Annotated in this window: 58 protein-coding genes, 1 tRNA gene and 1 pseudogene (1 of these 60 cut by a window edge); 25 read left to right on the plus strand and 35 right to left on the minus strand. The window is 64.5% G+C overall.

Annotated features, from left to right (window positions below):
* Window positions 1–106 precede the first annotated feature (106 nt).
* Both P9254_RS20380 and rocF read right to left on the minus strand, forming a co-directional pair.
* The gene (locus tag P9254_RS20380; protein ID WP_095799579.1) at window positions 107–1165 is read right to left on the minus strand and encodes an ornithine cyclodeaminase; all 1059 of its coding nucleotides are present in this window, start codon (window positions 1163–1165) and stop codon (window positions 107–109) included.
* Between the two features lie 2 nt (window positions 1166–1167).
* A complete protein-coding gene (gene rocF / locus P9254_RS20385; protein WP_127325181.1) occupies window positions 1168–2100 on the minus strand; it encodes an arginase in 933 nt (310 codons plus the stop codon).
* A 132-nt stretch (window positions 2101–2232) separates the two neighbouring features.
* Between rocF and P9254_RS20390 the strand changes: the two genes are divergently transcribed.
* Window positions 2233–2673 (plus strand): Lrp/AsnC family transcriptional regulator, encoded by a 441-nt coding sequence (locus P9254_RS20390; RefSeq protein WP_095799946.1) that lies wholly within the window; start codon window positions 2233–2235, stop codon window positions 2671–2673.
* 228 nt (window positions 2674–2901) lie between these two features.
* Window positions 2902–3195 carry a hypothetical protein gene (locus P9254_RS20395; RefSeq protein ID WP_095825137.1) on the plus strand — a complete coding sequence of 98 codons (294 nt, stop codon included), beginning with the start codon at window positions 2902–2904 and terminating at the stop codon, window positions 3193–3195.
* A 67-nt stretch (window positions 3196–3262) separates the two neighbouring features.
* On the opposite strand, the gene P9254_RS20400 is transcribed toward P9254_RS20395, so the two are convergent.
* A tRNA-Gly gene (locus P9254_RS20400) sits at window positions 3263–3337 on the minus strand.
* Window positions 3338–3545: 208 nt separating this feature from the next.
* Between P9254_RS20400 and P9254_RS20405 the strand changes: the two genes are divergently transcribed.
* From P9254_RS20405 to P9254_RS20420, 4 genes are all read left to right on the plus strand, one after another.
* Window positions 3546–4043 (plus strand): prolyl-tRNA synthetase associated domain-containing protein, encoded by a 498-nt coding sequence (locus tag P9254_RS20405; RefSeq protein WP_067323583.1) that lies wholly within the window; start codon window positions 3546–3548, stop codon window positions 4041–4043.
* Between the two features lie 85 nt (window positions 4044–4128).
* Entirely contained in the window at window positions 4129–5121 is a 993-nt protein-coding gene (trxA, locus tag P9254_RS20410) for a thioredoxin (RefSeq protein ID WP_127403877.1), read from the plus strand.
* A gap of 195 nt (window positions 5122–5316) precedes the next feature.
* Entirely contained in the window at window positions 5317–5988 is a 672-nt protein-coding gene (locus P9254_RS20415; RefSeq protein WP_095777066.1) for an LON peptidase substrate-binding domain-containing protein, read from the plus strand.
* A gap of 79 nt (window positions 5989–6067) precedes the next feature.
* Window positions 6068–6310: a Trm112 family protein gene (locus P9254_RS20420; protein ID WP_067323589.1), complete on the plus strand. Its 243-nt coding sequence runs from the start codon at window positions 6068–6070 to the stop codon at window positions 6308–6310.
* Between the two features lie 24 nt (window positions 6311–6334).
* Here P9254_RS20420 and P9254_RS20425 read toward each other — a convergent pair whose 3' ends face one another.
* From P9254_RS20425 to P9254_RS20435, 3 genes are read right to left on the minus strand one after another with little or no spacing between them, the layout of a single operon-like run.
* Window positions 6335–9670 carry an error-prone DNA polymerase gene (locus P9254_RS20425; protein ID WP_278057006.1) on the minus strand — a complete coding sequence of 1112 codons (3336 nt, stop codon included), beginning with the start codon at window positions 9668–9670 and terminating at the stop codon, window positions 6335–6337.
* Window positions 9667–11142, minus strand: coding sequence for a DUF6504 family protein (locus tag P9254_RS20430; protein ID WP_278057007.1), 1476 nt, complete (start codon window positions 11140–11142; stop codon window positions 9667–9669). The genes P9254_RS20425 and P9254_RS20430 overlap by 4 nt, the downstream gene beginning before the upstream one ends.
* Window positions 11084–12184, minus strand: a complete 1101-nt coding sequence (locus tag P9254_RS20435) for an ImuA family protein (protein WP_278057008.1) — start codon at window positions 12182–12184, stop codon at window positions 11084–11086. Before P9254_RS20435 ends, P9254_RS20430 begins: the two co-directional genes overlap by 59 nt.
* 156 nt (window positions 12185–12340) lie before the next feature.
* Between P9254_RS20435 and P9254_RS20440 the strand changes: the two are divergent.
* A pseudogene (locus P9254_RS20440) lies at window positions 12341–13280 on the plus strand (IS1595 family transposase).
* Window positions 13281–13288: 8 nt separating this feature from the next.
* Window positions 13289–13471: a hypothetical protein gene (locus tag P9254_RS20445; protein WP_278057009.1), complete on the plus strand. Its 183-nt coding sequence runs from the start codon at window positions 13289–13291 to the stop codon at window positions 13469–13471.
* Here the strand turns inward: P9254_RS20445 and P9254_RS20450 are convergent.
* On the minus strand, window positions 13449–14276 hold the full coding sequence (locus P9254_RS20450) for a hypothetical protein (protein WP_278057011.1): 828 nt from the start codon (window positions 14274–14276) through the stop codon (window positions 13449–13451). The two genes, P9254_RS20445 and P9254_RS20450, sit on opposite strands and share 23 nt — an antisense overlap.
* Window positions 14277–14449: 173 nt before the next feature.
* On the opposite strand from P9254_RS20450, the gene P9254_RS20455 reads away from it, so the two are divergent.
* Window positions 14450–14887, plus strand: a complete 438-nt coding sequence (locus tag P9254_RS20455) for a metallopeptidase family protein (protein ID WP_066991616.1) — start codon at window positions 14450–14452, stop codon at window positions 14885–14887.
* Window positions 14888–14912: 25 nt separating this feature from the next.
* Here P9254_RS20455 and P9254_RS20460 read toward each other — a convergent pair whose 3' ends face one another.
* Together P9254_RS20460 and P9254_RS20465 are read right to left on the minus strand one after the other, a co-directional pair.
* Entirely contained in the window at window positions 14913–15119 is a 207-nt protein-coding gene (locus P9254_RS20460; RefSeq protein WP_095776719.1) for a DUF1737 domain-containing protein, read from the minus strand.
* A gap of 56 nt (window positions 15120–15175) precedes the next feature.
* Window positions 15176–16057, minus strand: coding sequence for an HpcH/HpaI aldolase/citrate lyase family protein (locus P9254_RS20465; RefSeq protein WP_278057012.1), 882 nt, complete (start codon window positions 16055–16057; stop codon window positions 15176–15178).
* A gap of 639 nt (window positions 16058–16696) precedes the next feature.
* On the opposite strand from P9254_RS20465, the gene P9254_RS20470 reads away from it, so the two are divergent.
* The 3 genes from P9254_RS20470 to P9254_RS20480 are packed head-to-tail and all read left to right on the plus strand — an operon-like array spanning window position 16697 to window position 20144.
* Window positions 16697–17395 carry a response regulator transcription factor gene (locus P9254_RS20470; protein ID WP_278057014.1) on the plus strand — a complete coding sequence of 233 codons (699 nt, stop codon included), beginning with the start codon at window positions 16697–16699 and terminating at the stop codon, window positions 17393–17395.
* On the plus strand, window positions 17383–18954 hold the full coding sequence (locus tag P9254_RS20475; protein WP_278057016.1) for an ATP-binding protein: 1572 nt from the start codon (window positions 17383–17385) through the stop codon (window positions 18952–18954). The genes P9254_RS20470 and P9254_RS20475 overlap by 13 nt, the downstream gene beginning before the upstream one ends.
* A gap of 23 nt (window positions 18955–18977) precedes the next feature.
* Window positions 18978–20144, plus strand: a complete 1167-nt coding sequence (locus P9254_RS20480) for an NAD(P)/FAD-dependent oxidoreductase (protein WP_278057018.1) — start codon at window positions 18978–18980, stop codon at window positions 20142–20144.
* Here P9254_RS20480 and P9254_RS20485 read toward each other — a convergent pair.
* The 5 genes from P9254_RS20485 to P9254_RS20505 all read right to left on the minus strand — a co-directional run bounded on the left by P9254_RS20485 (window position 20063) and on the right by P9254_RS20505 (window position 22705).
* On the minus strand, window positions 20063–20872 hold the full coding sequence (locus P9254_RS20485; protein ID WP_278057019.1) for a DUF72 domain-containing protein: 810 nt from the start codon (window positions 20870–20872) through the stop codon (window positions 20063–20065). The genes P9254_RS20480 and P9254_RS20485 overlap by 82 nt on opposite strands.
* Window positions 20873–20914: 42 nt before the next feature.
* Window positions 20915–21403 carry an SRPBCC family protein gene (locus P9254_RS20490; protein WP_067323600.1) on the minus strand — a complete coding sequence of 163 codons (489 nt, stop codon included), beginning with the start codon at window positions 21401–21403 and terminating at the stop codon, window positions 20915–20917.
* A gap of 34 nt (window positions 21404–21437) precedes the next feature.
* Window positions 21438–21887: an SRPBCC family protein gene (locus tag P9254_RS20495; RefSeq protein WP_066991633.1), complete on the minus strand. Its 450-nt coding sequence runs from the start codon at window positions 21885–21887 to the stop codon at window positions 21438–21440.
* Entirely contained in the window at window positions 21884–22204 is a 321-nt protein-coding gene (locus tag P9254_RS20500) for an ArsR/SmtB family transcription factor (protein WP_095782759.1), read from the minus strand. The genes P9254_RS20495 and P9254_RS20500 overlap by 4 nt, the downstream gene beginning before the upstream one ends.
* Before the next feature lie 75 nt (window positions 22205–22279).
* The gene (locus P9254_RS20505; protein WP_067323604.1) at window positions 22280–22705 is read right to left on the minus strand and encodes a GNAT family N-acetyltransferase; all 426 of its coding nucleotides are present in this window, start codon (window positions 22703–22705) and stop codon (window positions 22280–22282) included.
* Window positions 22706–22864: 159 nt separating this feature from the next.
* On the opposite strand from P9254_RS20505, the gene leuD reads away from it, so the two are divergent.
* The 6 genes from leuD (at window position 22865) to P9254_RS20535 (ending at window position 27148) form a co-directional block, all read left to right on the plus strand.
* Window positions 22865–23470, plus strand: coding sequence for a 3-isopropylmalate dehydratase small subunit (gene leuD, locus P9254_RS20510; protein ID WP_066991643.1), 606 nt, complete (start codon window positions 22865–22867; stop codon window positions 23468–23470).
* A gap of 73 nt (window positions 23471–23543) precedes the next feature.
* A complete protein-coding gene (locus P9254_RS20515; protein ID WP_278057021.1) occupies window positions 23544–24476 on the plus strand; it encodes a hypothetical protein in 933 nt (310 codons plus the stop codon).
* A gap of 127 nt (window positions 24477–24603) precedes the next feature.
* The gene (locus tag P9254_RS20520; RefSeq protein ID WP_067323608.1) at window positions 24604–24987 is read left to right on the plus strand and encodes a RidA family protein; all 384 of its coding nucleotides are present in this window, start codon (window positions 24604–24606) and stop codon (window positions 24985–24987) included.
* Between the two features lie 62 nt (window positions 24988–25049).
* Window positions 25050–25403, plus strand: coding sequence for a VOC family protein (locus P9254_RS20525; protein WP_066991913.1), 354 nt, complete (start codon window positions 25050–25052; stop codon window positions 25401–25403).
* A gap of 138 nt (window positions 25404–25541) precedes the next feature.
* A complete protein-coding gene (leuB, locus tag P9254_RS20530) occupies window positions 25542–26645 on the plus strand; it encodes a 3-isopropylmalate dehydrogenase (protein WP_095799593.1) in 1104 nt (367 codons plus the stop codon).
* A 5-nt stretch (window positions 26646–26650) separates the two neighbouring features.
* Entirely contained in the window at window positions 26651–27148 is a 498-nt protein-coding gene (locus P9254_RS20535; protein ID WP_095799594.1) for a GNAT family N-acetyltransferase, read from the plus strand.
* Here the strand turns inward: P9254_RS20535 and P9254_RS20540 are convergent.
* On the minus strand, window positions 27138–27845 hold the full coding sequence (locus P9254_RS20540) for a DUF805 domain-containing protein (RefSeq protein ID WP_278057022.1): 708 nt from the start codon (window positions 27843–27845) through the stop codon (window positions 27138–27140). The genes P9254_RS20535 and P9254_RS20540 overlap by 11 nt on opposite strands.
* Window positions 27846–27992: 147 nt before the next feature.
* Here P9254_RS20540 and P9254_RS20545 point away from each other — a divergent pair, with 147 nt between their 5' ends.
* On the plus strand, window positions 27993–29402 hold the full coding sequence (locus P9254_RS20545) for a glycosyltransferase (RefSeq protein WP_278057024.1): 1410 nt from the start codon (window positions 27993–27995) through the stop codon (window positions 29400–29402).
* 285 nt (window positions 29403–29687) lie between these two features.
* The gene (locus tag P9254_RS20550; RefSeq protein WP_067323616.1) at window positions 29688–30722 is read left to right on the plus strand and encodes an aspartate-semialdehyde dehydrogenase; all 1035 of its coding nucleotides are present in this window, start codon (window positions 29688–29690) and stop codon (window positions 30720–30722) included.
* Window positions 30723–30968: 246 nt separating this feature from the next.
* On the opposite strand, the gene P9254_RS20555 is transcribed toward P9254_RS20550, so the two are convergent.
* Window positions 30969–31376: an ACT domain-containing protein gene (locus P9254_RS20555; protein WP_095799597.1), complete on the minus strand. Its 408-nt coding sequence runs from the start codon at window positions 31374–31376 to the stop codon at window positions 30969–30971.
* Window positions 31377–31517: 141 nt separating this feature from the next.
* Here P9254_RS20555 and P9254_RS20560 point away from each other — a divergent pair, with 141 nt between their 5' ends.
* Together P9254_RS20560 and P9254_RS20565 are read left to right on the plus strand one after the other, a co-directional pair.
* Window positions 31518–31928 carry a DoxX family protein gene (locus tag P9254_RS20560; RefSeq protein ID WP_095799598.1) on the plus strand — a complete coding sequence of 137 codons (411 nt, stop codon included), beginning with the start codon at window positions 31518–31520 and terminating at the stop codon, window positions 31926–31928.
* Between the two features lie 235 nt (window positions 31929–32163).
* Complete coding sequence (locus tag P9254_RS20565; protein ID WP_066991674.1) at window positions 32164–32427, plus strand: YMGG-like glycine zipper-containing protein; 264 nt, start codon at window positions 32164–32166, stop codon at window positions 32425–32427.
* Between the two features lie 77 nt (window positions 32428–32504).
* Here the strand turns inward: P9254_RS20565 and rpsP are convergent, their stop codons facing one another.
* From rpsP to P9254_RS20590, 5 genes are all read right to left on the minus strand, one after another.
* Window positions 32505–32906, minus strand: coding sequence for a 30S ribosomal protein S16 (gene rpsP / locus P9254_RS20570; protein ID WP_066991677.1), 402 nt, complete (start codon window positions 32904–32906; stop codon window positions 32505–32507).
* 106 nt (window positions 32907–33012) lie between these two features.
* Complete coding sequence (locus P9254_RS20575) at window positions 33013–33339, minus strand: chorismate mutase (protein WP_066991680.1); 327 nt, start codon at window positions 33337–33339, stop codon at window positions 33013–33015.
* Window positions 33340–33345: 6 nt separating this feature from the next.
* The gene (gene ffh, locus P9254_RS20580) at window positions 33346–34935 is read right to left on the minus strand and encodes a signal recognition particle protein (RefSeq protein ID WP_278057026.1); all 1590 of its coding nucleotides are present in this window, start codon (window positions 34933–34935) and stop codon (window positions 33346–33348) included.
* Between the two features lie 385 nt (window positions 34936–35320).
* Window positions 35321–36262, minus strand: coding sequence for a glycosyltransferase (locus P9254_RS20585; protein WP_278057027.1), 942 nt, complete (start codon window positions 36260–36262; stop codon window positions 35321–35323).
* 67 nt (window positions 36263–36329) lie between these two features.
* Window positions 36330–37271, minus strand: a complete 942-nt coding sequence (locus tag P9254_RS20590) for a CPBP family intramembrane glutamic endopeptidase (RefSeq protein WP_278057028.1) — start codon at window positions 37269–37271, stop codon at window positions 36330–36332.
* A gap of 258 nt (window positions 37272–37529) precedes the next feature.
* Here P9254_RS20590 and P9254_RS20595 point away from each other — a divergent pair, with 258 nt between their 5' ends.
* Window positions 37530–38594: a TraB/GumN family protein gene (locus P9254_RS20595; RefSeq protein WP_067324628.1), complete on the plus strand. Its 1065-nt coding sequence runs from the start codon at window positions 37530–37532 to the stop codon at window positions 38592–38594.
* Between the two features lie 599 nt (window positions 38595–39193).
* On the opposite strand, the gene lpdA is transcribed toward P9254_RS20595, so the two are convergent.
* The 14 genes from lpdA to P9254_RS20665 all read right to left on the minus strand — a co-directional run bounded on the left by lpdA (window position 39194) and on the right by P9254_RS20665 (window position 53458).
* Entirely contained in the window at window positions 39194–40600 is a 1407-nt protein-coding gene (lpdA, locus tag P9254_RS20600) for a dihydrolipoyl dehydrogenase (protein ID WP_095799604.1), read from the minus strand.
* A 24-nt stretch (window positions 40601–40624) separates the two neighbouring features.
* Window positions 40625–41380: an SDR family oxidoreductase gene (locus tag P9254_RS20605; RefSeq protein WP_067323632.1), complete on the minus strand. Its 756-nt coding sequence runs from the start codon at window positions 41378–41380 to the stop codon at window positions 40625–40627.
* Window positions 41377–41889, minus strand: coding sequence for a hypothetical protein (locus P9254_RS20610; protein ID WP_067323634.1), 513 nt, complete (start codon window positions 41887–41889; stop codon window positions 41377–41379). Before P9254_RS20610 ends, P9254_RS20605 begins: the two co-directional genes overlap by 4 nt.
* Before the next feature lie 34 nt (window positions 41890–41923).
* Entirely contained in the window at window positions 41924–43216 is a 1293-nt protein-coding gene (gene odhB / locus P9254_RS20615; RefSeq protein ID WP_067323636.1) for a 2-oxoglutarate dehydrogenase complex dihydrolipoyllysine-residue succinyltransferase, read from the minus strand.
* Between the two features lie 51 nt (window positions 43217–43267).
* A complete protein-coding gene (locus tag P9254_RS20620; RefSeq protein ID WP_278057029.1) occupies window positions 43268–46255 on the minus strand; it encodes a 2-oxoglutarate dehydrogenase E1 component in 2988 nt (995 codons plus the stop codon).
* 125 nt (window positions 46256–46380) lie between these two features.
* The gene (gene sucD, locus P9254_RS20625) at window positions 46381–47283 is read right to left on the minus strand and encodes a succinate--CoA ligase subunit alpha (protein WP_278057030.1); all 903 of its coding nucleotides are present in this window, start codon (window positions 47281–47283) and stop codon (window positions 46381–46383) included.
* A gap of 12 nt (window positions 47284–47295) precedes the next feature.
* A complete protein-coding gene (locus P9254_RS20630) occupies window positions 47296–47793 on the minus strand; it encodes a DUF1579 family protein (protein ID WP_278057031.1) in 498 nt (165 codons plus the stop codon).
* Between the two features lie 3 nt (window positions 47794–47796).
* On the minus strand, window positions 47797–48168 hold the full coding sequence (locus P9254_RS20635; protein WP_095799608.1) for a cupin domain-containing protein: 372 nt from the start codon (window positions 48166–48168) through the stop codon (window positions 47797–47799).
* 1 nt (window position 48169) lies between these two features.
* Window positions 48170–48403: a hypothetical protein gene (locus P9254_RS20640; protein WP_127240721.1), complete on the minus strand. Its 234-nt coding sequence runs from the start codon at window positions 48401–48403 to the stop codon at window positions 48170–48172.
* A 6-nt stretch (window positions 48404–48409) separates the two neighbouring features.
* A complete protein-coding gene (gene sucC / locus P9254_RS20645; RefSeq protein WP_278057032.1) occupies window positions 48410–49603 on the minus strand; it encodes an ADP-forming succinate--CoA ligase subunit beta in 1194 nt (397 codons plus the stop codon).
* Window positions 49604–49628: 25 nt separating this feature from the next.
* Window positions 49629–50597 carry a malate dehydrogenase gene (gene mdh, locus P9254_RS20650; protein ID WP_278057033.1) on the minus strand — a complete coding sequence of 323 codons (969 nt, stop codon included), beginning with the start codon at window positions 50595–50597 and terminating at the stop codon, window positions 49629–49631.
* Between the two features lie 411 nt (window positions 50598–51008).
* Window positions 51009–52205 carry a cell division protein ZapE gene (zapE, locus tag P9254_RS20655; RefSeq protein ID WP_278057034.1) on the minus strand — a complete coding sequence of 399 codons (1197 nt, stop codon included), beginning with the start codon at window positions 52203–52205 and terminating at the stop codon, window positions 51009–51011.
* A 78-nt stretch (window positions 52206–52283) separates the two neighbouring features.
* Window positions 52284–52823 carry a protease inhibitor Inh/omp19 family protein gene (locus P9254_RS20660; protein ID WP_095779966.1) on the minus strand — a complete coding sequence of 180 codons (540 nt, stop codon included), beginning with the start codon at window positions 52821–52823 and terminating at the stop codon, window positions 52284–52286.
* 191 nt (window positions 52824–53014) lie between these two features.
* Window positions 53015–53458, minus strand: a complete 444-nt coding sequence (locus tag P9254_RS20665; RefSeq protein WP_245322415.1) for a VOC family protein — start codon at window positions 53456–53458, stop codon at window positions 53015–53017.
* A gap of 132 nt (window positions 53459–53590) precedes the next feature.
* Between P9254_RS20665 and P9254_RS20670 the strand changes: the two genes are divergently transcribed.
* On the plus strand, window positions 53591–54604 hold the full coding sequence (locus P9254_RS20670) for an MBL fold metallo-hydrolase (RefSeq protein WP_278057035.1): 1014 nt from the start codon (window positions 53591–53593) through the stop codon (window positions 54602–54604).
* Between the two features lie 59 nt (window positions 54605–54663).
* Window positions 54664–54757: the 5' portion of a DUF1328 family protein gene (locus P9254_RS20675; RefSeq protein ID WP_066991727.1), read on the plus strand. 68 nt of this gene lie beyond the right edge of the window; only the first 94 of its 162 coding nucleotides appear in the window; the start codon lies at window positions 54664–54666; its stop codon lies beyond the right edge, outside the window.

Below are 54757 nucleotides of genomic sequence, written 5' to 3' on the forward strand. Positions count from 1 at the left end.
CTACGAGAAAGCCTCTCAAGAATCCTTCTTTTGCGGCTTGGCAATAGCCAATCAACTTATCTGCGATTCCCCTGCCCGCAAGGGGGGAGATCACGCGCTCATTCCCTCACGCCGCCGGCTGCATGGCGGCCCTGAGCAGCATGCCGAACAGGTCGCGCGGCTCGTCGGGGTCGGCAAGCAGGTCGAGCTCCTCGTAGAGGCCGGTCGCCTGAAGCTGGTCGCGGACATAGCGCAGCGCGGAAAAATCCTCCGTTGCGAAGCCGACGGAATCGAACAGCGTGATCTGCTCCTTCGTCTTGCGGCCCTTGGCCTGGCCGGTCATGACCTGCCACAGCTCGGTCACCGGATGATCGGCGTCGAGCTGCTGGATCTCGCCCTCGATGCGCGTCTGCGGCGGAAACTCGACGAAGATGTCGGAGCGCAAAAGGATATCGCGGTGCAGCTCGGTCTTGCCGGGACAGTCGCCGCCGACGGCGTTGATGTGGACGCCGGAGCCGACCATGTTGTCGGTGAGGATGGTGGCGTACTGCTTGTCGGCGGTCACCGTGGTGATGATGTCGACGCCTTCCACCGCGTCCTGCCCGGTCGAACAGATGGTGATGTCGAAGCCCTTGCCGGCGAGGTTGCGGGCGCATTTTTCGGAAGCAGAGCGGTCGATGTCGTAGAGCCGCAGCCGGTCGATGCCGAGAAGCGCCTTGAACGCGACGGCCTGGAACTCGGACTGGGCGCCGTTGCCGATGATGGCCATGGCGCGCGACCCTTTCGGTGCCAGATATTTGGCGGCAACCGCCGAGGTCGCGGCGGTGCGCAGCGCCGTCAGGATCGTCATCTCGGTCAAGAGCATCGGATAGCCGGAGCCGACATCGGCGAGCACGCCGAAGGCGGTGACGGTCTGGCGGCCTTCGCGCATGTTCTTCGGGTGGCCGTTGACATATTTGAAGCCGTAGAGGCGGCCGTCGCTGGTCGGCATCAGCTCGATGACGCCGTCATGGCTGTGCGAGGCGACGCGCGGCGTCTTGTCGAACAGCTCCCAGCGGCGGAAATCCTCCTCGATATAGCCGGCAAGCTCGGTGAGGAAGCGCTCGAGGCCGATGGCGAGCACAAGCTTCATCATGCGGTCGACGCTGACGAAGGGGACGATGGCAAGGCGGGACGGCTGGGTCATGATCAGAGGCTTCCGGAATGGCTGCGGGTCGGGCGGTCCATGATGCGGCGGCCCATCAGGCTGGCGGTAAGGTCGACCATCAGGGTCGCGGTACGGCCGCGTTCGTCGAGGAACGGGTTCAGTTCGACCAGGTCGAGGCTGGAGACCAGGCCGCTGTCGGAGAGCATCTCCATCACCAGATGCGCCTCGCGGAAGGTGGCGCCGCCGGGAACCGTGGTGCCGACGGCCGGCGCGATCGAGGGGTCGAGGAAGTCGACGTCGAGGCTGACATGCAGCAGCCCGTTTGCCTCTTCGATCCTGGCCAGGAAAGCGCGCAGCAGCGGGGCGATGCCGTGCTCGTCGATGGCGCGCATGTCATGCACGGTCACGCCCGCGTCCTTCAGCGCGCGGCGCTCGGCCGGATCGACGCTGCGCAGGCCCATGGTGCAGACGCGGGCCGGGTCGACTGCGGCGGGCAGGTCGGGGAAATAGCCGTTGAAGCCGGGGCGGCCGCTGGCATAGGCGAGCGGCACGCCGTGAAGATTGCCGCTGGTGGTGGTGTCGAGCGTGTGGAAGTCCGGGTGGGCGTCGAGCCACAGCACGAAGAGCGGCCGGCCGCGTTCGGCGGCGCGGCGCGCCACGCCGGAGACGGTGCCGGCGGAGATCGAGTGGTCGCCGCCGAGGAAGATCGGCATGGCATCCCTCGAAGCCGCGTAGGCGGTCTCGGAAATCGCCGCCGTCCAGGCGGAGATTTCGGGCAGCGCCTTCAGGGCGAGATTGCCATGAGCGACAGGGCGCGCCGCCGCCTTCTCAACCGCCCCCCAGTCCTCGACCTCATGGCCAAGCTCCGACAGCACCGAGACAAGCCCTGCGGTGCGCAGCGCGCTCGGCCCCATCTCGCATCCCATCCGGCCCGCGCCGTCCTGCACCGGCGCGCCAACGATCCTGCAGCGCATCACTTCTTTCCGCTTTTGCGTTTGATTTGCCGGAGTGAACCACCGCTGCCTGGCGGTTTGAATAGGGTAAATTGGCATTTCGAAAAGGCCGATCTATCATAGTGGGCATATCGGCTGTTCGAAATGGTCAACATGGACGCGCTCGACGAGAGACTGGTGACGCTTCTGAGGCACGATGCGCGGCGCAGCGTCTCCGATCTCGCGCTCGATCTCGGCGTCTCGCGCGCGACGGTCAGGGCGCGGATGGAGCGGCTGGAAAAGTCCGGCGAGATCATCGGCTACACGGTGGTGCTGCGCGCCGACACGGTTGACCAGAGGATACGCGGCGTGATGATGATCGAGATCGAGGGCCATGCCGCGGACCGCGTGATCAGGGCGCTCGGCGGCTTTCCCGAGGTGTCGACCATCCACACCACCAACGGCCGCTGGGACCTGGTGGTCGAACTCGGCACCGCCTCACTCACGGACTTCGACGCCGTGCTGCGTCGCATCCGGCTGATCCCCGGGATCACCGGCAGCGAGACGAGCCTGCTGTTGGCGACGCCGAGGACGACGAGGGCGAGGCTTGGGTAGAGCGGTTCGTTTTATGGAAACGCCGAACCGCTCGACTTCCTTTTTTGCGCAATTCCGGACTGAAGGCTTCGGCGAGGAGGAAGAGCCGTTAGGGACTTTCCTGGAATTGTTCCAGCAAAGGCGCCAAACCGTCAGGAGTGGGCGGCAGGGCGCTTCCTTTCCGTCGCGACGTTCCTCTATTTTGCCCGGCCAGCATGGGCCGAGCCACAGATCGCGGAGAGCAGCGTCATGCTGAAGACAATCGCGGCCGGCGTCGGCCTGGGCCTTGTCGGGTTCCTCATCGCGCTTTTCACGATGGGCGCAGGGCACGGAACGAACGTTCCCGGTTTCGTCGTGGTCCCCTGGATGATGCTGCTGATGATGGCGGGCGCTGGCGCTTTGCCTGGGCTGCTCGCGGCATGCGCCCAATTCACGATCTATATCCTTCTGATCCGCTCCAAGCCGTTGCTGGCGCTGCCGATCGGGATCGTTCACTGCGTCGCCACAGTATGGGGGACGGCGCGCAACGGAATCTTGTTCTGAAGGCTACAAACGCGAAAAAGCCGCGGCGAACCGCGGCTTTTCGTTTGCTTGATTCCCTGAAGGAAACTGGAGCGGGTGAGGCGATTCGAACGCCCGACCCCAACCTTGGCAAGGTTGTGCTCTACCCCTGAGCTACACCCGCTCGCGCGGCCTTGGGCCGCAAGCCGCGCCTATATGGCCGAAGAGCGCGGCGATTGCAACAGGGAAATGACGGTCTTTTTGGAGCTAGCTCTTCCTATAGGGAAGGTTGGTTTCGAAGCGGCGGATTGCGTTGGCTCAACCGGGCGATCTTGCCCCAAGGGCATCGTTGGCCGTAAACGGCACAAGCTTTCCAGATGATGCGAGGACCGATGCCGAAGACCGAAGCCGAGCTTTACGCATTTCTTGCCGATCTCGGCATTTCCGTCTCTACGGTGCGCCACCCGCCCTTGTTCACGGTCGCCGATTCGCAGGCGCTGCGCGGAGAGATCCCGGGCGGCCACACCAAGAACCTCTTCCTCAAGGACAAGAAGGACAATTACTTTCTCGTCACCGTCGGCGAGGAGGCCGTGGTGGACCTCAAGCAGATCCACCATCTGATCGGCGCCGCCAGCCGCGTCTCCTTCGGCAAGCCGGAAATGCTGATGGAGCTGCTCGGCGTCATTCCCGGCGCGGTTACCATCTTCGGCCTGATCAACGACACGGCCGGGCGGATCAAGGTGGTTCTGGACCAGGAATTGATGAGCCACGACGTCATCAACGGCCATCCGCTGACCAATGAGGCGACGACGGCCATCGCCGCTGCCGATCTCGTCAAATTCGTCGAGGCAACGGGCCACGATCCTGTTATCTTGAAAGTCTCGGGCTGATCGCCACATGGATGGCGAAACCGAAATCCGATAATAACGCGCCGCACCCCGAAGCCGGCGACGACGCGACCGAAAGGGCGACGACATGAGTGACAACAATCCGTTCAGCGGCTCATTTGGCGGCAATGCCGGCCAGTACGCCCAATCCTTGCAATATGGCGGGGCGGACCGCGGCAAGGTCTCGCTCGGCGAGGCGCCTGCGGCCGCGGATCTCGTCAAGGACACGACGACCGCGACGTTCGCGGCCGACGTCATCCAGGAATCGCGCCGCCAGCCGGTGCTGGTCGACTTCTGGGCGCCCTGGTGCGGCCCGTGCAAGCAGCTGACGCCGCAGCTCGAAAAGGCGGTCAAGGCTGCCGGCGGCAAGGTCAAGCTGGTCAAGATGAACATCGACGACCATCCCTCGGTCGCCGGCCAGCTCGGCATCCAGTCGATTCCCGCGGTCATCGCCTTCAAGGACGGCCAGCCGGTCGACGGCTTCATGGGCGCCATTCCGGAAAGCCAGATCACGCAGTTCATCCAGAAGGTCGGCGGCAAGGGCGGCGGCGCGCCGCAGATCACCGAAGCGCTGGCCGCGGCCGCCGAGGCGCGCGAGGCAGGCGACACCCAGACCGCGGCCGACATCTATGATGCGATCCTCGAGCAGTCGCCCGAAACCATCGAGGCCATCGCCGGGCTCGGCGAGATCCTGTTCGAGGCCGGCGACAGCCAAGGCGCCGAGGCGGTGCTTGCCAGGGCGCCGGAGGACAAGAAGGACGCGCCGGCGTTTGCCGCGCTGCGCGCCAAGATGACGCTCGCGGCGGAAGCCGCCGCGCTCGGCAATCCGGCCGAGTTCGAACGCCGGCTCGCCGCCAATCCGAACGATCACCAGGCGCGGTTCGACCTGGCGATGGTGCAGAATGCGCGCGGCGAGCGGATGCAGGCCGCCGACAACCTGCTGGCGATCGTCAGGGCCGACCGGACGTGGAACGACGATGGCGCGCGTGCGCAGCTCTTGAAGTTCTTCGAGGCATGGGGGATGACCGACGAGGCGACGCTGTCGGCGCGGCGCAAGCTGTCGTCGCTGTTGTTCTCCTGAGCGTTTTGCCGGCTTGGCTGCCGGCCCCTTTTGCCAGGAGGGTCTTGCGCAAGGCGCCAACTGCGCCAGATAGGCGGCAGCGGCTTGCCCCTGCCGGTTGAGGGTTTAGACAGGCTGGGTTGCGTAAGAGGAGATCGCAGTTGATGCGCTGCCCGGCGACGCTTTCGAGAGTTGAAGTGCAGGCGGAGGGTTGAGGTGCAGGTCGGAAACGCCCGCTACCGGCTCGCCAGGGATCTGCCGTCGAGGATCCCGGTGTTTCCGCTCGCCGGGGCGCTGCTGCTGCCCGGCGGCCGCATGCCGCTCAACATTTTCGAGCCGCGCTACCTGGAGATGATCGATGAGGCGATGGCCGGGCCGCGGTTGATCGGCATGATCCAGCCCAGCCTCGACGGCGCGCTGCGCGACGACGGCGAGCCCGAGCTTTGCAGCGTCGGCTGTGCCGGGCGCATCATCTCGCTTGCCGAGACCGGCGACGGGCGCTACCTGATCTCGCTGCAAGGCGTCTGCCGCTTCCGCGTCACAGATGAGCTGGCGGTCAAGACGCCGTTCCGGCAATGCCGGATGGCCCCTTTCCTCGCCGATCTCGAGGAGGATCCGGCCGGTGCCGAGGTCGACCGCCCTGCCCTGCTCAAGGCGTTCCGCGCCTATCTGCAGGCCAACGACCTCGAGGCCGACTGGGAAAGCGTGAGCCGCGCGGAGAACGCCATGCTGGTCAACGCGCTGTCGATGATGGCGCCCTATGGGCCGGCCGAGAAGCAGGCCCTGCTCGAGGCGGCGGACCTGAAGACGCGCGCCGAGACGCTGATCGCCATCACCGAAATTACGCTGGCGCGCGAGGATGAGGATTTTGGCTCGAGCCTGCAGTAAGCGCAATGATTCAGGTGAAATCGGCCTGACCTGAATCTCAACACTTAGGCCGGCGGCAGTTGGACAATGGAAAAGCGAGATGGCGGACGGACGTGACGGGCGCAAAGCCACGGTCGACCCGAAATTGCTGGAACTGCTCGCCTGCCCGCTGACCAAAGGACCGTTGACCTGGGACGCCGAGCGCAGCGAACTGATCTCGCGCGTGGCGAAGCTTGCCTATCCGGTGCGTGACGGCATCCCGATCATGCTGCCTTCGGAAGCGCGCACGATCTCGGCCGAAGACGCGCTCAAGCCGCCGCCGCGGCTCGGCGGTCCGTCGTGAATCGCGCCGGCGGGCCGGTTGCCGCTACTGGAAATTGCGCCCCTTGGGCATGACCCGTTGCGCCGCGCCCGACAGGGCGTCGACATCCTGCCGCTCCACCGGCAGGCTGCGGTTCGCGGAGCGCTCCGGTCCATTCGATGACCCGGCGGGCTGATGCTCGATGGTGGGCGGCTCCTGCAGGAGGACGCTCAGCCAGGGCGTCAAATCCTCGATCCTGTCGGCGACGATGTGGATGACATCCGATTCCTGCTGCAGCTTGCCGGTGACGCGGATGAAGCGTGCGCCCATCACGATAGAGCGGAAGCGGTCGAAGACGCGCGGCCAGATGATGACATTGGCGATCGCCTTTTCGTCCTCCAGCGTTAGGAAGATCGCATTGCCCTTGCCGGGGCGCTGGCGCACCAGCACCAGGCCGGCGACGGTGACGCGGCGGCCGTCGCGCACCGACGGCAGGCGGGAATTGGGTGTGATGCCGGCGCGGTCAAGCCGCTCGCGCAGGAAGGCGACGGGATGTTCCTTCAGCGACAGGCCGAGCGAGCGATAGTCGTGGACGACATGCTCGCCGAGCGACATTTTCGGCAGCTTCGTCTCGGGCTCCAGCTCGCGCAGGCGGAGCGTGGGCTGGTCGAACAGCGGCAGTTTCTCGGCTGCGCTCCTGCCGTCCAGCGCGCGCACCTCCCAGAGCGCCGCGCGGCGGTCGAGGCCGAGCGAGCGGAAGGCGTCTGCCTGGGCCAGCCTTTCGATCTCGCCGACATCGAGGCCCGAACGCAGCCAGACATCCCTGACCGATCGATAGCCGTCGCCGCGCCGGGCGACGGCGGCCTCCATCCCTTCCTCCGAAAGCCCCTTGATCTGACGGAAGCCAAGCCGCACCGCATGAGCCGTCTCGATGACGCCGCGCATCGAGGCATGGCGTTCGAGGATGCGCGAAGGATCGAAACCGGCCTCCTCCAGCCTGCAATCCCAGACGGAATGGTTGATATCGACCTCGCGCACCTCCACGCCATGGTCGCGCGCGTCGCGAACGAGCTGGGCCGGCTGATAGAACCCCATCGGCTGCGAGTTCAAAATCGCGGCGCAGAACACGTCGGGATAGAAGGTCTTGAACCAGCAGGAGGCATAGACCAGCAGCGCGAAGGAGGCGGCATGGCTTTCCGGAAAGCCATATTCGCCAAAGCCTTCGATCTGCTTGAAGCAACGCTCGGCGAATTCCTTTTGGTAGCCCTTGTCGACCATGCCGTCGATCATGCGCTGGCGGTAGTTGCCGATTGTGCCGGTGCGCTTGAAGGTGGCCATTGCGCGCCGCAGCTCATCGGCCTCGCCCGGCTGGAAGCCGCCGGCAACGATGGCGATCTTCATCGCCTGCTCCTGGAACAGCGGCACGCCCAGCGTCTTGCCGAGAATCTCCTTCAATTCCGGCTTCGGGTATTCGGCTTTCTCCTTGCCCTGCCGTCTACGCAGATAGGGGTGCACCATGTCGCCCTGGATCGGGCCGGGCCGCACGATAGCCACCTCGATGACCAGATCGTAGAATTCACGCGGTTGAAGCCGCGGCAGCATCGACATCTGGGCGCGTGACTCGATCTGGAAGACGCCCAGCGTGTCGGCCCGGCAGATCATGTCGTAGACGCGAGGGTGCTCCGGTGGCAGCGAGCTCAACTGATGCGGCCGGCCGTATTTGTCACGCGCCTTCGGATAATGATGCGTGAGCAAGGTCAGGGCTCGCTTCAGGCAGGTCAGCATGCCGAGCGCCAGCACATCCACCTTGAGGATCTTGACCGCGTCGAGATCGTCCTTGTCCCACTCGACCATCTTGCGCTCTTCCATCGCCGTCTTGACGATGGGCACGACCTCGTCGAGCCGGTCGCGGGTGATGACGAAGCCGCCGACATGCTGGGAGAGATGGCGGGGGAAGCCGATGATCTCGTTGGCGCGTTCCAGCACCTGCCGCGACAGCGGATCGGCGCGGTCGAGGCCGCCGGCATTGGCTTCCCTTTCGCCGAGCTCCGAGGTCGACCAGCCCCAGATGGTGCTCGACAGAGCGCTCCGGACGTCTTCGGACAAGCCCATGGCCTTCGCCACCTCGCGCAGGGCGGAGCGGCCGCGATAGCTGATGACGGCGGCGGCCAGCGCCGTGCGCTTGGCGCTGTATTTCTCGTAAATATAAGCGATGACCTCGTCGCGCCGTTCATGCTCGAAGTCGACGTCGATGTCGGGAGGCTCGTTACGTTTCTCGGAGATGAAGCGCTCGAAGAGGGCATCGATCCGGTCAGGGCCGACCTCGGTGATGCCGATGCAGAAGCAAATGACCGAATTGGCGGCCGAGCCGCGCCCCTGGCATAGGATGCCCTTGCTGCGGGCGAATTTCACGATGTCGTAGACGGTCAGGAAATAGCGCGCATAGTTCAGCCGCTCGATCAAAGCGAGCTCGCTGCCGATGCGCCGCAGCACTTCTTCCGGGACCCCGGCCGGATAGCGCACGGCCGCTCCTTCCCGCGCCAGGCGTTCGAGCTCGGCCTGCGGTCCGAGGCCGGATTCCGTCGGCTCGTCCGGATAATTGTATTCGAGGTCGCTGAGCGAGAAGGTGAGCTCGTCGGCGAAGCGCAGCGTCTCCGCCAGCGCTTCAGGGTGCCGGCGGAAAAGCCGCGCCATCTCCAGCGGCGTCTTCAGATGACGCTCGGCATTTGCCGTCAGCTCCAGCCCGACCTCGGAAACCGGCGTGTTGAGGCGGATCGCGGTCAGCACGTCCTGCAGCGGGCGGCGGTCGGCGGCATGATAGAGCACGTCGTTGGTCGCCATCAGCGGGATGTGCAGATGTTGGGCCATCGCCGCCGCCTGCTCGATACGGAAGCGGTCGTTGCCGCCGTAATCAGGCGCCACGGCAAGCCGAAGCGCGGCGCCGAAACGATCCTTAAGCCGGCTAATGAGCGTCAGATTGTCTTCCGCGCCTCCCGACAGGTTGGGCAGGATCGCCAGCGACATCAGATCGCCCCATTCGAGAAGGTCGCTGAGTTCGAGCAGCGTCGCGCCCTTCTCGTTCTCGTCGCGCAGATTGGCCTGCGTCAGCATGCGGCAGAGATGTCCCCAGCCCTTGCGGTCGCGGGGGTAAGCCAGAATGTCCGGCGTGCCGTCGCAGAAAACCAGGCGGCAACCGGGATGATAGGGCAGCTTCTCGACCCTGGCCTGCTGCCAGGCCCGCACGACGCCGGCGACCGTGTTGCGGTCGGCAAGGCCGATCGAGGAAAAGCCGTAGAATTTCGCCGTGACCACCAGCTCCTCGGGCTTGGAGGCGCCGCGCAGGAAGGAAAAGTTCGACTGGATGCCGAACTCGGCATAGGGGATGGCGGTCAGCGCGTTCATGCGAAGACGCCGTGCATGAACCAGCGCGGCGCGCCCTGCGAGGCGCTGCTGTAGAGGCCCTGGCGGTAGAGCCAGTAGCGGCGCCCCTCGCTGTCCTCGATGCGGTAATAGTCGCGCGTCGGCGCCTCTTCCTCGCCGGGCAGCTGCCGCCACCATTCGGCGGCGATGCGCTCCGGCCCTTCGGCGCGGGCGACGCGATAAAGCGCGCGCCGCCAGCGGAAATTCATCGGCGGGCCCTCGGGGATCTCGGTCGCCGGCACCTCGATCGGCTCGGGCGAGCGGAACAGCCGTACCGGCCGCTCCGGCGGGAAGATGGTCATCGGAGGTGCTGTCCGGTCGGGCTTCGGCGGCATGCGCCTTTGCGGCGCCTCCGCGAAAGGAACCGTGGTAACGGCGCGCTCCGGCAGGTGGCTATCGACGATGACCGGCTTCAGCACGGCGGCTTCGCCGAGGCGGGCACGCACGCGGTCGGCGAATAAAGCGATGTCGGCGTCATCGTCGCTTGTCTCGCCGGCAAGGTCGCCCTGCAGCATGTCGAAGGCGGCGACCGAAAGCACCGACAGCCGCACGAGGTCGAAGCCGAAGCCGGCATCGATGGTCTGTTCCAGCGCGGTCAGCCGTTCGTGAAACAGCTTTCGGATCAGCTGCGGCTCGCGCATGGGGCGCGAGGTGCCGACCGCGATGCGGCTGACGAGGCCGTCGACGCGAAAGAGGAGAAGGGCGAGCGCCCGCGCGCCTTCGCCGCGGCGCTCGAGGTCGGCCTTCAAGGCCACGGCAAGCCGGCTCACCAGCCGCTCGATGTCGTCGGTGAGCACGATCGGCTCGGCAAGATGGCGCTCGACCGAGAGCGGCGCCACGGGAAGGCGCGGCGACACCGCCTCGTCGAGCCGGCCGAGCGCCTGGTCGAGGCGCAGAAGCAAGGTGGCGCCGAAGCGGCGGGCGAGCGGCGCGCGGGGTGCGGCCATCACCGCCCCCGCCGTGCGCAGGCCGACGCTTTCCAGGCTGGCGCGGGTTTCCGGCGCGATGCGCAGCGCCGAAAGCGGCAGGGGCGAAAGCAGCGCCGCCTCCTCGCCGCCGGCAACGATGCGGTCGCCGTGGAAGCGCGCCGCCGCCCAGGCGGCGCCCGGCGTCGAGGCGAGGCCGGCGCGAACATCGAAACCCTGCTGGAAGAAACGGGTGAGGATCTCGTCCTGCATGGCCCGCTCGCCACCAAACAGGTGCGTGCAGCCGGTGACGTCGAGAAACAGCCCGTCCTCGCCGTCGATCGCCACCAGCGGCGTGTAGCGGTCGCACCAGTCGGCGAGGCCTTCGAGCAGGCGGCGGTCGGCCTCCGGGTCGGCCTCCACCACATCGATCGACGGATGCATGGCGCGCGCGTCGGCAATGCCCATGCCGCGCTTCAGCTTCAGCGCCTCAGCCCGCTCGTCGAGGGCTGCGATGCGCTGGGCGTTGCTGTCGCGATGGCTGATCACAAGCGGTGGGCAAGATGGGGGCAGGTGATGCGAGGGCCGGGAACGCCAGGACCGCCCCAGACGCTGGCGCAGGATCCGCTCCGCGCAAAGATAGGGGAACCACAGCGACAGAATTCGCTGCCCGCTCTTCCTCGGGCCTTCTTTCGGCAAAAGCGTGCTCATCGGGGTTCCACTCCAGTGTGAATTGTCCGGGCAGGGCCGTGCGGCTCTTGCCGATATCGACGGTGAAGGCGGGGCGGCCGATCGAGCCGGCCAGCGCGCCGGCGAGCGTTTCGCGGCTCGCCGCGGGCGCTGCCGAAACAATGAGGCGCACGGGCGCCGCGGTGGGCTCGGCGTGGCCGGCCTGACGCAGCAAAAACACCGGCCGGCCGGCGCTCTGGGCGCGGGCGTGCAGCCGCCGCGTCGCGGTAAGGTCGAGAAGCCGCGGGCTGCCGCGGATCTCGAGGAGGACGGCGGCGAAGGCCGTCATGCGGGCGGCCTCCTCGGCGATCCACAGCGCGTCGACCAGTTTCGGCGCTTCGGAAAACAGCAATTGTTCGGGCTCGATGCCGAAGAAGGCGTGGAGGCCCCTGGCATAGGGAAAGCCGGCCTCGCGGAAAATCTCCGCCGTTCCGATCCAGAGGACCGGCAGGCCCTGCTTCTGTTGGAGGATCAGGCTGGCGAGCGACAGCGCAAAGCCGGCCACGGCGCCGGCATCGCGGGTCTCCAGCCCATGGATTTCACTGAGCGCCGCCTTGGGCAGGCCGCCGCCGAGGGCGGTGTCGAGGCGTTCTACGCCGGTGTTCAGGAAGGCATCCGGCAAGGCCACAGCGAGGCCGCGCCGGACGATGGTGATTTCGGGGGTGGCGTCCGATCCCGCGGCATCGCCAGCTATTTGTTTTTCCGCAAGTCCGGACGGAAAACCGCTTCGCACTGTTCCTGGAATCGCTTTTGGCGCGCCGGAAGCCGGCGCTTCCAGGCGCTCGGGCAGCGTTCCCTCGATCTTCGCGATCTGGCGGCGCAGGGCAAAAACAGTTTCCCGCGCCACGGCGCTTATCGCCATGACGTTCACTTCCGGCAGCAGTTGTTCCTGTTATGTTCTTATAGATTCCAGAGGGGCCTGGAAGAGTCAAGCGGAGTCGCAAGGAATTTATTCCTTATATTATACTTGACGTACCCACGGAAACGGATTAGGTTGATTCCATAAGGAGTTAGACCGATGTCCGTTCTTTCAGACCGCCATTTCCACGACGAGGCCGAAGCCTACAAGGTTGTCGAAGCTAGGATTTGGCCGAATGGTCCCGTTTGCCCGCATTGCGGCGGCTTCGAACGCATCTCGAAGATGGAAGGCAAGAGCACCCGGATCGGCACCTACAAGTGCTACCAGTGCCGGAAACCCTTTACGGTCAAGGTCGGCACCATCTTCGAGGCCAGCCACGTTCCGCTGCATTTCTGGTTGCAGGCGATTTTCCTTATCGCCTCATCCAAGAAGGGCATTTCGAGCAACCAGCTTCACCGCACCCTTGGCGTGACCCTGAAAACTGCTTGGTTCATGTCGCACCGCATTCGTGAGGCCATGCGCGACGGCACTCTTGGCCCACTTGGTGGCAACGGTCTGATTGTCGAAGCGGATGAGACCTATTGGGGCAAGAAGGCCAATCCGGAGCCGTCCAAGCATCGTCGTGGCCGTCCCTACATCAAGCAGGGTAAGGCCGCTGAGAAGCGCGCTATCCTTGGCCTTATTGAACGCGGCGGCAACGTGCGCACCTTCCATGTCGCGCAAGCCACCAAGGAGAACAACTCTGGTTTCTGACAACATCGCGCACGAAAGCATGTTGTTCACCGACGAAAGCCGCCTTTACCCGGCTATCGGCGCTTCCTTCCTTAGCCGCATGACCGTCAAGCATTCGGCTGGCGAGTATGTGCGCGGTGGCGTCCACACCAACACCATCGAAGGCTATTTCAGCGTGTTTAAGCGCTGCATGAAAGGCACCTATCAGCATTGCGCTGAGAAGCACCTTCACCGCTACCTTGCGGAATTCGACTTCCGCCACAATCAGCGCGTAGCCCTTGGCGTAAACGACGAGGCGCGCGCGGGCCGCATTCTTGATGGCATCGTAGGCAAGCGCCTGACTTATCAAACAACTTCTGCAAGGTGAGGCCCCTTATGGCGTCTGGCGACCGTCCAAATACCGCCCGAAAGCCGCTCGGCAAAAAGGCCGTAAAGCTTAGTCAAAAAGAGCAATCCGAGCGGTTCAAGAAAACCGCTCGGGAGCTAGAAATTGATGATTCCAGAGATGCGTTCGACCGCGCTTTGGAGAAGATTGCTAAGCCGGCGAAGCGGAAATAGCTGCTGCCGAGGTTGTCGTCACTGGCGGTACCGGCAACGTTTTCAACATCTCCGAAACTGCGGCTCTCACCAATCCATGAACCGCAATTGCATCATCTACAGTTAGAACAGCGTCTGGATGAATCAGGGGATTTCGGAACCTGTCTGAGATTTCCTTTATGAGGAACAGGGTTCTTGGATCCCCTTTCTGCGCCTGCTGCATTGCATTGACGTACACAGCTATGTTGCGAACCTTGGGCTGCGCTTTGCCGTCGGTCTCATGCGTGTAGTAGCGGCGCAGTACGCATTCGAGTACCCGAAACAGATGAAAGCCTGCGGCGGTTGGAGTCTCGTAGGCGAGACTTTTCCCGGCTTCTTTCGCGTCGAAAATCGCTTCCGGAACCTTAGACCCAAGGTCAGCCGGGAAGAGGTTTTCGCCAAACATCAATAGCGACCAAGAGTCGAAAGCGCCTTTCTGCACGACGAAATACGCATGCAAGACCCCGATTTCAGCCAATAGCGCAGTCTTATACTGTTCCACTTGGGATTTTACCCAATAAACCTCAAAATCGGGCAGGACACGTTCCGCGTCCTGGTCGTCAAGGTGGGTCTTAAGTATCGTTAAAACCCTATCAGCCAATAGCGCCGAAGCTCGCAGATAGGGGGCATACAGCGTTGCGGTAGTTAGCTCAGTTATCGCGTTATGCGCCGCAAGGAATTTATATCTTACGTCCTTGAAGGGAACCGGTGAGAACAGGGGTAGCGATGCGACGGGTTCTATGCTCGCCGACAAATTATAAATGTAAGGCAATGCGATCCTAAGCACTGGTCCACCCCTCGGGTGAGTCGGAACTTCAGCATAGGTCATACCTCATTGGGTACGCGAAGTACAATATGCGGAATTTATTCCTTCCTCTTTCAGCTTCCAAGACCCAGCCAGCCGGGCCCATTTGCCTCCACCGGGGCGAAAGCCTATATGCCGAGGTCAAAGGAAACCTCATGGCCCGCATCTACAAGACCCGCATCTGGCATGACCAACTCTCGCCATCGATGGATGAGATGGAACTTCTGGCGCTGGAGGCCTACGCCCATCTGCCGGAGGAGTTCCGCAAGCTCACCGGCGAGATCATCATCCAGATCGCCGATTTTCCGACCGACGAGATCATGGACGACCTGTCGCTGGAGACGCCCTTCGACCTGCTTGGCCTGTTCGAGGGGCGCGGCATCGCCGAGCGCTGGAACCCGCAGACCGGCGAGGGGCCGAACCGCATCACGCTCTACCGCCGCGCCATCCTCGACTATTGGGCCGAGAACGAGGAGACGCTGGGCGACATCGTCACCCACGTTCTGATCCACGAAATCGGCCACCATTTCGGCCTGTCAGACGACGACATGGAGCGGATCGAGGAAGCGGCCGAGCAGGCAGCGGCGGGGTGACGAATGAGAGGGCTGCCGCCCTTTCCTACCAATCGCTGAGCTTGGTGTCCGAGGTGTATTCCTGGCCCTCGATATCCTTCACCACGGCCTGGCCGCAGCGCATCGACTTGGTCGTCTTGTCATAGGCATAGGTCGGCGAGCCGAACAGGTGCCAGCCCTTGTTCAGGGCCGCCGTCACCTTATGGCAGAAAGTGGAATCGTCCGGACCGGACAGAAAGCGGTAGAGTTTCATTTTCGACCCTGTCGTGACCAATGCTTGTCTATCTTTGCTGGAATCGCTCGAGCGCATCATGCGCCGATGATTGCGGCCTTCGCCAGAAGTTTCTCGGCTTCCGCCAGATGCAGCCGCTCGACCATGCGGCCGTCCAGCACAATGACGCTTTTGCCGGCATTTTCGGGCCGTGAGAACGCCTCCCTGATCGCGCGCGCCCTGGCTAGGGCCTCCGGCGCCGGCGCAAAGGCGCGGTTCGCCGGCTCGATCTGGGCGGGGTGGATCAGCGATTTGCCGTCGAAACCCATGGCGGCCGCGTCGGCGCATTCCCGCGCGAGGGCGTCGAGGTCGCGAAAGTCGTTGGCGACGCCGTCGATCACGTCGAGGCCGCCGGCGCGGGCGGCGAGCACAAGCTGCAGCAGCCAGGGCGTGAGATAGCGCCGGTCGGGCGTCGCCAGAATGCCGGTTGCTTTCACCAGATCGTTCGTTCCGGCGACGAAACAAGCGAGGCGGGAAGAGGGATCGCGGCCAAGCTCGGCGATGGCGCCGACGTTGAGCAGCGCCTTGGGCGTCTCGATCATCGCCCACAGTTTCACGATATCCGGCGCGAAATTGTCGTCGAGCAGGTCGCCGGCCTCGAGGACGTCGCGCGGCGTTCCGATCTTGGGCAAAAGAATGCCGTCGGGCTCTGCCTTGGCGACGGTCAACAGGTCGTCGATGCCCCATTCACTGCCGAGCGGATTGATGCGCACCACCATCTCGCAGCGGCGCGCCGGCCGCGCGGCGAGGATGCCGGTCAGCTTGTCGCGGGCGGAAAGCTTGTCGGCCAGTGCCACGCCATCCTCGAGGTCGATGATGACGGTATCGCAGGCGAGCGAGGCGATCTTGGCCAGCGCCTTGTCGTTTGAGGCGGGCACGTAGAGCACCGAGCGGCGCGGGCGGTAGGTGTCAGAGGTCATGGCCGATCTATGCCGGCTTGCAGCGGGCGAGGCAAGGCGCGGCACCATAGAACTCATTTGCGTTCTGGCTAATTGTCGAAGCCGGCGCCGCCCCTCATTGCCCTGCCGGGCATTTCTCCCCGTATAGTGACGGGGAGAAAGGGCTTGGCCGCGATGTCGGCTCCTGCAATGCTGGCGATTGGCGAAGCCGGCGATGGCAGCGCCCCTCTCCCCGTCACTATACGGGGAGAGGATGCCGGCAGGCAGGTGAGAGGCGGCGCCAGCCTGAAACGACTTTGCTCCTGCACGAAATCTGCAAATCCTTGCGGAAAACCTCCTCCAATCCGCCGCGCGCTTTCCGCAGCCGCCGGCGAAACAGGGCGGCATGCGAACACATCACAGATCCCGCTGGTCCCTGCCCCGGCGCCTCCGCAACGAAGGCTGGTGGTTGGTCGAGCCGCAGAGGCCGCGCATAACGGCGGTCATGCTTCCTTTCATCCCAAGATCACGGCTGCGGCATGCCATGCGAGCGGCGGCGCTCGGGACGGTTCGGTCTTGACGCCAGCTTTCACGACTGGCGGCCTTTGCGCGGTCTCGACAAGCACGGCCCGCTTGCTAAACCTGTCATGACAAAACCGTATTCAGCGAGCTGCCGATTCCATGCCGCACAACATCCTCGTCGCCGACGACGATCCGCATATCCGCGAGATCATCTGCTTCGCGCTGGAAAAGGCCGGCATGGAGACGGCCGCCGTCGCCGACGGCGCCGCCGCGCTGCAAGCGGTCGAGCGCCGCGCGCCCGACCTCATCGTGCTGGACATCGGCATGCCGGAAATGGACGGGCTGGAGGTCTGCCGCAGGCTGCGGCAGCGCTCCGACGTGCCGGTGCTGTTCCTGTCGGCCCGCGATGAAGAAATCGACCGTATCCTCGGCCTTGAAATGGGCGGCGACGACTATGTGACGAAACCGTTCAGCCCACGCGAGCTGGTTGCCCGCGTCAACGTCATCCTGCGGCGGGCGCGCCCGGCGGTGGTGGAGGAAGACGCCGACGACCGTCAGTTCGCGCATGGCAAGCTCGTGCTGGTTCCGGCAAGTCATGCTGCGAGCTTTGAAGGCAAGCCGCTCACCCTAACAGCGATCGAGTTCGCGATTCTGAAAGGTTTTCTTGGCCGCCCGCAGCATGTGCTTGGCCGCGATGCGGTGATGGCCAATGCCTACCAATCCAACATCCATGTCTCGGAACGCACGGTCGACAGCCATATCCGCAACATCCGCGCCAAGTTGGCGGCGGTCGGCTGTTCGGATGCGATCGCGACCGTGCATGGCGTCGGCTTCCGGCTCGGCCGATGCGGTGGCTGAGCAAGGAGAAATGGCGGCCCAGGCTCGCCACCGTGGTCGTCGCCATCCTGATCGTGGTGATGGCGCTGCCGCTGGTCGGCCTGTTCTTCTTCCGGCTCTATGAAAACCAGCTGATCCGCCAGACCGAGGGCGAGCTCATCGCACAGGGCGCGGTGATTGCCGCCGTCTATGCCGATGCGGTGCGCGCGGCCGGCATTGCTCCGGAACGGTTGGGAACGCCGATCTCGGCCGATCCTGCAAGGGACAATAATTATCCCTATCAGCCGATCGAGCCGCAGCTCGATCTTGCCTCCGACAATGTCATGCCGTCGCGACCGGCGGCCGTTCCCGCCACCGCCGATCCGGACTTCGCGGCCATAGGCGCAAAGCTCGACGGCATTCTGGACGAGGCGCAGAAGACGACGCTTGCCGGCTTCCGGCTGCTCGATCCGCGTGGCGTGGTGATTGCCGGCGGCGGTGAGGTCGGACAGTCGTTCGGTGAGGTCGAGGAGGTGCGGCAGGCGCTCGCCGGCGCCTATGCAAGCGAGCTTCGCCTGCGGATCCCCGACCAGCCGCCGCCGCCGCTCTATTCGGTGAGCCGCGGCACCAAGGTGCGCGTCTTCGTCGCCTTGCCGGTCGAGCTCGACGGCAGGGTCGCCGGCGTGGTCTATATGTCGCGGACGCCGAACAACATCGTGAAACATCTCTATGGCGAGCGCGGCAAGGTCACGCTCGCGGCGATCGCGATTCTCGGCGGCACGCTGCTGATCGCGCTGGTGTTCATCCGCACCGTCAGCCGGCCGATCTACGCGCTGATCGAGCGCACCAAACGCATCGCCGCCGGCGACCGCGAGGCAATGCGGCCGCTCGCCCATCACGGCACGCGCGAGATGGCGGCGCTGTCGGCCGCCTTCCTCGACATGGCGCAAAAACTCCAGGCGCGCTCCGACATCATCCAGACCTTCGCCACCCATGTCTCGCATGAGCTGAAATCGCCGCTGACGGCGATCCAGGGCGCGGCCGAGCTGCTCAGGGATTCCGGCGGGACGATGGACGAGGACGAGCGACGGCGTTTTTCCAATAACATCGTCACCGATGCCGGGCGGCTCAATCTCTTGGTGCGCCGGCTGCTCGAACTGGCGCGCGCGGAAAACCTGGCGCCGAGCGGCGAAAGCACGACAATCGGCGCGGCGCTGGCGCTGCTGCCGGTCGACGCCAGGCTGGAGGTACGCGTCGAATCGGGCAGCGATATCGGCCTCGGCATCTCGGGCGAGAATCTCGCGATCGTGCTCGCCAATCTCATCGACAATTCCGCACGGCACGGCGCGAAGCAGGTGACGGTCGGCGCCGAAAAGGCGGGCGAAAGGGTGGCCCTCCACGTCGACGACGACGGCGGCGGCATTTCGGCGGCCAATCGCGCAAGAATATTCGAGCCGTTCTTCACCACAAGACGCGAGGCCGGCGGCACCGGCATGGGCCTCGGCATCGTGCTGGCCCTCCTGAAAGCGCATGATGGCACGATAACGCTGGTTGACTCCGAACGCGGCGCGCGCTTCGAGATCAATTTGCCGGTCGCGTGAGGACCGGTGAATCGGAGAACAAAGTGCGTTACGACATCGTCATCATCGGCGGCGCCATCGTCGGGTCCTCGGTCGCCTACTATCTGCGCGAAGAAGGTTTTACCGGCTCCATCGCGCTGATCGAGCGCGATCCGCAATTCTCGCAAGCGGCGACGACGCTGTCCCTGGCCTCGATCCGCCAGCAATTTTCCATTCCCGAAAACATCCGCCTGTCGCAATTCACGCTGCAGCTGTTCCGGCAGCTGAAAGAGACTTTCGGCGCCGATGCCGATATCGGCTTTCGCGAGGGCGGCTATCTGATCCTCGCCGGCGAGGCGGGGCTGCCGATCCTCAAGGCCAATCACGAGGCGCAGATCGCCGAAGGCGCCGATATCGTGCTGGAGGATGCAGGCCAGCTCGCCCGCCGCTTCTCCTGGCTTTCAACCGAAGGCATTTCCGCGGGCGCCTATGGCCGCGGCGGCGAGGGCTGGTTCGACGCGCATGCGCTGCTGATGCTGTTCCGCAAGGCGCTGCGCGAGAGGAGGATCGACTTTATCACCGCGTCGGTCACCGGTATCGCGCGCCAGGGCAGTCGCGTCACCGGCGTCGCCCTCGCCAATGGCGAGACGCTGGAGGCCGGCATCATCGTCAATGCCGCCGGCCCGAACGCCGGCAAGGTGGCCGCCCTTGCGGGGCTCGCGCTGCCGGTCGAGCCGCGCAAGCGCAACGTCTTCGTCTTCGAGGCACGGGAAAAATATGCCGACATGCCGCTGCTGGTCGATCCCTCCGGCATCTATGTACGGCCGGAAGGCTTGGTCTACCTCACCGGCGGCGCCGAGCCGGAGGAAGGCGACCATGCACCCGATCCCAATGATTTCGAGGTCGAGTGGCCGCTGTTCGAGGACGTGATCTGGCCGACTTTAGCCACCCGCGTCCCGGCCTTCGAGGCAATCAAGCCGACGCGCGCCTGGGTCGGGCACTATGATTACAACACCCTCGACCAGAACGCGGTGATCGGGCCGCATCCGGAGGTGAAAAACTTCCTCTTCGCCAACGGCTTCTCCGGCCATGGCCTGCAGCAGGCGCCGGCGGTGGGCAAGGCGCTCTCGGAACTCATCGTGCATGGCGGCTATCGGACGATCGATTGCACGGCGTTCGGATATGAGCGCGTCGCGGCGGGGCGGGCGTTCAGGGAATTGAACGTCATCTGACGCATAATCGCATCGACCGCCAGCGCGTTGCCGAGCGCATGCCCGCGCGCCGTATTGTCGAAAATGCACCACACCTCGGTGGCTGAGGCGCCCGCGTCGGCGAGCTGGGCGCTGATTTCCAGCAGCCGGCCGGCGTCGTAGTCCGAAAAATAGACATGCGGCGCGCCGTGAAAGCGGAAATAGGCGAGCTCATGCCAGCCGCCGGGCGCGGAAGCGGCGGGAACTGAGGCAGGGTCCGCCGCCACGCGCCCGACGCGGAGGCGGCTCAGCAAAGCGTCTGCTCCCGGCTCGAACCAACTGGCGTGACGCGGTTCGCAGACCAAGCTGCAGTCGGTCTTGTCGTGCAACAAAGCGAAGAACTTTTTGGCTATCTGCCTGTCGAATTGCAGACTGGGTGGCAGCTGGACCAAGAGGGCGGACAGCTTCTCACCGAGACCTCCGACCTCGCCCATGAAAGCATCCAGAAGATCATGGCAATCTATGAGGCGGCGCTCATGGGTCGCGGCTTTGGGGATTTTGACAGAGAACCGAAAACGATCCGGGACCGAGCACGCCCAGCGCTCATAGGTTTCGCGCTGATGCGGTTTGTAGAAGGAGGAGTTGATCTCCACGACAGGAAGACGCGAAGCGTAACGCTCCAATTGCGAGCCCGTCGCCGGAACAGAGGACCTGTGCGCTGCCGGTATGGTCCATCCGGCTGTTCCGACAAAAGGTTTGTTTTCGGCCATGTCGACAATCTGGACAGGCGCGCCTGCAGGTCAAGGTGGGGCTCAGGCGGCGAGGCGGCAGCCCAGATGTGCCTGTAGCCAGCCGAGCACGCGCGCCCAGCCTTCGGCGTGCTCCGCCGCGGCGTCCGGGAAGCCGGCGAAGCCGCCATGGCAGACGGTGAGCCGCGTGCCGGCAGAGGTCGGTTCCAGCAGATAGGCAACCGTCGTTTCGTGACGGCCGAGCGTCGGGTGATCCCAATCGTAGCGCCTCGTCTGCACGACCCTGCGCCCCGTCTCGATCTCGAGGAAGCTGCCGCTGGCGGGCAGGGTCCTGCCGTCGGCCGTCCTCACGATGACGCGCCACGATCCGCCGACGCGCAGATCGGCGGCCCAGCCGATCATCCGGTAGGTCTCGGCCGACCCCCACCAGCGCTCGACGTCGCTGGTGAGAAGCGCGGTGACGACTTGTTGCGGCGAAGCGGGAAGTTCCGCCGAAGCCATGACCGTCTCGGTGTTCGCCATGGCGCGCGGCCAGCCATGCGGCAGTATCATTGCCAACCTCCTCCGCGGCCGTTCAATACCTGGTTCAGACCTTCGATGGCGGGCGCTCGAAACCCTTGCCGGTCTCCAGCAGGCTCTTGAGGCTCGCCAGCACCAGCGGCCAGCCCTTGGACACGTTCGGAATCAGCCGGTGCGGGCCGTCGGCCTCGTGGGTGACGGCAAGCTTCATCAGCTCGCCGTCCTTTTCGATGGTGAAGGTACAGCGCGTGTAGCCGTCTTCCTTCACCTCGGGCAGCCATTCGTTGCGCCATTTGATGACCAGACGCCGGGGCGGATCGATCTCGAGGATCTCGCCCGAGTCGGCCACGCGGCCGTCCGGGAAGATCAGCTTCCAGCTCGAACCCACCTTCCAGTCGCTCTCCTGGTAGGAGCAGAGGAAGAACTGCCGGTTGAACTCCGGATCGGTCAGCGCCGTCCAAAGCTTTTCGGGCGTGGTGCGGATGTAGGTGACGTAGACGAAAGTGTTGTCGCTCACGGCTCTTCCCTTTCAAGTCGTTTCTTCAGGTCGCTCAAGGCATCCAGCCGATGGCGCTCGAATTTGCCGATCCAGCGCTCGGCGATCTCGTTGATCGGCACGGGGTTGAGGTAATGCTCCTTCTCGCGGCCGCGGCGAACGGTGGCGACAAGGTTCGCCTCCTCGAGAATTGCCAGGTGTTTGGTCACCGCCTGGCGCGTCATGTCCATCCGTTCGCAGAGCGCGTTCAGCGTCTGTCCGTTCCTGGCATAGAGGCTGTCCAGCAATTGCCGGCGGGTCGGGTCGGCCAAGGCGCGAAAGACGGCATCCATGCTCATGGCTTTAATATGCAACCAACTGGTTGCATGTCAAGCGTTGCGACAGGTCGAGCGATCACTTGCCGGTGAATGGCGTCAGCGCTTGCGGGAGAACCAGAAGGCGTCGGGCATGCGTTTCATGCCGATGCGCTCGTAGAAGCCGACGGCGTCGGGCATCGAGATCAGGCTGATGGCGACGGACGTGCCGAGCTGGCGGCGTGCCTCGTCCATCAGGCCTTTGCCGATGCCGAGCCCCTGCGCCGAAGCCGATACGGCGAGCTCGGAGATATAACACACCCAGGAGAAGTCCGTGACGCCGCGCGCGACGCCGAGAAGCGGCCTGCCGTCGACATCGAGCCGTGCCGTCAGCACCAGATTGGCATTGCCGAGCATCGCCTTCAGTCGAGCTTCGTCGTCGACCGGCCGTGTTTCGCCGAGGCCGGATTCCACCAGCACGCGGCGGAATTCGCCGACATCGAGCGTGGGCTCGCTTGCGTAAAGGACCTTCGAAGTCGGCGTCATGCAGCCAAGGTGCCCGATCGGCCGGGATTTTGAAAGCAGCCGATCCCGATCTTGTGTTCGATCGCCCAAGCCACACGACAACAGTTGCCTTTCATTTGCCGCCGGCTTTGTGTAAAGCCGTGCGCAAAATTCCCCGCAGAGAGAAGACGGGTAAGGACCATGGACAAATTCACCAAGCTCACCGGCGTCGCGGCGCCCATGCCGATCGTCAACGTCGATACCGACATGATCATCCCGAAGGATTATCTGAAGACGATCAAGCGCACCGGGCTCGGCACCGGCCTGTTCGCCGAGATGCGCTACAAGGACGACGGCTCGGAGAACCCGGATTTCGTGCTCAACAAGCCGGCCTATCGCAAGGCGCAGATCCTGGTCGCCGGCGACAATTTCGGCTGCGGCTCGAGCCGCGAGCACGCGCCCTGGGCGCTGCTCGATTTCGGCATTCGCTGCGTCATCTCGACGTCGTTCGCCGATATTTTCTACAACAATTGCTTCAAGAACGGCATCCTGCCGATCACGGTCAGCCCGGAAGACCTCGACAAGCTGATGGACGACGCCTCGCGCGGTTCCAACGCCACGCTGTCGATCGACCTCGAAGCCAAGGAGATCCGCGGCCCGGATGGCGGCGTGGTCAAGTTCGATCTCGACGACTTCAAGCGGCACTGCCTCTTGAACGGCCTCGACGATATCGGGCTGACCATGGAGAAGGCCGGCGCCATCGCGTCCTTCGAGAAGAAGAACGCCGAGCTGCGCCCCTGGGCCTGAACGGCTGAGGCACTTGTGATAGATAGCCCGGCCGCAAGCGGCCGGGTTCGTGTGGCTGAACGGAGGGACAGTCATGACACGCCCGCTTCTGGCCGGCGCCTGCGCCTTGGCGGCGATCCTTCTGGCGGTGTCCAGGGCGACCGCGGCGCCGCAGGCGCCCGCGCCTTCCGACCAGCCCGCCGCCGATCAAGGGGCGGCCGATCAAGGCGCATCGAGCACTTCTGACGCCGCTCCCGCCGACACCGACAAACAGGCGCCGATCCCGTTCGAGGACGGCCAGCTCACCATCACGCAGCCGGAGCAGGACGGCGAGAAGATGCTCGCCTATGACGGCAAGCAGCTGGCCAGCAATTACGACGTCTTCTTCGACAGGATCGTCAAGATCGGCGACGTCAACGTGGCGCTGGTCGATGTCGGCGACGGCGGCAACCAGTGCGGCCCGGCCAAGGTCATCGTCTGGAAACCGAAGGACGGCGAGATCCGGACCACGACGGTCGAGCAGGACGAATGCGGCGCGCCGCCGGCCGCGGTTTCCGACGAAGCCATCTATTTTGTGCCTTTCCTGCTGCCCGGAGGAACCAAGCCGGCCTTGCAATGGTCGCCGACCGAAGGGCTGACGACCTCCGGAAACCTGACCTACACGCCGGAACCCGGCACCGACTGGAAGGACGTCGATTCGTCGAAATACGACAACATCATCGACGCGTTCCATAACGAAGCGGTTTACAAGGCGGCGCAGGCGCTGCTGGGCGACAATATGCCCGACATGGCGACCAGCCTGCTGGTCGGCGGCGGCACCGAAAAGACCGCTTCCGGCGCCTTCTATGCCACCGGCTGCGTGCCGCATGACTGCGGCGGCAATGACGGCTTCATGGCGGTCGACCCGGTCAAGCACAAGGTCTATTTCGCCCGCCGCGGCCAAAATGGCGAGCCGGATGCCTGGCCGCCGGTAAAGGACTGGCCGGTGGATATCAAGAAGGCCTATGACGACGCGAAGGGGAATTAGCCCGAGCGTCAATTGCCAGGTTGCGTCCTTCGCGCCTCCCCTCTGTCCCGCCAGCATCCCGTTGTCTGGCTCACGACTGGGCTGTGGATGCGTTTCAGAATGACCGGACAAATCCTGCGAGGCCCCCATGCGCAAGCTGATCTCCACCGGTTCCCCCTTCGAGAAAACCGCCGGCTATTCGCGCGCGGTGGTGCAGGGCGACTGGTGTTTCGTCTCCGGAACGACCGGCTACGACTATGCCACGATGACGATGCCCGACACGGTCGAGGCGCAGACGCGCAATTGTCTTGCCACCATCGCCAAGGCCCTTGCCGACGGCGGCTTCGACATGGCCGATGTGGTGCGGGCGCATTACTATATTACCGACCAGGCCTATGTTGACGTGGTCTTCCCGATCCTCGGCGAGGCGTTCGGGGACATCCGCCCGGCGGCGACGATGATCGTCTGCCAGCTCAACAAGCCGGAGATGAAGATCGAGATCGAGGTGACGGCGCTCAGGCGCACTGTCTGATGCCTGTCGCCCAGGCTGCGAAGCGGCTGGGCACAACGACGGCGTGGAGCGAGGAGCGGCCCATGGTCAAGGTCAGACGCATCGTCGCCAATATCGAAACGCCCGACATTGCGGCGGCAAAGCGCTTCTATCAGGGCGTGCTTGGCCTCGATCAGCTCATGGATATGGGCTGGATCGCCACGTACGGCTCCCAGCAGACCATGGCCGTCCAGATCAGCTTCATGTCGCAAGGCGGGTCGGGCACGCCGGTGCCGGACCTCTCGATCGAGGTCGACGATGTCGATGATGCGCTGGACCGCATGCGCAAGGCTGGCTTTGCCGTCGAATACGGCCCGGCCGACGAGCCTTGGGGCGTGCGGCGCTTCTATGTGCGCGATCCGTTCGGGCGGCTGGTGAATATCCTGTCGCATCGGTGATGGCGCGCCTACCGGCCTCTTGCGAGATGCTGGCAGGGCAGAGGGGGTGTGAAGGATCTCGAGGCTCGTCCCCTTGCGCACAGCCCGCCCGGCGTTTAGCAAGGCCGCGGTTCAATTCTCTCCCCAGGACGGTTCTCCATGGCTTCGAAAAATCTCTTCCTGCTCGCCGGCGACGGCATCGGCCCCGAGGCCATGGCCGAAGTGAAGAAGTTGATCGCGGCCATGAACGCGAAGCTCGGCAGCGGATTTGCCACCGACGAGGGGCTGGTCGGCGGATGCGCTTACGACGCGCATGGCGCGGCGATCTCCGATGCCGACATGGAAAAGGCTGTTGCTGCGGATGCCGTGCTGTTCGGCGCCGTCGGCGGGCCGAAATGGGACAAGGTGCCCTACGAGGTGCGCCCCGAGGCCGGCCTGCTGCGCCTGCGCAAGGACATGGAGCTGTTCGCCAACCTGCGTCCGGCGATCTGCTATCCGGCTTTGGCCGCCTCCTCCTCGCTCAAGCAGGAGGTGGTCGAGGGCCTCGACATCTTGATCGTGCGCGAGCTCACCGGCGGCGTCTATTTCGGCGAGCCGAAGCAGATCATCGACCTCGGCAACGGCCAGAAGCGCGGCATCGACACCCAGGTCTACGACACGTTCGAGATCGAGCGTATCTCCGGCGTCGCTTTCGAGCTGGCACGCACGCGCAAGAACCATGTCACCTCGATGGAAAAGCGCAACGTCATGAAGTCGGGTGTGCTGTGGAACGAGGTGGTCACCCAGACGCATCAGGCGAAATATGCCGACGTCAAGCTCGACCACATGCTGGCCGACGCCGGCGGCATGCAGCTGGTGCGCTGGCCAAAACAGTTCGACGTCATCGTCACCGACAATCTGTTCGGCGACATGCTCTCGGACATCGCCGCCATGCTCACCGGCTCGATCGGCATGCTGCCGTCGGCCTCGCTCGGCGCGCCGGACGTCAAGACCAAGAAGCGCAAGGCGCTCTACGAGCCGGTGCACGGCTCGGCGCCCGACATCGCCGGCAAGGGCGTCGCCAATCCGATCGCCATGATCGCCTCCTTCGCCATGTGCCTGCGCTATTCCTTCGGCATGACGGTGGAAGCCGACAAGCTCGAAGCGGCGATCGCCGCCGTGCTCGACGACGGCCTGCGCACCAAGGACATCATGTCCGAGGGCATGACCGAGGTCGGCACCACCGAGATGGGCGACGCCATCATCGCCAAGTTCCTGGGCTGATCCCCATGGCAGAGGCGGCGGTCGACGTCCGCTGGGCGACGACCGAAGACGCCGAGGCGCTCGCCACCGTGCTTTGCGCAATGGCGGCGCATTATCGGCAGTCACCGCTCGACCATGCCCGGGCGACGGCCATGGCAAAGCAGTGGCTCGGCGAGGAAAGCCCGGCCTATCCGCATTTCGCGCTGGCCTTCGCCGGTGGCGAGGTGGCCGGCCTGGCCTCGGTCGCGATCGCGCATCCGGGCACTGATCTCGACCGGCTGATGTTCTTGAAAGACCTGTTCGTACGCCAAGAGGCACGAAACGCGGGAGTGGGTGAGGCGCTGATCGGCTTTCTCGCCGGCTATTGCCTCGACAAGCGCATTGGCCGCATCGACCTCACCGCCGAGGACTGGAACGAGGGTGCGCTGCGCTTCTACGAGCGGCTCGGCGCCGAACGCCACGGCCAGAAGATCTTCCTCAGGCTGTCGGGCGAGGCACTAAGGACGGCGGCCGTCAGAATCTAACTCCGGTCGGCACCGGCCCCCACTTGTTGTCGCCGGCCTGGGTCGGGATCAGGCCGAAGACCAGGGTGGCGAGCCAGCCGAGATAAGGCACGAAGCAGAGGATGGCGAGCCAGCCGGTCAGGCCGAGATCATGCAAGCGGCGCACGACGAGCGCGACCCACGGCAGGAACGTGAGCAGGACGTAAAGACCGAGAAGGCCGAACATGACGACCGGCTCATCGCCGCCGCCCTCGAGGTCGCCGCGCGACAGGTCCGCGGACAAGCCGACGCCGATGGCGACGACTAGACCGATCGTCCAGAACAGGCAAAAGCCCCAGAACTCCTTGCGCCGGGAGCGGCCGGAGAAGTTGACGTAGTTCGTCGTCACGCCACGCCAGAAATAGCTCCAGAGGCCGGTCGATTCCACCGTTCCGGCCTCGGCGTTGCGGCCGAAATGCGGCTGCCCCGCAGGCGAGCTGCCCGGCAGCGGACGGGCAGGCACTGGAACGTCGTTGTCCGCCGGATCGATGATCCGGGCGCGGGCCGAGAAGACATTGCCGGCACGTTCGCCATTCGGCTGGAACTCGACCTGGGCTCCCCTGGCAAGCGTCGTCTCGCGACGCAGGTCCTCGCGCGCGAAACTGTAGCGCCTGCCGTCGGCGCCGCTGATGAAGCCGAAGCCCTGGCGCTCGTCATAGTGAAGAACTTCGCCGCGCATCAGATCCCCCCGAGCGTCGAATTCTTTCCCTTTGCTCGATTTGACATGAGCGCCGGCCGGCGGGCAAGAGCGATGGCGTTCAGCCGGCTATCTTAGAGGCGGCAAATCGGGATAGAAGCCGCAAGTCGCCTCACAGACCGCGAAGCAATGGCCCGGAAGGACTCGATACTGCTGCCAGAAGCGGCCGACGCTCCCGGCGGCCAAAGACGGAAAATCTGCATCGACGCGACCGGCCTACTCGCCTGGCGCGGCGCGCTGGCCGGCATCCAGCGGCTGGAAGACTTCATGGTCGGGGCAGCGCTCGCCGATCCCGACCCGGATGTCGAAGTGGTGACGCTCGATTTCTCCAGCCATCGTTTCCGGCCGCTCGAAAAATTCGAGATGGATCAGTTGGGCGTCAGCGAGATCGCGCCGTTCCGGCAGCGGCCACGACTGCAAGCCGCTGCCGCGCTGCGACAGGGGTTCCAATCGGCGCGGCGCCATCCAATGGCCAAGAGTGAAGCCGATCGCCAGCTTGCGGGAATGGTGACGAACGGCCGTTCCGGCTTCACCTTCACGGTGTCGAAGCTGTTGCTGCGGGCCTATCGCTTCTCTAGGCGAGCCGGTCTCCGGGCGGGTTTGCTTCGGGGCGATGCGGCGCAGCCGACGAAAGATGTCGGGCCTCGAACCGTACTGATCAGCAATCAGCTGCTGGTCGGCGAAAAGTTAGCGGCGGTTTGCGCCGGCCCCGACAACATAGCCTTTCTTTGCCACGACATGATCCCGACCATGCGGCCCGACCTTGTCGCAAAGAACAGATGGCAGGCCGCCTTCGGGCCCAATCTCGAACGGCTGGTGCGGTCCGGCGCGGCGGCCTTCTGCACCTCCGACACCGCGGCGACGATGCTAGGCGATCACATGCGCAAGGCCGGAATAGATCCGCCGGTCGTCCATCGCTTCCCGATGCCGTCCCTGCTGCATGATAAGGCCGCGCGGCTGAGGATGACGTCCCGGCTCGAGGCCGGCGAGCCCTTCGTCCTCTATTGCTCGACCATAGAGATCCGGAAGAACCACATCATGCTCGCCCGCATCTGGCAGCAGGCGCTCGACGAAGGCGTTCGGTTGCCGAAGCTCGTCTGCGTCGGCCGCTGGGGCTGGATGGTCGAGGAGCTCAGCGCCTATCTCAAGGCTCATCCGGGGCTGAAAGAAAAGATCGTCTTCGCGGGTCCTGTCAGCGACGAGGAGCTTATCGGCTATTATCGAAGTACCACCTTCGGCGTTTTCCCCTCGCATATCGAGGGCTGGGGCTATGCCGCTTCGGAGTGTCTGGATTTCGGGGTCCCGGTCATCGTCTCGACCACGCCGTCGCTGATCGAAGCGACCGGCGGCCTGATGCCCGCGGTCGATTCGACCGATCAGATCGGCTGGTATGGCGCAATCCGACGGATGACAGACGACGGTGCCTGGCGCGATTTGCTGGCCGGCCGTATCGCCGAAGAGCACAGGCCGACATCGCCTGCCGAAAGCTGGGCGGCGATAAAGGCCGGGCTCAAGGCGGCAGCAGCCTGCGCCAATTGACTCTTTACGCAAAGCGCGTAAAAGCCGGCAGCGAACGGGATCGTCTTCAATGCGCGGCCATTTGGCTCTTCTGGCATTCGATGCCCCCAGCCACGATGCACAGTATCGGGCCGGGCGTTTCGACGCGTCCGTCCGTTCTCGCAAAACTACGGCCAAAACCACCACCAAAACGGTGTGATTCCCTTGGCCTAACCACCCTCTCCCGGGTTCGGCCCGGGGGACAGAACCCGCATGAGGCCGGCGGGTTTTCTCCAACAACCAAGCGGAGAGGGACAGGAGATTTCGATGAGTTTCAAGGTTGCGGTAGTCGGCGCCACGGGCAATGTGGGCCGCGAAATGCTCAACATTCTGGACGAGCGCGGCTTCCCGGCGAGCGAAGTGGTGGCGTTGGCCTCGCGCCGCAGCCAGGGCACCGAAGTGTCCTTCGGCGACCGCACGCTGAAGGTCAAGGCGCTCGACACCTACGATTTTTCCGACACCGACATCTGCGTCATGTCGGCCGGCGGCAATGTCTCCAAGGAGTGGTCGCCCAAGATCGGCAAGCAGGGCTGCGTCGTCATCGATAATTCGTCGGCCTTCCGTTACGACCCTGACGTGCCGCTGATCGTGCCGGAAGTGAATCCGGACGCGGTCGAACTCTTCTCGCGCAAGAACATCATCGCCAATCCGAACTGCTCGACGGCGCAGCTCGTCGTGGCGCTGAAGCCGCTGCACGATGTCGCCACCATCAAGCGCGTCGTCGTCGCTACCTACCAGTCGGTCTCCGGCGCCGGCAAGGAAGGCATGGACGAGCTGTTCACGCAGACCCGCGCGGTCTTCGTCGCCGACCAGGTCGACGTCAAGAAGTTCACCAAGCGCATCGCCTTCAACGTCATCCCGCATATCGACGTCTTCCTCGACGACGGCTTCACCAAGGAGGAGTGGAAGATGGTCGCCGAGACCAAGAAGATGCTCGATCCCAAGATCAAGCTGACGGCGACCTGCGTGCGCGTGCCGGTGTTCATCGGCCACTCGGAAGCCGTCAACATCGAGTTCGAGAAGCCGATCACCGCCGACGAGGCGCGCGAGATCCTGCGCGAGGCTCCCGGCTGCCAGGTCTTGGACAAGCGCGAGAACGGCGGCTACATCACGCCGCTCGAGTCGGCCGGCGAGGACGCCACCTTCATCTCGCGCATCCGCGAGGATTCGACCGTCGATAACGGCCTGTCGATGTGGGTCGTCTCCGACAATCTGCGCAAGGGCGCGGCGCTCAACGCCGTCCAGATCGCCGAGCTGTTGGTCGAGCGGGGCCTGATCCAGCCGAAGAAGAAGGCGGCTTAATTTCGCTCACGGGCGGCACCGCCGCTGCGCGGCTGGCCCTCCGCGAGGGCGCCGGACGACCGGCGGCCCGCGGTCGCGGGCTCGGCCTTCGGCCGTTGGGCTCTCGCTCACGGGCCGCGCGTCGCGGGCGGCCTTCCGCCGATAGCTCTCTTTTCCCCGTTCACGGGAAAGGTCGCGGCAGGAGGATGAGGGTGGCGCCGCAATGGGTGTGACGAGCGATGCCCGCTGCTTCCATGTGCTGAGGCGCTAGCCACTGTTCTCCGCAGCCAGCTGCCGCAGGATGCCGAGCGCCTCTTCCGCCCGCTCCGCCGGGACAAACAGATGGTCATGATAAAAGGCCGAGACCGGATTGACGCCCATGCCGGCAGCGGCGAGCCGCGTCGTGATCGCGGCCAGAAAGCCGACGGCGTCGAGCGACGAATGGATGTCGAGCGTGATCATCCGGCAGGGGAACGTGCCGGCGAGGCCGGCTAGCTTCGCTTGGTCCTCCGACACGATCAGCGTCAGACCTTCCCGCTCGCGAAACTGCATGACCGGATCAAGACCGTGCGGCACGGCCACACCCGGCGCCAGCGTCGCGAAAACATGGACATCGGGGAGCAGTTTCGGCGTCATCGACGCCAGTAGTCTTTGGAGATTGGTCTCGCCGGTCATTCTCTCTCCTTCGGTCATGCATTCTCACTCAATCATGCGTTCGAAAAAAGCGCACCGGCCCTTGTCGGATCGCCGCCCTGCCCGCCGTCCTTGGCTCGAAACTGGCAAAACAGCCAGGCCCCAACCAAGGAGGGAACACCAATGAGCATTTCAGAAACCGCTCCCGTCTCGAACGGCGCCTTGTGGACCGGGCGCGCGCTTAGCGCCATTGTCATCCTTTTCATGATCTTCGACGGCGTCATCAAGCTGCCGCCGCTGCAGATCGTCACCGAGACGATGGCGCAGCTCGGCTGGCCGGATGACCCAAACACCGCGCGGCTGCTCGGCATCGTCGGCCTGATCTCGACTGTGCTTTATGCGCTGCCGCGCACGTCCGTGCTCGGCGCCATCCTGCTCACCGCCTATATGGGCGGCGCGATTTCCACGCATGTGCGCATCGGCAACCCGCTGCTTTCGCACACGCTTTTCGGCGTCTATCTTGCTGTTGTCCTGTGGGGCGGGCTCTATCTGCGCGACCCCAGAGTGCGCGCGCTGATCCCGTTCAGCCGCTGAGGCGGTTCGTTCTGGTGATTCCACCGGCTGCGGCGACCGCAAGGCTTCGAAGCCGGGTTGCCAAGCTGCGTTACCGAACGCTAATTCGTGAGCACTCTCAATGCTGTCGAGGCCGGTTGGCGCAACCCGCGCCTGCCTTCGAAACAGCAATATTCGTTCCCTTCGGGATCAAATTAGCCGTTTGCGAGTTAAAGCTTGGCGGCGAGGACGGCGATCCCGTGAGAGAGGAACTGAAATGAAGAAAGCGATTACCATTCTGGTGCTGACGGTGGCGCTGGGCGCCTGTTCGCAGACGGAAAAAGGAGCGGCGATCGGCGGCTTGGGCGGTGCTGCGGTCGGAGCGGCCGTCGCCAATGACCCGGTCGAGGGCGCAGTGGTCGGTGGCGCTGTCGGCGCCGTGGCAGGCGCGTTGATCGGCCGTGCCAGCGAAAGCGGCAAGTGCCGTTATCGGGACCGCTACGGGCGCGTTTATATTGCTCGTTGCCCGTCGGGATATTGAGGTATCAACAGGCCTGACCAAAAGAACGGCGGGGTTGGCCCGCCGTTCTTTTGACCTGTTTTGACCGGGGGCCGAGACTACTCGGCGGTCGCGGCTTCCGCCTCGGCGGGTGCTGCGGACGCGGCCGCAACGGCAGCGGCGGCGTCTTCCTGGGCCTTCTTCAGCAGGGCTGCGCGCTCCTGCGCCTTCTTGCCCGGCAGGGCCTTGTTCGGGTTCGAGCGGGCCGGACGCTTGGCGATGCCGGCCTCGTCGAGGAAGCGCAGCACGCGGTCGGTCGGCTGGGCGCCGTGCGAGAGCCAGTGCTTGACGCGGTCGGCGTCGACCTTCACGCGTTCGCCGTCCTTCGGCAGCAGCGGGTTCCACGAGCCGAGCGCCTCGATGAAACGGCCGTCGCGCGGCGAACGGGCGTCGGCGACGACGACGTGGTAATAGGGACGCTTCTTCGAGCCCGCACGGGCCAGTCTGATCTTCAGTGCCATTCTTTATCTCCTAACAAGCTCTGAGTTCGTTGATTGGGTTGCGGCTTTGGCGTTGTGCAAGTCGTAATCCCAAGACCGCTGCGCAGTTGGGCGACATGCACCAGCTTCAGCCGGTTTTCGTCACGCCGTTGTTAGCGGCGATCTGTTCGTGATGCCGGATAACTTCGCGGATGACGAAGTTCAGAAATTTCTCCGCGAAATCCGGATCGAGATGCGCATCCTTCGCCAGTTGGCGCAGGCGGGCGATCTGCTGCTGCTCGCGCGCCGGGTCGGCCGGCGGCAGGCCATGCTCGGCCTTCAGCACGCCGACCGCCTTGGTGCAGCGGAAGCGCTCAGCCAGCATATGAATGAGGGCGGCGTCGATGTTGTCGATCGAAGCGCGGTAGCCCGCCAGAACGGCGCGTGCCTCGGCCATGTCCTTCTCCTCGTTCATCGCCCCTCACTTCTTCTTGCCAAGGCCAGGCAGCCCGCCGCCGCCGAGACCGGGAAGGCCCGGCAGTTTCATGCCGCCGGGCAGGCCCGGCAACCCGCCGCCGGGAAGTCCGCCGGGCAGCCCGCCCGGCAGGCCTTTGCCGAGACCGGCAGCCTGGGCCTGCTTCTGCAAGGCCTCCAGCTGCTTCGGGTCCATCTTGGAAAGGTCGGGCATGCCGCCGCCGGGCATCATGCCGCCAAGGCCCATCTTCGAGGCAAGGCCGCCCATCATGCCGCGCATCATGCCGCCGCCTTTGCCCTTGCCGCCCATCGCCTTCATCATGTCGGCCATGCCGCGATGCATCTTCAAGAGCTTGTTGATCTCGGCCGCGTCGGTGCCGGAGCCGGCGGCGATGCGCTTCTTGCGCGAGTGCTTCAAGATATCGGGGTTGGCGCGCTCGGCCTTGGTCATCGAGGAGATGATGGCGAGCTGCCGGCGGAACATCTTGTCGTCGAAGCCGGCCGCGGCGAGCTGGTCCTTCATCTTGCCCATGCCGGGCATCATGCCCATGATGCCGCCCATGCCGCCCATTTTCGACATCTGCTGAAGCTGCGCGGCAAGGTCGTTCAGGTCGAACTTGCCTGACTGCATCTTCTTGGCCATCGCCGCCGCCTGCTCGGCGTCGATGGTCTCGGCGGCCTTCTCGACCAGCGAGACGATGTCGCCCATGCCGAGGATGCGGTCGGCGATGCGCTTGGGGTGGAATTCCTCCAGCCCGTCCATCTTTTCGCCGGTGCCGATCAGCTTGATCGGCTTGCCGGTGACGGCGCGCATCGAAAGCGCGGCGCCGCCACGGCCGTCGCCGTCCATGCGGGTCAGCACCAGGCCGGTGATGCCGACGCGCTCGTCGAAGCTTTTCGCTAGGTTGACGGCGTCCTGGCCGGTCAGCGAGTCGGCGACCAGCAGGATTTCGTGCGGCGACGACACCTTCTTGATGTCGGCCATCTCGACCATCAGCGGCTCGTCGATATGGGTGCGGCCGGCCGTGTCGAGGATGACGACGTCGTGGCCGCCGAGCTTTGCCGCCTGCACGGCGCGCTTGGCGATATCGACCGGGCTTTGGCCGGCGATGATCGGCAGCGTGGCGACCTTGGTCTGCTCGCCGAGCTGGAGCAGCTGCTCCTGCGCGGCCGGACGCCGCGTGTCGAGCGAGGCCATCAGGATTTTCTTGTTCTGACGCTCGGTCAGCCGCTTGGCAATTTTGGCCGAGGTCGTCGTCTTGCCGGAACCCTGCAGGCCGACCATCATGACGACGACGGGCGCGGGCGCGTTGAGGTCGATAGCGACGCCCTCGGCACCGAGCATATCGACCAGCTCGTCATGGACGATCTTGACGACCATCTGTCCGGGCTTGATCGACTTCAGCACCGCGGCGCCGACCGCCTTCTCGCGCACCTTGTCGGTGAAAGAGCGAACCACCTCGAGCGCCACATCGGCCTCAAGCAGTGCCCGGCGCACCTCGCGCAACGCCGCAGAGACGTCCGCCTCCGACAGCGCACCGCGGCCGGTCAGGCCGTTCAGGATGGAGCCAAGGCGCTCTTGCAGGGACTCAAACATTGATCAGACCGCCGTGCGAGAGCGCCTTGGATTCATGCCGATCGCTGTCGGGCCTGCGGCCCTCCACGCCTCTTGTGCGCTCCTGCAGTGATTCAAACATCTTGCTTCCTTCGATCTCGGTTCATTCGACCCGAGAGGTAGTGCGTTCGCGCCGGGTCGCCAAGCAAAAGCGCAAAGCCAAAAAGCACCCGGGGGCGCATCGCGCTGCCGGGTGTTGGCCTCCAGGATCGGTTTACAGCTCTCGCCTCAAAGAGGCTTCGGCGTCCTGGTCGGCTTTCGCGGAGAGGGTCTCGTCGCGGAATTCGTGCGCGTCTAGACAGGAAATCGGCGGCGGAGTCAAGGCTGGGGTCGTTTTGAAGAGCAAGACACCGCGCCCAAAGGGGGTTCAGGGCAGCTTTTCGCCGTCCAGGATGCGCGTATAGAGATCGAGATAGCCGTTTGCCGTCTTGGCGATGGGAAATCGCGCGGCGGCGGATGCACGGCACTGCTCAGGGGACAAGCCGGCGATGTCGGCCAAGGCCTTGGCGAACTCGGCATCGGTGTCGAAGAGGCGACCGGTGGCGCCGTCGACGATTTCGGGCAGCGCGCCGCGCCGTGTCGTCAACACCGGCGTGCCGCAGAGCATCGCTTCGACCGGCGCCATGCCGAACGGCTCTTCCCAGGCGATCGGGTTGAGAAAAGCTCTGGCTTCTCCCAGCAGGCGCAGCTTCTCGTCGCCGTCGACGACGCCGTGGTAGCGGAAGCGGCGGCCGAGGCTCTTGAAGAAGACACCCTGGCGTCGAACCTTGGTGCGCTGCAGGAGCTGCCAGCGCGAGCCGCCGGCGATATCGAGCTGGAAATCGAAGGCACGGGCGAGATCGACAGCCCGGTTGAGGTTCTTGCCGGCGCGGGCGATGCCGGCCAGAAACAGGAGCCTGCCCGTCTTGCGGGCGGACAGCCGATAGGCGTCGACCGGAAAGCCGTTGTGGACGAAGGTTGCCCGCCCATGGTTGCGCGCATGGCTGGCGCTGACGAAGTTCCAGTTTGGCCTGTTTTGCGTGAATTTCGGGTCGAAGCCGTGCATCGTATAGAGCGCCGGTCGCGAAATCTCGATGTACCAGCCATTGAAATGCACGATGTCGGTGTCGGCCGGGATCGCAGCGCGGCATTCAGCGGCCGAAGAGGCCTGCCGCACTTCGCACAGCGGATGGCTCGAGCCGCGAGCGGCGATCAGGACCACCTTGTGGCCGAGACGCGAAAGCTCTGTTGCCAGCCAGTCGACCTGCCGCTCAGTGCCGCCATAGCCTTTGCAGGGAATGGTGCGTTCCGCCACCAGCGTGATGCGCATCAGGCGAGCCCATCGGTTTTCTGGTTGACCACGGTTTGATCAAGAAACCGGTTTCCGCTTTTTTGGATCATGGCTCGTCCGGCCCGACCTTCAGGGGGGAGCGGCGATGCAGAAGCAGGAGCATCGTCAGCAGCGTGCTTACGATGCCGATCGCGGCGATGAGAACGGCGTCCCAATTGGTCCAGCCGGGGCCTTCCAGCGGCTTGGCGTTGAACAGGGCGAAGGAATTGTAGCTCTGCTGGTGCGAGATCAGCAGGAAGCCGATCAGATTGTTGCCGAGATGGGCGCCGAATGCAGCGCCGAGATTGCCGGTCACATAGACCAGCAGCGTCAGCAGCAGCGCGAAGGCGGCGATCGAGACCAGCACGCTGGCATTGATGGCAAGCGTCGAGGCCGGGCTCCAATGCAACGCGGTGAACAGAAGCCCCGGCAGCGCGGCCCAGATCAGCGGGCTGCCAAAGCGGCTGGCGAGGCCACGCAGCAGATAGCCACGGAACAGAGCCTCCTCCGATGAGGTCTGCAGAAAGGCGAGCGGCACGATCGCGAAAAGCAAGAGCAGCCAGGACGAGAACGCGATCGATCCGCGGACGATCTCCGGCTGTAGCCAATAGAGCAGCACCTCTGAGAACAAGGAGGTTGTCAGAACCGCGACCAGGCCTTTGAGAAACCCGCCGCGCGAGATGCGGCGGTCTGGGCCGATCAGCGCCGAGAGCGGCTCGCCATGAACGAAGCGCATCGCGGCCCAAAGACCGATCCAGATGCCGGCAAAGGACGCCAGCGCGGTGAGGATGCCGGCGGGAGAGGCAAGGAAATCCTGGATCGGCTGTCCGGTCGCCGGGCCCGGGAGGCGCAAGACGATGAAGGCGGCGGTGCCGGCGACGAGCACGACCAGCGTCACGGCGAGCCAGAAGAGAACGACGATCGCCGTTCCGAGCAGGAGCCGGAGGAGGGTGGTTTTCTCGTTCGGCGAGCGCCGGTAGCGCTCGAAGGCGGCGTTGTCGATGATCACACGGGGTCCCCTGCCGGGCGCTTTACGGTCGCATGATCTAGGGGATCGGCGTTTTCGGCGCAATCGCTCCCGTCAGACCCAGCAACCAGTTGGGCCGCTCGACCGCGGGGATCATCGAAACTGGCGGCAGATCAGCCACGGCCTTCCATCGGCGCAGGGCCACCCATCTAACGCTGCCGCCGGGAATCCGAGCCGGTCGACAACAATTTCGGCTCTCGATTAACCGTTTTGCCGCTTTTTGCGCTTAAGAAGCTTGCCATGAAACGCGTTATCGCCATCGCCGACCGCGCGGCCCTCGTCTCGTTGAAGCTGCTCGCAGCGCTCAACCTGCTGTTTTTCCTTTCGTTCCTGCTCGTGCTGCTGCTGGCCGGCCGCGCGCATGCCGAAGCGCCCGCCTGCGGCGGCAGCGACCTGCTGGCGGGTCTTGCAAAGAGCGATCCCGCCGCCTTCAAGAAGGTCGAGACCGAAGCCGCCGCCGTTCCAAACGGCCGGGGGCTGTTGTGGAAACTCGAGAAACCGGGCGAGGAGCCGTCCTATCTCTTCGGCACCATGCACATGACGGACGCGCGCGTCACCACGCTGCCTGCCGCGGCCCAAAAAGCCTATGAAGGCGCCGACACCATCATCATCGAAACCACCGACGCCCTCGACAAGGCCAAGATGATGGCCGCCATGGCCGCCGAGCCTGGCCTGATGATGTTCACGGACAACACGACGCTGTCCTCGCTGCTGTCGCCCGAGGATGCGGCAGTACTGAACAAGGGGCTCGATGCACGCGGCATTCCGCCTCTGACGGTGGCCAAGATGAAGCCGTGGATCCTGTCGGCCATGGTGGCGCTGCCGGCCTGCGAGGTGGCGCGCCAGAGCGCCGGCGCGCCGGTGCTGGACGTCAAGCTGGCCGCCGACGCCAAAGCGTCCGGCAAGGACGTCGAGGGGTTGGAAACCGCCGTCGACCAGTTGCGCGCCATGGCTTCGCTGCCGCTCGCCTACCACATGAAGGGGTTGGTCGAGACGCTGAAGCTCGGCGACAAGGTGAACGACGTCAACGAAACCATGATCGTGCTCTACCAACGCGGCGAGGTCGGCATGTTCTGGCCGCTGTTTCGCACCGTGCTGCCCGACACGGCGGACGACCAGGCCGGCTATGCCGCCTTTGAGCAGACCATGATCACCAGCCGCAACAAGGTCATGGTCGCGCATGCCATGCCGATTCTGGCCAGGGGCAATGCCTTCATGGCGGTCGGCGCGCTGCATTTGCCCGGCCCTGACGGACTGGTCGAAGATTTCCGCAAAGCGGGGTATAGTGTTACCGCCGTCAACTGAGTCGTCTGGCGGCTGGGGAGCGGAAAATGCCGGTTTTTCAGCGCTTTCCGTCCGCCTGCGTGAAACCCATTAGGGGATCCGCGCGTTGATGGCTGCTATTTGATGCCTTTCATTCCAAGGAGGACACGTTTCATGGCGAACCCTAACGACCCCTACACCCCGTCGAGCACGCCGCCCTCGAGGGGCGGTGGTGGCGGCAGCGGGTGGCTGATCGCCCTAGTTGTCATTATCCTGGCCATTGTTGCGTATTATGTTTTTGGCAGAACCGGCGGCGAGCAGGCCCCGGCGACTTCCGAGCCGCCGGCCGCGACGACGCCGGCCCCGGCGCCTACAACGCCTGAACCAGCGCCCGCAACGCCTGCTCCAGCTCCTACGCCAGCCCCGGCACCCGCGCCCACTCCGACGCCTCCCCCGGCTCCGGCACCTGCGCCGTCTCCGTGATCAGGCTATAGCTCCACGACGAACGGCCCGCCGAAGGCGGGCCGTTTTGTTTGGTAGCAACTACACCCTTCGTCATCCTCGGGTCTGCGCGCGTCGCTTCGCTCCTTGCTTCGTCCTAGGATGACGATGGGCTTTCGGCGCCGGCGCGTGACGAGCACCTAAATATGGATCGGCTTGAAGAACGTGGCCAATGCCGCTTCCTTGACTGCCTCCGACATGGTCGGGTGGGCATGGCAGGTGCGGGCGAGGTCTTCCGAGGAGCCGCCGAACTCCATCAGCACCGCCGCCTCGTGGATCATCTCGCCGGCGCCGAAGCCGACGATATGAACGCCGAGCACGCGGTCGCTCGCCTTGTCGGCGAGGATCTTCACGAAGCCGTCGGTGTGCAGCATGGCCCGCGCGCGGCCATTGGCGCTGAAAGGGAACTTGCCGACCTTGTAGTCGATGCCGGCCTTTTTCAGCTCCTCTTCGGTCTTGCCGACCGAGGCGATTTCGGGACTGGTGTAGACGACGCTCGGGATAACGTCGTAGTTCACATGACCGGCCTGGCCGGCGATCGTCTCGGCTACCGCCACGCCCTCGTCCTCGGCCTTGTGCGCCAGCATCGGCCCGGCAATGACGTCGCCGATGGCATAGATGCCGGGCACGTTGGTCCTCAGATGCCCGTCGGACTTGACCCGGCCGCGCTCGTCCATCTCGACGCCGGCTTCTTTCAATCCAAGGCTGTCGGCATAGGGGCGGCGTCCGGTCGCGACCAGCACGACATCGGCCTCGATCGTTTCCGCCGCGCCGCCCTTGACCGGCTCGAACGTCACGCTGGCGCCCTTCTTGGATTTGGCGACGCCGGTGACCTTGGCGCCGAGCTTGAACTCGAAGCCCTGCTTGGACAGCAGCCGCTGGAATTGCTTCGAGACCTCGCCATCCATGCCGCCGAGGATGGTGTCGAGGAACTCGACAACCGTGACCTTGGCGCCGAGCCTGGCCCAGACCGAGCCGAGCTCGAGCCCGATGACGCCGCCGCCGACCACCACAAGACTGCCCGGCACCTTGGCCAGCGACAGCGCGCCGGTCGAGGACACGATCACCTTCTCGTCGAAGTCGACCTTGACACCCGGAATGCCGGCGACGTCGGAACCGGTGGCGATGACGATGTTCTTGGTCTCGATCTCCTCGACCTTGCCGCCCTCGCCGGTGACCGACACCTTGCCGGCGCCGATCACCTTGCCGGTGCCGCGGAACGAGTCGATCTTGTTCTTCTTGAAGAGAAAAGCGACGCCGTTGACGTTGGAGGCCACGGTCGCATCCTTGTGCGCCAGCATCTTCTTCAGATTGAGTTTTGGCGCGCCGACCTCGATGCCGAGCATATCGAAGGCATGACCGGCTTCGGCGAACATCTCGGAGGCGTGGAGCAGGGCTTTCGACGGGATGCAGCCGATATTGAGGCAGGTGCCGCCGAAGGTGGCGTTCTTCTCGACCACCGCTGTCTTCAGGCCGAGCTGTGCCGCCTTGATGGCGCAGACATAGCCGCCCGGTCCCGATCCGATGATTACGACGTCATAAGCCATGATGGTGTCCTTCTGGTCTGGCCTTCAGCGGCCGCCGCTCACATTCAGGATCGCGCCCGTTATATAGGAGGCCGCGTCCGACAAAAGGTAGAGAACCGCGCTCGCGACCTCGTCGGCCGTGCCCGCGCGCTTCAGCGGCAGCAGATCCTGCATCCGCGCCACGCGCTCGGGCTGGCCGCCGGAGGCATGGATGTCGGTTTCGGTGATGCCTGGACTGACGGCATTGACGCGGATGCCTTCCAGCGCCACCTCGCGCGCCAGACCAACGGTCAGCGTGTCGATCGCGCCCTTGGAAGCGGCGTAGTCGACATATTCGCCGGGCGAGCCCAGTCGTGCCGCCGCCGAGGACAGATTGACGATGGCGCCGCCCTTGCCGCAGTGACGGGTCGACATGCGCTTGACGGCCTCGCGGGCGCAGAGGAAGGAGCCGACGACGTTGATGCGCATCATGCGCTCGATCCGCTCGGCGCTCATCTCATCGACACGCGCCTTGACGTCGACGATGCCGGCATTGTTGACGAAGGCGTCGAGCCGGCCGAAGGCCCGGTCCACCGCCTCGAACATCGCCACCACATCGGCCTCGTTGCCGACATCGCCCCTGACCGCGAAGGCCTCGCCGCCCGCGGCTTCGAGCTCGGCGACGAGCGCCTCGGCGGCGGCCCGGTTGGAGACATAGTTGATCGCCACCCCATAGCCTGCCCGACTGGCCTGCCGGCATATGGCAGCGCCGATGCCGCGGCTGCCGCCGGTGACCAGCAGCGTCTTCTTGTCGGCATTCATTCCTGGCAGCCTTTCAGGGCAAAGACGTCCCACGGTACTTTTGAGAAGCCCGCCGGACCATAAGCGGCGGACATTTCGAGCGACGGTCCGAGATCGGGAAAGATCAGGCTCTTCGGCGCATCCGCGCCCTCGGCCGGCAGCAGACCCACGACGCCCTTCTCATCGGCGCTATAGATCACGCCTTCCCAGACCGTGCAGGCGGCGAGCTCCTCGCCGGTGACGTCGCCGGTCGGGCATTTGTACATCAGCGAGCCGTGCGGCCGCCCGGCGGAGCCCTCGGTCCACATGGCGATGCCATCGAGCACGGTATTGTTGTCGAGTATCATGCGGAATGTGTTGGCGATCGTCGCCGAGGTACCCGTCGGGCTGAAATCGATCTCGGCGCCGCTTTTCGCCTCGCCATAGGCGGCAAGCTGGATCGGGCAAGCGGCCTGGGCATCGGCTGCTACGAGAGCCGCACCGGCGGCAAGCGCGACCGGCCTCGCGGTGCTGAGCCAACGGGCCTTCACTCGCCGCCCCGCCCGCGAGCCTTCATGCTCCACCTCAGAGATCGAGCACCAGCCGCTCGGGATCCTCCAGGCTTTCCTTGACGCGGACGAGGAAGGTCACCGCTTCCTTGCCGTCGACGATGCGGTGGTCGTAGCTGAGCGCCAGATACATCATCGGGCGGATGACGATCTGGCCGCCGACCACCACCGGCCGCTCCTGGATCTTGTGCATGCCGAGGATACCGGACTGCGGCGCATTGAGGATCGGCGTCGACATCAGCGATCCGTAGACGCCGCCGTTGGAGATCGTAAAGGTGCCGCCCTGCATGTCGGCAACCGAAAGCTTGCCGTCGCGCGCGGCGAGGCCCAGCCGGCCGATCTCCTTCTCGATCTCGGCGATGGACATCTGGTCGGCATCGCGCACGACCGGGACCACCAGGCCCTTGTCGGTGCCGACGGCGACGCCGACATGCGCAAAGTTCTTGTAGATGATGTCGGCGCCGTCGATCTCGGCATTGACCGCCGGGATCTCCTTCAGCGCATGGGTGACGGCCTTGGTGAAGAAGCCCATGAAGCCGAGCTTCACGCCATGCTTCTTCTCGAACACGTCCTTATACTTGGCCCTCAGCGCCATCACCGCGCTCATATCCACCTCGTTGAAGGTGGTGAGCATGGCGGCGGTCGACTGCGCCTCCTTGAGCCGGCGCGCGATCGTCTGGCGCAGCTTGGTCATGCGCACGCGCTCCTCGCGCGAAGCATCGTCGGCCGTCGACGGCGCGCGGGCCGCGACCGGTGCGGGAGCAGGAGCAGGAGCCGCTTTCGGCGTCTCGGCCGGCTGCGAGGGCGCGCCCTTGGCGATGGCATCGAGGACGTCGCCCTTCAGCACCTGGCCGCGCTTGCCGGAGCCCGTCAGTTGCTCGACCGAGAGATTGTGCTCGGCGATCAGTTTGGCCGCGGCCGGCGCCGGCGGCATGGTGCGCGGCTCGACCGGCCCGGCGTCGCCGGCCATCTTGGCGGTTTCGGCGGCGGCCTGCTTGGTCGTGGATGCGGCGTCCGGACTGGAGGCCTGCGCCACCGCCTGCGGCTTGGTGGCGGGAGCGGCGGCTGCACCGCCGGCCGAAATCGAGCCGAGCAGCGCCCCGACATTGACCGTCTCGCCTTCCTTGACGGTGATCTCGGAGAGCGTCCCGGCGCCCGCGGCGGGCACCTCCACCGTCACCTTGTCGGTTTCGAGCTCGACCAGCGGTTCGTCGGCGGCGATCGCGTCGCCGACCTTCTTGAACCACTTGCCGACGGTCGCCTCGGTGACGGATTCGCCGAGAGTGGGGACGCGGATTTCGGTAGCCATTGTGCCTGTCCGTTCTCTTGTCTTCTTGAGGTCTGTTTGGTCCGGGTCTGCTTATTCGCCCAGCGCGTCGTCGAGCAGGGCGGAAAGCTGGCTGAGATGCTTCGACATCAGCCCGGTGGCCGGCGAGGCCGAGGCCGGCCGGCCGGTATAGCGCACCCGCTGATGCTTGGCGTCGATATGCGCCAGCACCCATTCGAGATAAGGATCGATGAACGACCAGGCGCCCATATTCTTGGGCTCCTCCTGGCACCACACCATCTCGGCGTTGCGGAAACGCGACAGCTCGGTGATCAGCGCCTTGGCCGGGAACGGGTAGAGCTGCTCGACGCGCAGCAGGTAGATGTCGGTGATGCCGCGCTTCTCGCGCTCCTCATAGAGGTCGTAATAGACCTTGCCGGAGCAGAGCACGACGCGGCGGATCTTGGAATCCTTCACCAGCTTGATCGGCTGGTCGGCCAAGAGCTGCGCATCGTCCCACAACAGGCGGTGGAACGAGCTTTCGCCCGCCATCTCCGACAGCGTCGACACCGCCCGCTTGTGGCGCAGCAGCGACTTCGGCGTCATCAGGATCAGCGGCTTGCGGAAGTCGCGCTTCAGTTGCCGGCGCAGGATGTGGAAATAGTTAGCCGGCGTCGTGACGTTCGCCACCTGCATGTTGTCCTCGGCGCAGAGCTGCAGGAAGCGTTCGAGGCGGGCCGAGGAATGCTCCGGCCCCTGGCCTTCATAGCCGTGCGGCAGGAGGCAGACGAGGCCCGACATTCTCAGCCACTTGCGCTCGCCGGACGAGATGAACTGGTCGAACACCACCTGGGCGCCGTTGGCGAAATCGCCGAACTGCGCTTCCCAAAGCGTCAGCGCCTTGGGCTCGGCAAGGCTGTAGCCATATTCGAAGCCGAGCACCGCCTCTTCCGAGAGCATCGAGTTGATGACTTCGTAGCCGGCCTGGGCCGCAGATAGATTGTTGAGTGGAATGTAGCGCGTCTCGTCACGCTGGTCGTAGAGCACGGAATGGCGCTGCGAGAAGGTGCCGCGCTCCGAATCCTGGCCGGAGAGCCGGATCGGATTGCCGTCGAGCAGGATGGCGCCGAAGGCCAGCGCCTCGGCGGTCGACCAGTCGATGCCGTCGCCGGATTCGATCGCCTGGCGGCGGTTCTCGAGGAAGCGCAGGATCGTCTTGTGCGCCTCGAAATCCTTCGGCACCTCGGTCAGCTTCTTGCCGATTTCCTTCAGCGTACGGACCGGCACCGCAGTCTTGCCGCGCCGCTGTTCGTCCTGGTTGTCGGCGGTGCGCAGGCCGGACCAGGCGCCGTCCAGCCAGTCGGCCTTGTTCGGCTTGTAGGACTGGCCGACTTCCCACTCCTGTTCCAGATGCGCGCGCCAGTCGGCCCGCATCTTGTCGACCTCGGCCTGGGTGATGTGACCCTCGGCGATCAGCCGATCGGCATAGACCTGCACAACCGTCTTATGGCTGCGGATGTTGCGGTACATGATTGGCTGCGTGAAGGACGGCTCGTCGCCTTCATTGTGGCCGAAGCGGCGGTAACAGAACATGTCCACCACCACCGGTTTGTGGAACTTCATGCGGAATTCCGTCGCCACCTTCGCGGCATGCACCACCGCTTCCGGATCGTCGCCGTTGACGTGGAAGATCGGCGCTTCGATCATCTTCGCCACATCCGACGGATAGGGCGAGGAACGCGAGAAGCGCGGATTGGTGGTGAAGCCGATCTGGTTGTTGATGATGAAATGCAGCGTGCCGGCGACGCGGTGGCCGCGCAGGCCGGAGAGCCCGAACATCTCCGCGATCACGCCCTGGCCGGCAAACGCCGCGTCGCCATGCAGCAGCAGCGGCATCACCTTGGCGCGCTCGGCAAGCGGCACGATCTCGCCGCGCTCGCGGCCGGCGAGCTGGTCCTGCTTGGCGCGCGCCTTGCCCATCACGACCGGGTCGACGATTTCCAGATGCGAGGGATTGGCGGTCAGCGACAGGTGCACCTTGTTGCCGTCGAACTCGCGGTCCGACGAGGCGCCGAGATGGTACTTCACGTCGCCCGAGCCCTCGACGTCGTCGGGAGCGGCCGAGCCGCCCTTGAACTCGTGGAAGATGGCGCGGTGCGGCTTGGCCATGACCTGCGAAAGCACGTTGAGACGGCCGCGATGGGCCATGCCGAGCACGGCCTCCTTCAGGCCGAGCTGGCCGCCGCGCTTGATGATCTGCTCCAGCGCCGGGATCAGCGATTCGCCGCCGTCGAGGCCGAAGCGCTTGGTGCCTTTGTACTTGACGTCGATAAATTGCTCGAAGCCTTCGGCCTCGACCAGCTTCGACAGGATCGCCTTCTTGCCGGTGGCGGTGAAGGTGATCTCCTTGTCGGCGCCCTCGATGCGCGCCTGGATCCAGGCCTTCTCCTCGGGGTCGGAGATGTGCATGAACTCGACGCCGAGCGTCGAGCAATAGGTGCGGGTGAGGATATCCAGCATCTGCCGGATGGTGCCGAACTCGAGCCCCAGCACATTGTCGAGGAAGATCGGCCGGTCGTAGTCGGCTTCGGTGAAGCCGTAATTCTCCGGCGACAGCTCGTTATAGTCCTCGAGCGGCTTGGCGATGCCCAGCGGGTCGAGATTGGCGTGCAGGTGGCCGCGCATGCGAAAGGCGCGGATCATCATGATGGCGCGCACCGAATCGCGCGTCGCCTGGTGAACGTCGGCATCGGAAAGGGCCGCGCCGTTGACGACCGCCTTTTCCTTCACCTTCTTTTCGATGTGCTTTTCGACCAGGCCCCAATTGCCGTCGAGCGCCGAAACCAGCTCGCCATTGGCCTGCATCGGCCAGGAAGGCTTCGCCCAGGAAGCGCCCTTGGCGTTCTTGCGCACGTCGCCCGCATCGTCCTTCAACGCGGCGAAGAAGTCCTGCCATTCCGGATCGACGGAGCCGGGGTTGTCCTCATAGGCGGCATAGAGCGCGTCGATATAGTCGGCATTGCCGCCATAAAGGAACGAGGTGAGCGAGAATTGGTCGTTGGCCTGATCTTGTCTTGCCATTTTCGTCTGCGGAGCCTGGCTCCGTCTCCTTTTATGGAAGGGAGTAGGGGAGTAAGGCAGTAGGGGAGTAGGGCATTTTTGCCGCTGATCTTTCCCTGCTGCCTATTCGCTTACTCCCTACTCCCTTAACCTTTGATCGCCTCGACCAGCGTCGTGCCGAGCCGCGCCGGTGACGGCGAAACCTTGATGCCGGCCGATTCCATCGCCGCGATCTTGTCTTCCGCGCCGCCCTTGCCGCCGGAGATCACCGCGCCCGCATGGCCCATGGTGCGGCCGGCGGGCGCCGTGCGCCCGGCAATGAAGCCCGCCATCGGTTTCTTGCGGCCGCGCTTTGCCTCGTCCTTCAAGAACTGCGCGGCGTCTTCCTCGGCCGAGCCGCCGATCTCGCCGATCATGATGATCGACTTGGTCTCGTCGTCGGCGAGGAACATCTCGAGCACGTCGATGAACTCGGTGCCCTTGACCGGGTCGCCGCCGATGCCGACAGCAGTGGTCTGGCCGAGGCCGACATTGCTGGTCTGGAAGACCGCTTCATAGGTAAGCGTTCCCGAGCGGGAAACAACGCCGACCGAGCCCTTGCGGAAGATGTTGCCGGGCATGATGCCGATCTTGCATTCGTCGGGGGTCAAAACTCCCGGGCAGTTCGGGCCGATCAGCCGCGAGGAGGAGCGGTCGAGCCGCGCCTTGACCTTGACCATGTCCATAACCGGGATGCCCTCGGTGATGCAGACGATCAGCGGGATCTCGGCCTCGATCGCCTCGATGATCGCTTCGCCCGCGCCTGCCGGCGGCACATAGATGACGGAGGCGGTGGCGCCGGTCTTCTCCTTGCCCTCGGCGACGGTGGTGAAGATCGGCAGGGTCTCGCCCTTCGCGCCGGTCCAGGTCTCGCCGCCCTTCTTCGGATGGACGCCGCCAACCATCTTGGTGCCGTGATAGGCCAGCGCCTGCTCGGTATGGAAGGTGCCGGTCTTGCCGGTCAGGCCCTGTACCAGCACCTTGGTATTCTTGTCGACGAGAATGGACATCGCGGCCCTTTTCTAAAAACCGTTGATCGAGGAAGGCGAAACGCGCCGGTAGAGGCCGCTCACCATGTCTTGCCAGGCGTCGCTGCCGGCGGGCTTGAAGTGCAATCGCATGCGGTAAGTATCAGTGCCGTCAAAGCTGTAAGTCACGCGAGCCGAGCCGCGCGGCGACGACCGTTCCAGCACAAGCTCGTTGCCGTTCCATGTGCCCGTAGCCGGTGAGACCGGCACGAAACCCATCGAGTCGAACTGATGCATGGTGACGACGTCGTTCGGCTGATCGAAGCCGAACACATTATGCGCGCCGAACGAGATCGTGCCGTCGCGGCGCTGGCGGTAGCGCTGGACCACGAACTGGCCGCCGAACTGCGCGTCCGCAAGCACTTCCGAAGTCGCGGCGCCGGTATCGGTCCATTGCGTCGCCGCGACATCTTCCTCGCCACGCCACGCGCCGACCAGCGCCTGCAGGCGCTGGTGATCGGCCGAGAGGGATGAGAAAGGCGTCGCGTTCATGGCTCAGAGCCGCTTCAGATCGGTGACGGTGAGGTCGCTTTGGGCATTGCCGGTGTTGAGGGTGGTCGCCGGCTCGAACATAAGCACCACGGGCTCGATAGTCAGCGAACGCGGCCGATGCTCGACGCCGCGCGGCACGACAATGAAATCGCCCTCGCCGAGCTCGACCGGTCCATCGCGGAAATCGATGGCGATCTTGCCGCGCAGCACGAGGAAGGCCTCGTCCTCGTCATCATGCGCGTGCCAGTCGAAAACCTCGCCGAACTTGGCGACCTTGGCTTGGCTGTCGTTGACGTCGCCGGCGATGTGCGGATCGAAGACCTTGGCGATCTTCGCATCCGCCGCCTCGACCAGATTTATCTTGCGCGGAGGCATCCTATGACCTCCGCCCTTGAAGTTCCGACTTCAGGTCACGCAGCACGGCTACAATTTCCCGATTCGTCTCGACGAGCTCACGAATAGCGGTCGCGTTGTCATGGCCGGCAAGTTCCCGGGCTCGCACATACTGCTTTAGAGTGACGAGACCCCAGATCCAGATCACCAGGAAAATCGCCATCGGCAGCCATGCAATGACGTATCCAAGCAAGCTTTGCGTGGCGTCCTGTTCCACAGCCGTTTAGCCCTTCACCGCCTTGACGATCTTCTTGGCCGCGTCGTCGAGGTCGTCTGCCGACACGACGTTCAGGCCGCTGTCGTTGATGATCTTCTTGCCGAGCTCGGCATTGGTGCCTTCCAGCCGCACCACCAGCGGCACCTTTAACCCCACTTCCTTGACCGCGGCGATCACACCCTCGGCGATGACGTCGCACTTCATGATGCCGCCGAAGATGTTGATCAGGATGCCTTCGACCGCCGGATCCTTGGTGATGATCTTGAACGCCGCCGTCACCTTCTCCTTTGAAGCGCCGCCGCCGACATCGAGGAAATTGGCCGGCTCGGCGCCGTAGAGCTTGATGATGTCCATCGTCGCCATGGCGAGGCCGGCGCCGTTGACCATGCAGCCGATATTGCCCTCGAGCGCGACATAGGCGAGGTCGTATTTCGACGCCTCGATCTCCTTCTCGTCCTCTTCGGTGGTGTCGCGCAGCTCCATCACGTCGGGATGGCGGAAGAGAGCGTTGTTGTCGAACGACACCTTGGCGTCCAGCACGCGCAGCCGGCCGTTCTTCATGACGATCAGCGGATTGACCTCGAGCAGGCTCATGTCCTTCTCGACGAAGGCCCTGTAGAGCAGCGGGAACAGCGTGCCGCCGTCTTGCGCCGCATCGCCGTCCAGCTTCAGCGCGGCGTTGAGCTTCTTCACATCATCGGCCGTCACGCCCTTTTCCGGATCGATGGCGACGGTGAGGATCTTCTCCGGCGTGTCATGCGCCACCGCCTCGATATCCATGCCGCCCTCGGTCGAGACGACGAAGGCGATGCGCCCGACCGAACGGTCGACCAGGATCGACAGATAGAGCTCACGGTCGATATCGGCGCCGTCCTCGATATAGAGGCGATTGACCTGCTTGCCGGCGGGTCCGGTCTGCTTGGTGACCAGCGTATGACCGAGCATCTCATTGGCGTTGGCGATCACTTCCGCCGCCGACTTCGCCAGCCGAACGCCGCCCTTGGCGTCGGCAGGCAGTTCCTTGAACTTGCCCTTGCCGCGGCCGCCGGCATGGATCTGGCTCTTCACCACATAGAGCGGGCCGGGCAGCGTCTTGGCGGCGGCTTCCGCCTCGCTTGCCTTGAACACCGGAACGCCGCTTGCGACGGGCGCGCCGAACGACTTCAGCAGCGCCTTGGCCTGATATTCATGGATGTTCATGCGCTTGGTCTCCGGAGAAGGACGATTACTTGCCGGCGAGATGCGGGGCGATCTTGGTGCAGGCCTCGGTGAGGCCCTGCACGGCCGCCACCGAATTGTCGAACATCTTCTGCTCGGCCTTGGAGAGGTCGATCTCGATGACGCGCTCGACACCGCCGGCACCGATCACCACGGGGACGCCGACATAGGTCCCCTTGACGCCGTACTGGCCGGACAGGTGCGCCGCGCAGGGCAGCACGCGCTTCTTGTCTTTCAGGTACGATTCGGCCATGGCGATGGCCGAGGCCGCCGGCGCGTAATAGGCTGAGCCGGTCTTCAAGAGTCCGACGATCTCGGCGCCGCCGTCGCGAGTGCGCTGCACGATCTGGTCGAGCTTCTCCTTGGAGGTCCAGCCCATCTTGACGAGGTCGGGCAGCGGGATGCCCGACACGGTCGAATAGCGGATCATCGGTACCATCGAATCGCCATGGCCGCCGAGCACGAACGCGGTGACATCCTGGACCGAGACCTTGAACTCTTCCGCCAGGAAGTAGCGGAAGCGGGCGCTGTCCAGCACGCCGGCCATGCCGATGACATGGCTGGTCGGCAGGCCCGAAAACTTCTGCAGCGCCCAGACCATGGCATCGAGCGGGTTGGTGATGCAGATGACGAACGCCTTCGGCGCGTATTTCTTGAGACCCGCGCCGACCTGTTCCATGACCTTGAGATTGATGCCGAGAAGATCGTCGCGGCTCATGCCGGGCTTGCGCGGCACGCCGGCGGTGACGATGCAGACATCTGCGCCCTCGATGCCGGCATAGTCGTTGACGCCTGTCAGTCTGGAGTCAAATCCGTCGACCGGCGAGGACTGGGCGATGTCGAGACCCTTGCCCTGCGGAATGCCCTCGGCGATGTCGAACAGCACCACGTCGCCGAGATCCTTCAGGCCGATCATATGGGCGAGCGTGCCGCCGATCATGCCCGAGCCGATGAGCGCTATCTTGTTGCGTGCCATGTCAGGATGTTTTCCCTTTGTCTGTGACGGTGCCGTGACGGGTGCCGGGGGCCGGAAGGAATGCGGGAAACCGCGGGATTTCGCCGAACCCAATAGCTCCGGCATGGAGAAAATTCAAACGGTTATTTTGCACCCAGTGTTTTCAATCGGTTAGATGCATTGGGAATTACGTAAACGTCAAAATTTTCGAGCTAACTGACCAGAACTTATACAATAAACGATGAAATCAGAAGGCCTTCATCCCGGCGATGACGCCGTTGTGATTTTAGGAGGGGCGGACAGCCAAGTGGGGCGGCTGAGCGGTTCGGGAGATGCGCATCCAAGCGACGAAGCGCTTATCGCTTCCTTCCCAGGCCCTGGGCTCCGCCTCGCGTCGCTCCGCCCTAGGATGAGGACTCCAGGTGGCTACGCTCACGCCTGCCGCGCCTCCGCGGGTTCCGCCCCGACTTGCCGCCTCTCCGCCCAGCCTTCCAGCCAGTCGCGGCTCTGCATTTCGATCAGTCGCGAGGCAGTGCGCTCGAATTCGAAGACTTCCGTGCCGCGCCTGGCGGTGTAGAGCCCCTCGGGGGGCGCGGCGGCGCTCATCACCAGCCGCATGTGGTGGTCGTAAAGCGTGTCGATGAGCAGAATAAAACGCTTGGCTTCGTTGCGCTTGCCTTCGCCGAGCACCGGCACATGGTCGATGAAGACGGTCGAGAAGCGGTCGGCGATGGCCAGATAGTCGCGCGCGCCGAGCGGCTTTTCGCAGAGATCGGCGAAGGAGAAACGGGCGGCATCGCCGGCAGCGCGCGGCACCACGAGCTGACGCCCTTTCAGCGTCAGCGTCATCGCCTCGGTCGGCCTGCCATGTGTCATCGTCTTCCAAGCGTCGTCGAGCGCGCGGTCGGCCGCGGCATCGGCGGGCGTGACATAGATCGGCAAGCGGTTGAGCTTTTCCTGCCGGTAGTCCTTTTCGGCATCCAGCGTCAGCACATGCGCATGACGTTCGAGCAGGCCGATGAAGGGCAGGAAAAGCTGCCGGTTGAGGCCGTCTCGATAAAGGTCATGAGGCGCGACGTTGGAGGTGGCGACCAGCACGACGCCTTTGGAAAACAGCGCCGAGAACAGGCGCGACAGGATCATGGCATCGGCAATGTCGGTGACCGAAAACTCGTCGAAGCACAGCACCCAGGCCTCCTCGGCCAGCGCCCGCGCCACCGGCGGGATCGGATCGTCTTCCTTGACATCGCCGTTCTTGCGCGCCGCCCGGTGTTTTTGGATGCGGTCCTGCACGTCGGCCATGAAATCGTTGAAATGGACGCGGCGCTTTCGCCTGACCGGCAGGAGATCGAAGAACATGTCCATCAGCATCGTCTTGCCGCGCCCGACGCCGCCATGGATGTAAATGCCCTTGACGGCCTCGCGCGGCTTGTTGCTGCGCGCGAACAGCCAGCCCAGCGCGCTCGATTTCTGCGCCAGCCTTTTTGCGGAGATCTCGTCGGTCAGCCGGTCGAGCGCGGCGACGACGCGCTCCTGCGCCGGATCGCGTTCGACCACGCCGGTTTCCACCAGATGGTCGTAGCGCTGCCTGACGGTCGCATGCGTCTGAAGGCCGTCACGCAGGTGCATAGGTCACGTCGTTCTCGGGCAATTTCGGAAAGCGGCTTGTCATCCGAAACTGCGTGAAACAATAGGGGAGGGTCCGCCCTACCTTGTAAGCGAGATCGGCTGGCCGTTGGAAGTCTGGCCGTCGAACTTTTCGCCGCCGGAGGAATAGAGCCTGGCCAGCGTGCCGCCGTTTTCGTCGTAGAGCGTCAGCTGCTTGCCGGCGACATTCCACGACTTGATGCCGTCGATCGGAGCCGGGCAATGCAGCGGACCGGCGCGGTAGCCGGCGCCGAACTTGGTCTGCGGCGTCGCCACTTTGCAGCTCTGGCCGGAGACACTGACATTCCAGACGCCGGCGACGCTGGCCGCGGTCAGGTCCGCAGCGCCCGTGGGCGCCGAACCGTCCGGCGGCAGAGAAGCCATCTGACTGTTCTTCGGCGCGGTGGGGAATTGCGACGGGTCGGTGGTGCCCGGAGCAGCCGGTGGCGGCAGCTGGTTCTGCGTCACCGTGCCGGAGGGCGCCGGCGTGAGCGGCGCCGGCTGCTGATCGTCCATCGATGAGAAGCGCGAGGTCGAGCAGCCGCTCGCAACGAGCGCGGCCAGCGATACGGCCAAAAGGCCAGTCTTCGAAAAAGTCATTCCAACCTCCGTCGGATCCGGTGGGGGGCGCCGTCCGCGTAAACACTCGCTTCACCAAGATGGCGAAGGTGGCAGAATTTCAACCCGATATGGTTAAAATAGGGTTTTCGGAGCTGGTGTTGCAAATTTGTCGCGACGGCCTTCCTTACCGGGGCGCCAGTCGAGAAATTGGACCGTAACGTCTTGAAATTTCAGGCTTGCAGCGGCGCGCTGGGCACGAAGAGATACCCGTCCGGACCAACGATATAGCATTCGCGCAAGCCATGCGGCTTGTCGATCGAACCGGCCAACACGATGTGGCCGAGTGCTGCCGCCTTTTTTTCGACCGCATCCGGATCGGCGCCATAGAGGCGCAGCTCGATGCCGGCGCCACGCGTTTCGGCTCCGGCAAAGACGCCGGTCATCGGATTGTCGAGATAGGAATGGTCGGCATGCAGCATGAAGATCGAGCCCAGCAGCTCGATGGCCGCGAAATCCTCGTCGGCATAGATGATGCGCGCGCCTAGCACATCGCGGCAGAAAGCCTCCATCGCCGCCATGTCGGTGACAAGCAAGTTGACGCCCAGCCCATGCGGCAGCGAGCGGCCGAAATCCTCGGCCTTCATCCACGGTGTCCCGGTCCGCTTCTTCGCCACGGTGTTGTTCCTCCACATCGCCGATCCTAGTCGAAGCAGACCGTTGGCCCTTGGCATTCCCCAGCAAAATGCTTGCGCCAGGCGGCGGCGTCCTTATTTCAGGACAAGCGACAGGGAGTGGGCGGAGAAACGATGGCCGCAAGAACAAGAGCAGCCAACCGCTACTATAGCGGCCCACTCAGCGATCATTTCGACGGTAGCCTCTTTTTCAATCCCGAGGGCAGGCCGCCGGCGCGCTTCACCGATTTGCTGAAATGGCAATTGAGCGGTGGGCGCTCGAAATGGCCGGCGGCCTGGCCGAGCCCATATCCCCAGGCGAAGCCCGAACAACGGATCGAAGGCGCTGCGCTTCGGCTCACCATGGTGGGTCACGCCTCGCTGCTCATCCAGACAGCCGGCCTGAATATCCTGACCGACCCGGTTTGGTCCGAGCGTGCCTCGCCTTTCGGCTTCGCCGGACCGAAGCGGGTCAACGCGCCGGGCATCGCCCTTTGCGACTTGCCGCCGATCGACCTGGTGCTGCTCAGTCACAACCACTACGACCATCTCGACCTCGCGACCCTCAAGCGGCTGAAGCAAAGCCACGACCCGATGGTGATCACGCCGCTCGGCAACGATGCGATCATCGGCACTGCCGTGCCCGGCATGCGCGTGTCGGCACATGATTGGGGCGACAGCGTCGAAGTCGCCAGCGACGGCATCATCCACATCGAGCCGGTGCATCACTGGTCGGCGCGTGGCGGGCGCGACCGCCGCATGGCGCTTTGGGCGGGATTCGTCATCGATACGGCGGGCGGCAAGGTCTATTTCGCCGGCGACACGGGCTTCCACGGCGGCACCAACTACCGCCGAATGGCGGAAAAGCATGGCTGGTTTCGGCTGGCCATCCTGCCGATCGGCGCCTATGAGCCGCGCTGGTTCATGGCCCCGCAGCACCAGAATCCGGCGGAAGCCGTCCAGGGCATGAGGCTGTGCGGCGCCGTCCATGCTGCCGGCTGCCACTGGGGCACCTTTCAGCTCACCGACGAACCGATCGAGGAGCCTGCGCAAAAGCTCGCCGAGGCATTGGCGGCCGAAGGCATTTCGCCGGAGCGTTTTCGCGCCATGCGCCCGGGCGAAGCATGGGATGTGCCGCCGCCTGGCTAAGGAACCCAGCCCGGGCAAACGCGTTGGTTGCACAACGCAAATCCGCCTCGGAGCCTTCCATGATCAAATGGATCATCATCCTTCTTATCGTTGCCGCCGCGGCAAGCCTGCTTGGCATGCCCGCGCTGGCCGGCGCCGCCGCCACAGGTGCCC

The organism is Mesorhizobium sp. WSM4983 (assembly GCF_029625765.1).
Classification (GTDB): domain Bacteria; phylum Pseudomonadota; class Alphaproteobacteria; order Rhizobiales; family Rhizobiaceae; genus Mesorhizobium.

Coding starts and splice junctions, on each gene's coding strand:
- P9254_RS20635 (WP_095799608.1), bottom strand. CDS start 48,168: ATGCCTCCGCGCAAGATAAATCTGGTCGAGGCGGCGGATGCGAAGATC.
- P9254_RS20390 (WP_095799946.1), top strand. CDS start 2,233: ATGGACGCGCTCGACGAGAGACTGGTGACGCTTCTGAGGCACGATGCG.
- rpsP (WP_066991677.1), bottom strand. CDS start 32,906: ATGGCACTGAAGATCAGACTGGCCCGTGCGGGCTCGAAGAAGCGTCCC.
- P9254_RS20585 (WP_278057027.1), bottom strand. CDS start 36,262: ATGCGCATCACGCTGGTGGCGGAACGCACCATTCCCTGCAAAGGCTAT.
- mdh (WP_278057033.1), bottom strand. CDS start 50,597: ATGGCACGCAACAAGATAGCGCTCATCGGCTCGGGCATGATCGGCGGC.
- leuD (WP_066991643.1), top strand. CDS start 22,865: ATGGACAAATTCACCAAGCTCACCGGCGTCGCGGCGCCCATGCCGATC.
- P9254_RS20540 (WP_278057022.1), bottom strand. CDS start 27,845: ATGCGCGGCGAAGTTCTTCACTATGACGAGCGCCAGGGCTTCGGCTTC.
- P9254_RS20545 (WP_278057024.1), top strand. CDS start 27,993: ATGGCCCGGAAGGACTCGATACTGCTGCCAGAAGCGGCCGACGCTCCC.
- rocF (WP_127325181.1), bottom strand. CDS start 2,100: ATGCGCTGCAGGATCGTTGGCGCGCCGGTGCAGGACGGCGCGGGCCGG.
- P9254_RS20565 (WP_066991674.1), top strand. CDS start 32,164: ATGAAGAAAGCGATTACCATTCTGGTGCTGACGGTGGCGCTGGGCGCC.
- P9254_RS20525 (WP_066991913.1), top strand. CDS start 25,050: ATGGTCAAGGTCAGACGCATCGTCGCCAATATCGAAACGCCCGACATT.
- P9254_RS20435 (WP_278057008.1), bottom strand. CDS start 12,184: ATGGCGATAAGCGCCGTGGCGCGGGAAACTGTTTTTGCCCTGCGCCGC.
- P9254_RS20575 (WP_066991680.1), bottom strand. CDS start 33,339: ATGAACGAGGAGAAGGACATGGCCGAGGCACGCGCCGTTCTGGCGGGC.
- P9254_RS20630 (WP_278057031.1), bottom strand. CDS start 47,793: ATGAACGCGACGCCTTTCTCATCCCTCTCGGCCGATCACCAGCGCCTG.
- P9254_RS20445 (WP_278057009.1), top strand. CDS start 13,289: ATGGCGTCTGGCGACCGTCCAAATACCGCCCGAAAGCCGCTCGGCAAA.
- sucC (WP_278057032.1), bottom strand. CDS start 49,603: ATGAACATCCATGAATATCAGGCCAAGGCGCTGCTGAAGTCGTTCGGC.
- P9254_RS20485 (WP_278057019.1), bottom strand. CDS start 20,872: ATGGCCGAAAACAAACCTTTTGTCGGAACAGCCGGATGGACCATACCG.
- trxA (WP_127403877.1), top strand. CDS start 4,129: ATGAGTGACAACAATCCGTTCAGCGGCTCATTTGGCGGCAATGCCGGC.
- P9254_RS20455 (WP_066991616.1), top strand. CDS start 14,450: ATGGCCCGCATCTACAAGACCCGCATCTGGCATGACCAACTCTCGCCA.
- P9254_RS20555 (WP_095799597.1), bottom strand. CDS start 31,376: ATGACCGGCGAGACCAATCTCCAAAGACTACTGGCGTCGATGACGCCG.
- P9254_RS20460 (WP_095776719.1), bottom strand. CDS start 15,119: ATGAAACTCTACCGCTTTCTGTCCGGTCCGGACGATTCCACTTTCTGC.
- P9254_RS20660 (WP_095779966.1), bottom strand. CDS start 52,823: ATGACTTTTTCGAAGACTGGCCTTTTGGCCGTATCGCTGGCCGCGCTC.
- P9254_RS20380 (WP_095799579.1), bottom strand. CDS start 1,165: ATGACCCAGCCGTCCCGCCTTGCCATCGTCCCCTTCGTCAGCGTCGAC.
- P9254_RS20470 (WP_278057014.1), top strand. CDS start 16,697: ATGCCGCACAACATCCTCGTCGCCGACGACGATCCGCATATCCGCGAG.
- P9254_RS20505 (WP_067323604.1), bottom strand. CDS start 22,705: ATGACGCCGACTTCGAAGGTCCTTTACGCAAGCGAGCCCACGCTCGAT.
- zapE (WP_278057034.1), bottom strand. CDS start 52,205: ATGCACCTGCGTGACGGCCTTCAGACGCATGCGACCGTCAGGCAGCGC.
- P9254_RS20395 (WP_095825137.1), top strand. CDS start 2,902: ATGCTGAAGACAATCGCGGCCGGCGTCGGCCTGGGCCTTGTCGGGTTC.
- lpdA (WP_095799604.1), bottom strand. CDS start 40,600: ATGGCTTATGACGTCGTAATCATCGGATCGGGACCGGGCGGCTATGTC.
- P9254_RS20605 (WP_067323632.1), bottom strand. CDS start 41,380: ATGAATGCCGACAAGAAGACGCTGCTGGTCACCGGCGGCAGCCGCGGC.
- ffh (WP_278057026.1), bottom strand. CDS start 34,935: ATGTTTGAGTCCCTGCAAGAGCGCCTTGGCTCCATCCTGAACGGCCTG.
- P9254_RS20670 (WP_278057035.1), top strand. CDS start 53,591: ATGGCCGCAAGAACAAGAGCAGCCAACCGCTACTATAGCGGCCCACTC.
- P9254_RS20595 (WP_067324628.1), top strand. CDS start 37,530: ATGAAACGCGTTATCGCCATCGCCGACCGCGCGGCCCTCGTCTCGTTG.
- P9254_RS20515 (WP_278057021.1), top strand. CDS start 23,544: ATGACACGCCCGCTTCTGGCCGGCGCCTGCGCCTTGGCGGCGATCCTT.
- P9254_RS20520 (WP_067323608.1), top strand. CDS start 24,604: ATGCGCAAGCTGATCTCCACCGGTTCCCCCTTCGAGAAAACCGCCGGC.
- P9254_RS20405 (WP_067323583.1), top strand. CDS start 3,546: ATGCCGAAGACCGAAGCCGAGCTTTACGCATTTCTTGCCGATCTCGGC.
- P9254_RS20550 (WP_067323616.1), top strand. CDS start 29,688: ATGAGTTTCAAGGTTGCGGTAGTCGGCGCCACGGGCAATGTGGGCCGC.
- odhB (WP_067323636.1), bottom strand. CDS start 43,216: ATGGCTACCGAAATCCGCGTCCCCACTCTCGGCGAATCCGTCACCGAG.
- P9254_RS20500 (WP_095782759.1), bottom strand. CDS start 22,204: ATGAGCATGGATGCCGTCTTTCGCGCCTTGGCCGACCCGACCCGCCGG.
- sucD (WP_278057030.1), bottom strand. CDS start 47,283: ATGTCCATTCTCGTCGACAAGAATACCAAGGTGCTGGTACAGGGCCTG.
- P9254_RS20560 (WP_095799598.1), top strand. CDS start 31,518: ATGAGCATTTCAGAAACCGCTCCCGTCTCGAACGGCGCCTTGTGGACC.
- P9254_RS20620 (WP_278057029.1), bottom strand. CDS start 46,255: ATGGCAAGACAAGATCAGGCCAACGACCAATTCTCGCTCACCTCGTTC.
- P9254_RS20535 (WP_095799594.1), top strand. CDS start 26,651: ATGGCAGAGGCGGCGGTCGACGTCCGCTGGGCGACGACCGAAGACGCC.
- P9254_RS20490 (WP_067323600.1), bottom strand. CDS start 21,403: ATGATACTGCCGCATGGCTGGCCGCGCGCCATGGCGAACACCGAGACG.
- P9254_RS20465 (WP_278057012.1), bottom strand. CDS start 16,057: ATGACCTCTGACACCTACCGCCCGCGCCGCTCGGTGCTCTACGTGCCC.
- P9254_RS20475 (WP_278057016.1), top strand. CDS start 17,383: ATGCGGTGGCTGAGCAAGGAGAAATGGCGGCCCAGGCTCGCCACCGTG.
- P9254_RS20420 (WP_067323589.1), top strand. CDS start 6,068: ATGGCGGACGGACGTGACGGGCGCAAAGCCACGGTCGACCCGAAATTG.
- P9254_RS20425 (WP_278057006.1), bottom strand. CDS start 9,670: ATGAACGCGCTGACCGCCATCCCCTATGCCGAGTTCGGCATCCAGTCG.
- leuB (WP_095799593.1), top strand. CDS start 25,542: ATGGCTTCGAAAAATCTCTTCCTGCTCGCCGGCGACGGCATCGGCCCC.